Origin of the sequence: Salana multivorans, assembly GCF_003751805.1 — a bacterium.
Taxonomy (GTDB): Bacteria; Actinomycetota; Actinomycetes; order Actinomycetales; family Beutenbergiaceae; genus Salana; species Salana multivorans.
On record NZ_RKHQ01000002.1, the window covers coordinates 684,354 to 741,727 of the forward strand.

The window sequence follows — 57,374 nt, forward strand, 5'->3', positions numbered from 1 at the left end:
GGTGACGGAGCTGGTGACGCTGGAGCCCGGCGAGCGCGTCGTCGCCGTCACCGCGATCGAGACCGACTCCCCGGTCCTCGCGCTGGCGACCGCGCAGGGCGTCATCAAGCGCGTCGCGCCGGGCGACCGGCCCGTGCGCGGTGAGGCGTGGTCCTGCATCTCGCTGGCCGACGGGGACGTCGTCGTCGGCGCGGTCCCGGCGAGCGACGACGACGAGATCGTGCTGGTCAGCTCCGGCGCGCAGCTCCTCCACTTCCCCGCCGCCGCGGTGCGGCCGCAGGGACGCTCGGCGGGCGGCATGGCGGGCATCCGGCTCGGCGAGGGCGAGCGGGTCATCCACCTCGGCGTCGTCGGCGCCGGACGCGCGGAGGACGCCGTCGTCGTGACGATCGCCTCCAGCACCGGCGCCCTGCCCGGCATGGCCGAGGGCAGCGTCAAGGTGAGTCCGTTCGCGCTCTACCCCGGGAAGGGGCGCGGCACGGGCGGCGTGCGGGCCCAGCGGCTGCTGCGCGGCGAGGACGAGCTCGTGCTCGCGTGGGTCGGGCCGCACCCGGCGCGTGCCGTCGGTGCCGGTGGCCAGGCGATCGAGCTGCCCGACCTCGACGAGCGGCGCGACGGGTCGGGTCGTCCGCTCACCCACCCCGTGACGGCGATCGGCTGACGCCCGCGGCGCGCGCCGGTCAGGCCCGTCGGGCCCAGGCTGGTCGGGCCAGCGCCCGGCGCCGGTCCCGTCGACCACCGGGACGGGCGGGCTCGGCTCAGGCGAGCGTGCGAGCCCAGAGGGTCGACCCGCGGGTCGCCTCGAAGCCGAGCTGGCCGTAGAGCGTGCTCTCGGCGTCGTCGAGCGCGGAGTCGACGCCGAGGCAGGCGTACTCCATCCCGGCGTCCCGGTACGCGCGCATGGCGGCGACCAGCAGGGCCGTCGCCACCCGGCGGCCGCGGTACTCCCGGCGCACCCCCAGCAGGTCGGTGTAGCCGCTCGTGTAGCCCAGCGCCGGCCAGTCCTGCTCGTAGCGACCCGACAGCAGGTAGCCGGCGATCGGGGTCCGGTCGGTCGAGCGGTCCATGACGAGGAAGCTCCACTCGGGCACCACGTTCGCGATGCCCTCGCGCCAGGACTCGACGGACGCACCGCCCGCGCCGGCCCCGGCCGCGTCGCCGAACGACTCGTTGTGCGCGAGCCGGACCTGCTCGTCCAGCTCCGAGCGCCACGGCTCCAGCGTGAGCGGGGTGCGCAGGGCGACGTCGGGCAGCGGCTGCGACAGGTCGCGGCGCAGCTCCGTGAACCGGCGCTGCGCCGTGAAGCCCTCCTCCTCGAGCATCGCCACCTGGTCGCCCATGCCGTCCTCGACGTAGGTCGTCACGGTGACCAGCTCGCCGACGAGAGCGCGCGCCCTGGCGAGCTGCCAGCCGAGGATGACGCTGCCGATCCCGCGGCGGCGCAGCGAGGGGTCGACCCCGCCGCCGATGACGGCGCTGCGCCCGTCGCCGGCGCGGCGCACCCGGCCGTAGGCGAGCGCGCGGCCCGCCTCGTCGAACCCGGCGATCGTGCCGTCGGCGAGGTCGGCGTCGGACGCCTCGAAGACGTCGCCGGCCAGCTCGTCGGTGCTCGTGCGGTAGGGCGGGTCATCGAACCGCTCGCAGCGCGCGACGAGGTCCGACAGCTCCGCGAGGTCCTCCGCCCGCAGCGGTCGCCAGGTGAGCCCGGCCAGCCCATCGAGGGCCTCGGCACCGTCCGGCCGGGTCCTCGCGCCCCCTGGCTCGGGCGCGCCGGGAACCGGCGCCTCGGGGGCGGGAGTCATGCCACGAGGGTACGCGAGGTGGGCGGGGGTGCCGACCGGGTCACGGCCGCCCTCTCAGGCGTCGATCCGGGTGGGGTCGAGGTCGTCGGCACCGGCGATGATGAAGTCCTTGCGCGGCGCCACCTCGTTGCCCATGAGCAGCTCGAACACCGTCTCGGCCGCCGCCGCGTCGCTCATCCGGACGCGCCGCAGGGTCCGGTGCTCGGGGTCCATCGTGGTCTCCGCGAGCTGGTCGGCGTCCATCTCACCGAGGCCCTTGTACCGCTGGATCGGCTCCTTGTACCGCTTGCCGCTCCGGGCCAGCCGCGCGAGCTGCTGGGTCAGCTCCTTCTCGGAGTAGGTGTAGATCGTCTCGCCCGGCTTGCCCCCCGAGCCGACGACCTCGACCCGGTGCAGCGGCGGCACCGCGGCGTAGACGCGACCGGCCTCGATGAGCGGGCGCATGTAGCGGAAGAACAGGGTGAGCAGGAGCGTGCGGATGTGGGCGCCGTCGACGTCGGCGTCCGTCATGAGCACGATCCGGCCGTACCGCGCGGCCTCGAGGTCGAAGCTGCGTCCCGAGCCGGCGCCGATGACCTGGATGATCGCCGCGCACTCGGCGTTCCCGAGCATGTCGGCCAGCGAGGCCTTCTGAACGTTGAGGATCTTGCCCCGGATCGGCAGGAGCGCCTGGAACTCGCTGTCCCGCGCGTCCTTGGCCGTGCCGAGCGCCGAGTCCCCCTCGACGATGAACAGCTCCGACGACCCGACGTCGTCCGTGCGGCAGTCCGCGAGCTTCTGCGGGAGCGAGGAGGACTCCAGCGCGCTCTTGCGCCGCGAGATCTCCTTCTGGGTGCGGGCCGAGACGCGGGCCCGCATCTCGTCGACCACCTTCTCCAGCAGCGAGGCGGCCTGCGCCTTGGTGGCGCGCGCGCTCGACTCCAGGAGCCCGCCCAGCTCGGTCTCGACGACCTTCGACACCACCTGGCGCACCGGGGCGGTCCCGAGCACCTCCTTGGTCTGGCCCTCGAACTGCGGCTCGGGGAAACGGACCATGACGACGGCCGTGAGGCCGGCCATGACGTCGTCCTTCTCGACCTTCTCCTTGCCGTTCTTGCCGGTGAGCTTGAGCCGGCGGGCGTTCGCCTCGATCTGCTTGCGCAGCACCTTGAGCAGCGCCTGCTCGAAGCCGGCCAGGTGCGTGCCGCCCTTCGGCGTCGCGATGATGTTGACGAAGGTGCGCACCTCCGTCTCGTACCCGCTCCCCCAGCGCAGCGCGATGTCGACCTCGCACGTGCGCTCGACCTCGGTCGCCACGAGGTGGCCCTTGCCGTCGAGCTGCTGGACGGTCTCGGTGAACGTGCCCTCGCCGCGCAGCAGCCACACGTCGGTGACCGAGGGGTCAGCCGGCGCGAGGAACTCGACGAAGTCCTTCGTCCCGCCGTCGTACTTGAAGCTCTCCTGGACCGGTCCATCGGCACCGGGCGTCCCGGGCAGCCGCCGCTCGTCGCGGACGACGATCTCGAGACCGGGAACGAGGAAGGCCGTCTGGCGCGCGCGGGTGATGAGCTCGTCGTAGGAGAACGTGGCCGAGAGAGGGAAGATCTGGCGGTCGGCCCAGTACCGGATCCGCGTGCCGGTGACGCCGCGCCGGACCTTGCCGACGACGGCGAGCTCGCTGTGGTCGGTGAACGGGGCGAAGGGCGAGTCCGGCCCGGGGCTGCCGCCGGCGTCGTCGAACATCCCGGGCTCGCCGCGCCGGAACGTCATCCGGTAGGTCTTGCCGCCGCGGTCGACCTCGACGTCCAGCCGCGAGGACAGCGCGTTGACGACGGACGCGCCGACTCCGTGCAGGCCGCCCGAGGAGCCGTAGGAGCTGCCGCCGAACTTCCCGCCGGCGTGGAGCTTGGTGAAGACGACCTCGACGCCGGACAGCCCCAGTTTCTCGACCGTGTCGACCGGGATGCCGCGCGCGTGGTCGATCACCTCGACGGAGGAGTCCGGGTGGAGCACGATCTCGATGAGCTCGCCGTGCCCGGCGAGGGCCTCGTCGACCGAGTTGTCGATGATCTCCCACAGGCAGTGCATGAGACCGCGCGAGTCCGTCGACCCGATGTACATCCCGGGCCGCTTGCGCACGGCCTCGAGACCCTCGAGGACGGACAGGTGCCGTGCGGTGTACGAAGACTCGGTGGTCGTGGTCACGCTCGGAATGGTAGGCGCGAGGTCCGACATCTCCGCGCAAGGCGCGCCCCGCCGCCCGGTTGCTACGCGGTCAGCGAACCGCCGCGGCATTTGTCCGAGCCGGATGGTTCCATGGAGAGGTGACAACAGCTACTGCCGACCAGCTCACCGCCTCCGACCGCTGCGACCGCTGCGGGGCCCAGGCCTACGTGCGGGTCACGCTCGAGTCGGGCCAGCTCTTCTTCTGCGCCCACCACGGGCGTGCGCTCACCCCGCAGCTCGAGTCCGTCGCCGTCGAGATCCACGACGAGTCGGACCGCCTTCTCGCGTCCTCCTCCGCGTCCGACTCGCGCTGAGCACCCCCGCGATGTCCGAGGACGAGGCCGGCCCGCGACTGCGGCTCGGCGTCGTCCCCGGCGTCAACCCCGGCCGCTGGGCCGACACCTGGCGCGGCCGCCACCGCGACGTCCCGCTCGACCTCCTGCCGCTCGACGCGGCGCGCGCCGAGGACGCGCTGCTCGCCGGCGAGGTGGACGCGGCCTTCCTCCGCCTCCCGCTGCGCTCCCCCGACCTGGTCCGGATCCCGCTGTGGACCGAGGAGACGGTCGTCGCGATGTCCCGGGAGAGCGAGCTCACGCTCCTCGACTCCCTTGCCCCGACGGACCTGGTCGGGGAGACCCTCGTCGTGCCCGTCGACGACGTCCTGCACTGGGCCGACGCGCCCGGCGAGCCCTTCGCGGGGCTGCGCCCGCTGACGACGGCCGACGCCCTCGACCTCGTGGCGCACGAGGCGGGGGTCTGCGTGCTGCCCAAGGCGATCGCGCGCGAGCTGCACAGGCGAGACGTGGAGCTGCGGCCGCTGGTGGCCGACGCGGCGTCCGGCGACGACGGCCCCGCGGTCCCGGCCTCCCAGATCGCGCTGGCGTGGCTCCCGCTCGAGACGGGCGAGCCGGCCGCGCTGGTCGAGCAGCTCATCGGCATCGTTCGGGGGCGCACCGTGAACTCCACCCGCGGGAAGACCCCGGCGCCGTCGACGTCGACCGGATCGCAGCAGCAGCGCACACCGGCCCGCACGGCACGCCCCCGACTCGCCTCGGCGCGCGGCCGCCAGCCCGGCCGCCGCAAGCGCTGAGACCGACCACACGATGACCGCACCGACGCGGTTCGCCGTGGAGGCGACCCTGGCCGAGATCCGCGCTGCGGGCGCGGGCAGCTACGAGTCCGTGCGGCCGCTCGACGGCGGGATGCAGGGCGGTGCGTGGCTCGTCACGGACGAGCGCGGCAGCCACGCGGTCCTCAAGCGGGCCAACGACGACGCGACGGCCGCGCGGATGATCGCGGCCGAACCCGCCGTGGCCCGTGCGGTCGCGGCCGGCTACCCCACTCCCCCGTGGCGCGCGGCGGGGATGACGCCGTCGGGCACCGGGTACGTGATCATGGAGCGCGCGCCAGGCGCGCCAGTCGAGCGTCTGACCGCCCCGGTCGCAGAGCGCCTGATCCGAACGGTGGAGCTCCAGGGGAACGTGGACCCGCTCCCTGGCCGCAACTGGTCGGACCACGTCGGTTCCTGGTACTCCGAGCGCGTTGGCCCCTCTCTTGCCCGCGTTCGCGCACTGGGTCCGGGCGGGGCACGGCTAGCGGCCGCGTGCGCGGCGGTGCAGGCTCTCGTCGGGCAGCCACGGCTGCGGCGAGCGGACCTCGTTCACGGCGACCTGCGCCTGGCCAACGTGCTGTTCGAGCGCGGGCACGTGTCCGGCGTCGTCGATGTCGAGGCACTGGGAAGCGGGTCGCGTGCGTTCGACTACGCGACGGTGCTGGACAGCCCCGACGCCGAGGACGACGCGCTGGAGCTCGTGGTGGAGGCCGGGAGCGAGGTCGACGGCGCCGATGCGCTCCTGTCCTGCGCCGTGCTCGTGTTCCTCGACCTCGCTCTGTTCGTTGCCGACGTCCCCACCCCGGTGATCACGGCCGACGCCCGCGCGGCCGACCTGGCGGCTCGCCTGGGCCTTGTCCGCCGCCTGGCCCGATAGAGACGCGGACGCCGAGTGCGGGGGGCCAGACACGTCGTCCGTGTCTGGCCCCCCGCACTCGGCGTTCTGTCGTGGGTGGCTCAGTCGAGGTAGTCGCGCAGGACCTGGCTGCGGGAGGGGTGACGCAGCTTCGACATCGTCTTGGACTCGATCTGTCGGATCCGCTCGCGCGTGACGCCGTAGACCTTCCCGATCTCGTCGAGCGTCTTCGGCTGTCCGTCGGTGAGGCCGAACCGCATCGAGACGACGCCGGACTCCCGCTCGCTCAGGGTGTCGAGCACCGCGTGGAGCTGCTCCTGCAGGAGCGTGAAGCTGACGGCGTCGGCCGGGACGATGGCCTCGGAGTCCTCGATGAGGTCACCGAACTCGCTGTCCCCGTCCTCGCCGAGGGGGGTGTGGAGCGAGATGGGCTCGCGGCCGTACTTCTGGACCTCGACGACCTTCTCGGGCGTCATGTCCAGCTCCTTGGCCAGCTCCTCCGGCGTGGGCTCGCGGCCCAGGTCCTGGAGCATCTGCCGCTGGACGCGGGCGAGCTTGTTGATGACCTCGACCATGTGCACCGGGATGCGGATGGTGCGGGCCTGGTCGGCCATGGCGCGCGTGATCGCCTGGCGGATCCACCAGGTGGCGTACGTCGAGAACTTGTAGCCCTTGGTGTAGTCGAACTTCTCGACCGCGCGGATGAGACCGAGGTTGCCCTCCTGGATCAGGTCGAGGAAGAGCATCCCGCGGCCCGTGTACCGCTTGGCCAGCGAGACCACGAGGCGCAGGTTCGCCTCGAGCAGGTGGTTCTTCGCCCGCCGACCGTCGGCCGCGATCCACTCCAGCTCCCGGCGCAGCGAGAACTCCATCGGCCCACCCTCGGCGAGCTTCTCCTCCGCGAACAGGCCGGCCTCGATCCGCTTGGCGAGCTCGACCTCCTGCTCGGCGTTCAGCAGCGCGACCTTGCCGATCTGCTTGAGGTAGTCCTTGACCGGGTCGGCCGTCGCACCGGCCGTGACGACCTGCTGCGCGGGGGCGTCGTCGTCGTCCGAGCCGATGACGAAGCCGGCGGCCTCCTCGTCCTCCTCGGCCGCGGCGGGCTTGGCCTCGCCGTCCTCGCGGGAGTCCGAGTCGTCGGTGGAGTCGGTCTCGGTCTCGCCGTTCTCGACCTCGACGTCCTCGATCTCGACGGCCTCCTCGTCGATCTCCGGCTCCTCGGCGTCATCCGCGTCCGTGGCCTTGGCGGCCGACGCCTTCGTCCGGGTCTTGGCCGGGGCCTTCGCCGTCTGCTTGCGCGTGCGGGTGGCCGGCGCCTTCTCGCTCGCCTCGGTCTCGTCGGCCGCCGAGGTCGTCGCCGCCGCGGTCTTCGAGGTGGCCGACTTCGAGGCCGTGCTCCGCGAGCGGGTCGTCCTCGTCGGAGCGGCGTCGGTCGAGGCGGCGGTCTTGCCGGCCGCCTTGGTCGTCCGGGCCGGGGTGGCGGGCGTCTCCTCGACCGTCTCGGCCGCGGGCTGCGTCGTCGCCGCCGAGGTCCGCGAGGTGGTGCGGGAACGCGTGGGGGCCGCCTTGGAGGTGGCCGTCTTCTTGGCGGAGCTGGCCGCAGAAGATGTGGTGGTGCTGACCGACACGAAGGACCTTTCGGCAGGGATCGTCCGAGCGGGTGGCGCCGCTCGACCGGGCAATGATACGGCTCTCGAGACCACTCCTCCGCCGTCAGGGCACGCCGGAGGCCGGGACTCGTCAACCAGTGGCGTCAACGACGTCCCCCCGTGGTTTGTTCCCGGTGCGCCGAAGAACGTCGAAGAACCGGGTTGAACTGGACGGGAGCCGGCTGGCGACCGGCCGAGAGGCGGCGGAGAACCACTTGAGCACCACCCGAGGACGTGACGGCCGCGGGAGCGTGCCCGGGCGGCCGACCGCTGAGGAGCTGGACCCGGCGGAAGCCGGGATCCGTGCCCTGTGCGAGCAACGCGCGAGGGCCGGCCGGGATCCGTGCGACGTGCGAGCAACGCGCGAGGGCCGCCCGGGATACGTGCGACGTGCGATGGCCGGCCGAGGACGGGCCGGGGCAGGCCGCACGCGTGAGAACGGTCCGGAGCGGGGCATCCGTCGAGGGAACGCGCGACGCGCGAGCGTCGGATGCTCCCCCGCGCCTCGTTCGGACCTCGCGGCGCGCCGCTGGTTCCGTCCGGTCCTCGCGAGGGAGAGCCGCCCCAATCAGGCGACTGGTGGCGCTCAGGCCTCGAGCGTGTCCAGGTACGCCTCGTACTCGGCCGCGTCGAGGAGGTCGGTCGCTTCCTCCGGCACCTCGAGCCGGAACAGCCAGCCCTCGCCGTAGGGGTCGGAGCTGACCAGCTCGGGCGCCGTCGCCAGCTCGTCGTTGACGGCGACGACCTCGCCCGCCAGCGGCGAGAAGATCTCCGACACGGACTTGTGCGACTCGACCTCGCCCGTCACGTCGCCCGGCGCGACCTCGCGGCCCAGCTCGGGCAGCTGCGCGTAGACGACGTCGCCGAGCGCATCGGCCGCGTAGGCGGTGATGCCGACGGTCGCGACGCCGTCGGTGAGTCGGACCCACTCGTGCTCGCGGGTGTAGGCAAGGTCGACGGGTACCTCGTGCGACGACACGTGGCGGCCTCCTGGTTCGAGGGGTGCTTCGGGACGGCGGAGTCGCCGGCTCAGACGGACTTGACCGCGAGCACGGGGACGGGTGCGTCCAGCAGGACGCGCTGGGCGTTCGAGCCGAGGATGAGCTTGCCCACCGGCGAGCGACGGCGGAGCCCGATGACGATGAGCTCCGCCTGGGACTCCTCGGCCGTCTCGATGAGGTCCTCGGCGACGTCGCGACCCTGGTCGAGCTGGCGCACCTCGTAACCGAGGCCCGACTCGTCGAGCCGGTCGCGCACGCGCTCAACGGCGGCGTCGTGCGACGCGGAGTCCTCGCTGGGTCTGCGAGAGGCCACCACGACGACGCGCGCCCCACGCCTGCCCGCCTCGACGGCCGCGGCCTCGAGAGCCGCCTCGCCCTCGGGCGTCGCCAGGTATCCCACCACGATCGCCGTGCTCGCCATGGCTCGACACTAGACCACGCCGGGGCGCGTCCCAGGCCGTGATCCTCCGGTGTCGCGGGGTGAGACCGCTCGGGGTTCACGCCGTCGCCGCGGGCAGCGCCCAGCCGGGTGCGACGCCGTGTCGCAGCAGCTCCGCGACCAGCCCGGCGAGACGCTGCCCAGGGTCCAGCCGGACCGCCTCGCGCGCCGCCAGCGCCGCCGCGGCGCCGTCGCCGCGCCACCAGTGGAGCCAGGCGAGGATCGCGCACAGGTCGGCTCGGACGGACGGCTTCGCGAACGAGGCAGCCGCCTCGACGACCCCGACGGCGTGCCGCAGCAGCCCCGGGTCCGGGGCCGTGACGCCCGGCTCGAGCAGCCGGGAGAACGCCGCCCAGCCGCCCGGCGCGTCCGGCAACGGGTCCGAGCACGGAACGGCGGGACCGGGGCACCCGGCGGTGCCAACGCCGTCTTGGGCGCTGCCCGCGGCACCCCGACCGCGCTCCGCGATGTCCCCGCCGGGTGGCACGCCGGCCGCGGTGAGCTCCGTCCTGCCCTCGGCACCCTCGGCACCCTCGATGCGCTCCACGGCGTCGCCGCCGGGTCCGGAGCGACCCGCGGCATGCTCCACGCCGTCCTCACCGGCCCGGGCGCTGCCGGGTGGCGCGCCGGCCACGGTGGGCTCCACGCAGGACCCGGCTCCCTCAGCGAGCCTCCGAGGGGCGCGCTCCGCGCCGCCCGTGCCAGGGGCGCACTCCACGCCGGCGGTCGGGTCGGTCCACTCGCCCGGCGCCGCCCGCGCGATCGCGAGCAGCACCGCATCGCGCAGCCGGGGCGCGGCGAGGAGAGCCGCCAGCCGGCCGAGAACGCTCGGCCGGGACGTCGCGGACCCCAGCGTCTCGACCGCCTCCGCCACGAGCGCGGCGATCGGCCGGCCGCCGTCCATTCCGTCCCCGACCCGCAGCCTCGCCCGGCCGAACGCGGACCCGAACGAGCGTCGCCCCGGTCCGCTGGTGCTGCGCGCCGGAGCGAGCGCCTCCCGGCTCGGCCGCGGCGACGAGCCGCGCAGGGTGAGCTCGGCGGCGACGCGGGTGTCCGTCAGCTCGCGCAAGTCACGTCCGCGCGCCGGGCAGCACTCCTCGTCGTTGCAGTCGAACGCGCCGTACCCGGTGCTCGTCACCAGCCACACCTCGCGGACCGCGGGCAGGTCGGGCGTCGTCGTCACCGCTCCGACGGCGGCGCGGACACGGGGATCACACCGCGCCCGCGCCACGGTCCCCGGCGCGTACACGACGCAGAACACCTGCGTGCCGCCGTCGGCGCGGACGTGCGAGGCGAGCGCCGCGAGGAGGTCGCCCGCCCGTGGCGACGCGAGGGGCTCGAGGTCGCACCGCATCGTGAGCCCGAGCCGACCCCGCGGCGGTCTCAGGGAGATGAGGACGACCGAGCTCTCAGGGTGGAAGCCGAGCGCGTGCGGGACGTACGACAGCACCTCCTCGACACCGGTGGCCCGCAGGACGGGCTCGGCGTCCAGGACGGGGACCCCGTCCGCGACCGCGTCTCCCGGCGGCGCGCCGGCGAGGCCCGCATCGTCCGGCGCGCGGCTCCCCCGCGCTGCGCTGTCCCGGGTCGTGGCGGCTCGGCTCATCGTGGCTCCCTGCGTGCGGTCTCGGCGGGGCCGGGGCGTCGTCGACGTCCCGGGTTCCCGGGGCCGGGTCGGACCCGGTGTCGAGTCCATCTCGCCAGGTCGGACCGCCCGCGTCCACGGGGGTGTCGACGGGCGCCCGGTGTTCGACGTCGCGGCCGGATGTGGACAGCGATCACCCGCCCGATCCCGACAGTCGTCGGCCGGGCACGGTCGCGCACGTCCTCCACCGCCTCGGCGCCCGCAAGTCCCCGTCCCCGACCGACCGCCGGACCCGTCGAACTAGGGTGAGAGCATGCCGCAGCACTCCCCCGTCAGCGCGCTCGACCGCGACCTCGACGACGCGATCGACCGGGCCGTCGACGGGATCTCGGCCCACGTCGGACGCGCGGGACGAGAGGCGGCACCGCTGCTGGAGGGCGCCCGACGGGCCGTCCGCGGCGGCAAGCGGCTGCGCGCGCGGCTGTGCCTCGCGGCCACCGCCGCGTGCGGGGGCGAGCCGAACGTTGACGTCGCCGCGGCCCTCGAGCTGTTCCAGGCGGCGGCGCTCGTCCACGACGACCTCATGGACGCCGCCGACACGCGCCGCGGCGAGCCGTCAGCTCACCGCTGGTTCGCCGATCGGGGACCGGGCACCGCGACCGACCCCGCCCTGCGGGAACGGCTCGGCGAGGGCGGCGCCATCCTCCTCGGCGACCTCCTGCTCGCCTGGAGCGCGACGACTCTCACGAGCGCGACGGCCGCGCTGCCGCTCGAGCGTCGGCTCCGGCTCGTCGACCTGTTCGGGGCCATGTCATCGGAGGTCGCCTTCGGCCAGTACCTCGACCTGCTCGCCACGCTCGCGCCGTGGGGCGACGAGGAGGCCCTGGACCGCGCCTGGCGCGTCATCGAGTCGAAGACCGCCCGCTACAGCGTCGAGCTCCCGCTCGTCATCGGGGCGCGGATCGCGGGCGCCGATGACGTCGTCGTCGACTGGCTGGCCCGCCTCGGGCACGAGGTCGGCGTCGCCTTCCAGCTCCGGGACGACGTCCTCGGGGTGCTGGGCGAGCCCGAGGTCACCGGCAAGCCCTCGGGCGACGACATCCGGGAGGGCAAGCGCACGGTCCTGCTGGAGCTGGCCTACGGCGACGCGACCCCGGACCAGCGCGTGACGCTCGAACGGTGCGTCGGCCGCGGCGACGTCACGGCCGACGAGGTCGAGGCCGTCCGGTCGATCCTGCGCGACTCCGGCGCCCTCGCCCGCGTCGAGCTGCTCATCACCGAGCACGCGGACCGGGCCGAGGAGCTGCTCGCGGACGCGCCGACCGGCGTCGGCGACACCGCCGAGCTGCGCGAGCTCGTCGCGGCCGCCCTCGACCGCGCCTCCTGATCCCAGCACCGAGCGGCCGAGGCCGCTCGGCCGCGCGCACGGAGCGGCTCACCGCCCGTCGCAGGCGTCACCGATCGGCCCTCGGCCACCGTGAACCGCCGGCGGACGCGTCAGCAGCCGCCGTCACCGGCCGACCGTGCGAGGACCGGCCACCCGCGACGCGTCAGTAGTCGATCGCCTGCGCGGCGCGGCGCACGGTCGTCACGCGCCCGTCGCGCAGCGCCTGGATCGGTGTCGCCCCGAGCTGGTCGTTCTCGGTGAACAGCCAGCGCAGCGACTCCAGCTCGTCGTACCCGGCGTCGCCGAGCATCGTCAGCGTCCCGCGCAGCGACGTCAGGATCTCCTCGCCGTCGCCGTCGGCCACGAGGAAGGCCTCGGGCACCGCCATGGCCGCGTTGGGCCCGGTCCGGAAGGCCAGGAGCTTGCGATCGTGGATGAGCGCTCGGACCTGCTTGTCCGGTATCCCGATCCTGCTCGCCACGTCCGGCACGTACACCCACTCCGAGACGAGCGTCTCCCACTCACGATCCTGTTCCACACGGCCGATGCTAGCGAACGCCCGCCGACCGGTCGGCGCCACGCACGACGCCCCGCCACGGCGCGGTTCCCGCGTTCCGGCGCGGTTCACGGGTAACCTCGCGGCGATGGGTGCACTCACGACGGACCCGCTGCTGGGCAGCACGGTCGACGGACGTTACGACGTCGTGCGCCGAATCGCCCGCGGCGGCATGGCCACCGTCTACCTGGCCCACGACCGACGGCTCGAGCGCTACGTCGCGCTCAAGGTCATGCACCCGCACCTGGCCGAGGGGACCGACGTCATCGCCCGCTTCCGGCGCGAGGCCCGCGCGGCCGCCCGGCTGGCACACCCGGGCATCGTCGCGGTGCTCGACCAGGGCGTCGACGGCGAGCTCAGCTACCTCACGATGGAGTACGTCCGCGGCCGCACGCTCCGCACCGAGATCGCAGGGAACGGCGCGCTCAGCCTCGGCCGCTCGCTCGCGATCACCGAGGGCGTGCTCGACGCGCTCGCAGCCGCGCACCGCGCCGGGCTCGTCCACCGCGACATCAAGCCCGAGAACGTGCTCGTCAGCCCCGAGGGTGCCGTCAAGGTCGGCGACTTCGGCCTGGCTCGCGCCGTCACCGAGGCGACGGCGGCGAGCACGGGGACGCTGCTCGGGACGGTGGCCTACCTCTCCCCCGAGATCGTCTCGAGCGGCCAGGCCGATGCCCGTGCCGACGTCTACGCCGTCGGGATCATGCTCTTCGAGATGCTCACCGGCTCGCCGCCGTTCGAGGGCGAGACGCCGATCCAGATCGCCTACCGGCACGTCCACGAGGACGTGCCGGCGCCGAGCGAGTCGGTGCCGTGGCTGCCGGTCGACGTCGACGACCTGGTCGCCGAGCTGACCGCGCGCGACGTCACCCAGCGCCCCGAGGACGCCGCCGAGGCGCTCGCCCTTGTCCGTCGCCTGCGCCGCGGTCTCGACCAGCGGGCGCTCACGCTCCGGGCGCAGGTCGAGGGCCGGCCCGAGCTGCTCGTCCCGATCCCGGACGACGTACCGACCCCGGCCGAGCGGCACAGCGCCACCATGCCGGTCGGCGGCGTCACCGAGGAGCTCGACGCCGACCGCACCCAGGCGCTCGACCGCGGACCCGGCACGGGGACGATCGCCCTGCCGATCGGGGCCGTCGCGGTGCCGGACGCGCCCTCGTCCTCCCCGGCGGCTCCCCGCCGGCGGCGACGAGGCGGCCGCGCCCTCGTCATCACGCTCCTCGTCCTGCTCATCGCCGGCGGGGCCGGCGCCGGCTGGTGGTTCTTGTTCGGGCCGGGCGCGCGCGTCCTCGTCCCCGAGGTGGCCGGCACGTCGGCCTCCGACGCGACGGTCGAGCTCGAGGACCTCGGCCTCGTCGTGCACCGGGACGAGCGGTACGACGACGACGTGGCGGCCGGCCTCGTCATCTCCACCGATCCGGAGCCGGGCACGAGCCTCGCCCGCGGCGAGAGCATCGAGCTGGCCGTCTCGCTCGGCATCGAGCACTTCACGCTCGACGACGTCGCCGAGATGCCGCAGGAGGCGGCCGTGACGGCGGTCACCGAGGCCGGGTTCGCCACGCCGGACGTCGTCGAGGAGCCCCACCGCACCCTGGCGGCGGGCCTGGTCATCCGCTCCGACCCGGGTCCGGGCGAGTACCCGCACGACCAGGCGATCACGCTCACGGTCTCCAGCGGTCCGGAGCTCAAGGAGATCGACCAGGACTACGTCGGCTGGGACGTCGCGACGGCCACGACGTCGCTCGCGAAGATCCTCGACATCGACGAGGCCGCGATCTCCCAGACCGAGGAGTTCAGCGACGACATCGCCGCCGGTCAGGTCATCTCCGTCGCCATCGGCGCCAACGGCGACGTCCCGCAGCCGTACGAGCCGGGGGCGACCTTCCCCCAGGGCTCCAACGTCATCCTGGTCGTCTCGAAGGGCCCCGACATGGTCGAGGTGCCGAACGTCGAGGGGAAGTCGCTCTCGGCGGCGACCGAGCAGCTGGAGGAGCTGGGCTTCGTCGTCGACACCAAGCAGTCCTGGGGACTGGGGCTGGGTCAGGTCGTCGACCAGAAGCCCGGGGCCGGTGAGAGCGTCAAGCGCGGCTCGACGATCCTCCTCACCTTCGTCTGAGGACGCCCGCCCGCCGAGCGATCGGTGAGCGACCGCCGAGCGGCCGGAGTCAGCGCGCGGTGCGCTCCCGCAGCATCTCGGCCACGAGGAACGCCATCTCGAGCGACTGCGCGTGGTTGAGCCGCGGGTCGACCAGCGTCTCGTAGCGCTGCTCCAGCCCGAGGTCGTCGATCTCCTCCGCCCCGCCGAGCACCTCGGTGACGTCGTCACCCGTGAGCTCGACGTGGACGCCGCCCGGGATGGTGCCGAGGGCGTTGTGCACCTCGAAGAAGCCCCGGACCTCGTCGATGACGTCGGCGAACCGGCGGGTCTTGTACCCGTTCGACGAGGTGATCGTGTTCCCGTGCATCGGGTCGGACACCCACAGGACGGGCCGACCGTCCGCGGCCACGCGCTCGACGATCGCCGGGAGCGCGTCCCGGATCCTGCCTGCGCCCATCCGCGTGATGAACGTGAGCCGCCCCGGCGTCCCGTCGGGGTTGAGCGCGTCCATGAGACGCACGGCGTCGTCCGGCGAGGTCGTCGGCCCGAGCTTCACGCCGATCGGGTTGTGCACGCGGGAGAAGAAGTCGACGTGCGCGCCGGTCAGGTCGCGGGTGCGCTCGCCGATCCACAGGAAGTGCGCCGAGCAGGTGTACGGAAGGCCGGTCCGCGAGTCGATCCGCGTGAGGGGGCGCTCGTAGTCGAGCAGGAGGCCCTCGTGCCCCGCGTAGAAGTCGACCGTGCGCAGCGCGTCGAAGTCGGCGCCCGCCGCGGCCATGAAGCGGATCGCGCGGTCGATCTCGGAGGCGACGCCCTCGTAGGTGCGGTAGGCCGGCGTGACCGTGAAGCCCTTGTTCCACTCGTGCACGAGGCGCATGTCGGCGAACCCGCCCATGGTGAAGGCGCGCGTGAGGTTGAGGGTCGCCGCCGAGGTCTGGTACGCCTTGAGCAGCCGGCGCGGGTCGGGGATGCGCGCCTCGGGGGTGAACGCGTGGCCGTTGACGATGTCACCCCGGAATGCCGGGAGGGTGACGCCGTCCCGCGTCTCGTCGTCGCTCGAGCGCGGCTTGGCGTACTGGCCGGCGATCCGCCCCATCTTCACCACGGGCATCGACGCGCCGTAGGTGAGGACGATCGACATCTGCAGGATCGTCTTGATCTTGTTCCGGATCCGCTCGGCGGTCGCCTCGGCGAACGTCTCGGCGCAGTCACCGCCCTGGAGCAGGAACGCCTCGCCCCGCTGCGCGAGCGCGATCTTCTCCCGCAGCGCGTCCGCCTCCCCCGCGAACACGAGCGGCGGCAGGGCCGAGAGCTCGGCCGTCACCTCGGCGAGCGCCGCGGAGTCGGGCCAGGTCGGCTGCTGCGCGGCGCGAAGCTCGCGGTAGGCATCGAGGCCGGCCAGGACGACGGGATCTGCGGGAACGCTCACGACCGACAAGGATAGGCGAGCCGCGCCCTCCCCCGCGCGCATGCACGACCCGTGGACGGCGACGGGGCCGGGCGCGCACCGCGAGGGTGTGCGCCCGGCCCCGCCACGACCGGCGTCGGCGTCAGTGGCCGGCGTTCTCCGCGGGCTTGAACGGCTGGCCGATCGACTCCAGCAGCTCGGCGAACCACGCCTGGTCGAGGTCGAACGGCTTGTGGCCGGCGATCCGCGGGAACTCGATCGCCCGCAGCTCGTCGCCCTGCTCCTCGTCGTTGCCGATGACGCCGGAGACGCCTGCGAGGGCGGAGTCGACCGCGAGGTCGACCATCTGCGCGATGAGCGCGAGGTCCTCCTCGTGCGCGGCCGCCGAGCGGGAGTAGTAGCCGCTCTTCTGGACCATGACCTTCTCGGCGCCGATGAGGTCGGCGAACCGCTTGGCGAACCAGGCGCCCGGGTTGATCGTGTCGAGCTTGACGTGACCGAACGGGTCGCGCTGGACCTCCTCGCCGCGCGCCTCCATCTCCGCGACGATCTCCGGGACGCCGGCGCCCTCGGACAGGAAGATGTTGACGTTGCCGACGGAGTCCATGACGCCGCGCAGGCGCACGGCCTCACCCTCCAGGTCGAGCGCGAGCTCGGGCAGGAACACGGCGTGGACGTCCCACCGCTCCTTGACCAGACCGATGCTCGGGTTCCAGGCGGGCACCTGCTCGACCCACGCGTGGTAGCGGCGCGCGGCCTCGGCCGTGAGCCAGCCGCAGTTGCGCCCCATGACCTCGTGGACGATGAGCATGCGCGGGTTGGAGCGGTGCTCGCCGATGATGTTCTGCGCGAACCCGGAGGCCTCCTCGGCCGCCGTGAGCGCACCGAGCGACTGCCGGATCGGCACGATGTCGTTGTCGATCGTCTTGGGCAGGCCGACGACCGTGAGCCCGTAGCCGTGCTCCTCGAGGTACGCGGCGAGGTCGGCCGCCGTCGTGTTCGTGTCGTCGCCGCCGATCGTGTGCAGCACGTCGACGCCGTCGGCGCGCAGCTGCTCGGCCGCCTTCTCCAGCGGGTTCTCACCGTCGGCGACGAGACCGCGCTCGACGAGGTTCTTCGCGTTGGTCAGCTTGACGCGCGAGTTGCCGATCGGGCTGCCGCCGAACTTCAGCAGCACCTCGGCGTTGTCCCGCGCCGCCTGGTCGACGACGATCTTCCGGCCGGTGAGCAGGCCGTGGTAGCCGTACTCGTAGGCGATGATCTCGATGTCGGGCGCGATCTCGGAGTAGCGCTTGATGAGGCCGCCGACCGCGGCGGAGAGGCAGGGGGCGAAGCCGCCCGCGGTGAGCAGCGCGACGCGCTTGACCGTCATGTGTCTTCCTTCGTTTCCGTGGGAGCCCTCGGGGAGGGAGGCCGTGGGGATGGACTGGGTGCTAGCGGGTCTCGTCGGGCTCGACGCCCTCGGCGGCGGCCGCCGCGGGGCCGGGGTCCCTGGTCGCCGGCCCGGACGCCGCGCCGTCGTCCGGCGACGGCGGCTCCTCGGGCACCGGGCGCCCGCCGGGCGCGTCCGTGAGGGAGGCAGCCGACTTGCCCTTGGCCAGCCGCGCCTTCGCGGTGGCCGCGTACATGTCGACGTACTCCTGGCCCGACAGGCGCATGATCTCGTACATGATCTCGTCGGTGATGGAGCGCAGGACGAACCGGTCGTTCTCCATCCCGGCGTAACGGCTGAAGTCCATCGGCTCCCCGAGCACGACGCCGATCCGCTTGAACTTCGGGATCCGCCGGCCGATCGGCTGCGCGATGTTCGTGCCGACCATCGCGACCGGGACGACGGGGGCGCCCGACTCCAGCGCGAGCCGCGCGACGCCGGTCTTGCCGCGGTAGAGGCGTCCGTCGGGGCTGCGGGTGCCCTCGGGGTAGATCCCGAACAGGCCGCCGGTCTCGAGCCGGTCGAGGCCGGCGTTGAGCGCCGCCTCCGACGCCTTGCCACCCGAGCGGTCGACCGGGATGAGCCCGACGCCCTTCATGAACCACGCGATGAACCGACCCTTGAGACCGGTGCCCTCGACGTAGTCGGACTTCCCGAGGAACACCACCTCGCGCGGCAGCATGAGCGGGAGGAAGAAGGAGTCGATGACGGCGAGGTGGTTGCTCGCCAGGATCGCCGGACCGGTCTCGGGAAGGTTCTCGGCTCCGCGGATCCACGGCTGGTAGAAGACGCGCAGGAGCGAGCCGAGCGTCGCCTTCATGAACCGGTAGAACACTCGTGGACCCCTCTTCGAGGTTCGGAATCACCGCGCCGCGACGGAGGCGGACGAGGGCGCCGGTGGCAACCCACGCCCCACTCTAGAGGGCGGCGGACCCCCGGTCCCGCCCGTGGGTCCCGGTCCCCCTCGCACCCGGCCCAGCCCTCCGGGTCGCCCGGGGCGAACTATCCTGCCGGGATGACTGTGCCCGAGCCGGAGGACCGCGACGAGGTCGAGCCCGCGGCCGACGACGCCGTCGCGGACGCGCCCGACGACGGTGCCGACGACGGCGCCGGGAGCGAGCCGGACGAGCGCGACTGGGACGCGGAGTGGCGCGACCTCACGGGCCCGCTCGCGGCCGAGCCGCGGCGGTTCCTGCTGTCGGACACGCCGCGGATCGGTGCCGGGACCGGCCCGCGCGACTACTCCCCGCCCGACGACCCGGAAGACGAGAGCTGGCACCCCGAGGAGCCGCCACCGGCGACGGGCAGCACCCGCACGCGCCTGGCGTGGGCCGGGATCATCGGCGGCCCGCTCCTCATGCTGCTGGCCGTCGTGACGTTCGGCAGCGCCGAGGTGTGGTTCGTCGGGCTGAGCCTCGTCCTGTTCGTCGGCGGCTGCGCCCTCGGGTTCAGCCAGCTCCCGAAGCGCCACCGCGATCCCGACGACGACGGCGCCGAGGTCTGACGCACGATCGCCCTCCGACGTCGGGGTGGCCGCGGTCGCGAGACGCGACCTGGCCCACCCCGATGTCGGAGGTTCGGGTCAGTGCGAGCGGGCGAGGTCGGCGGCGCCGACGATGCCGGCGTCGTTCCCCAGCTCCGCGATGACGATGGTCGGCAGCGGTCGGCGGCCCCGCGCGAAGAGCTGCTGGTCGAGCGCCTCGCGCGCCGGCTCCAGCAGGAGGTCACCGGCCTCGCAGACGCCACCGCCGACGACGTACAGGGCGGGGTCGAGCACCGCCGACAGCGCGGCCATCCCCGTCCCGAGCCAGCGGCCGAGCTCGGCGAGCATGTCCACCGCGAACTGGTCGCCCTCCTTGGCCGCCTGGGTCACCATCGGCCCGGTCACGCGCTTGGGCTTGCCCTCGGCGAGCCCGATGAGGTGCGCCGCCCGGTCCGGGTCGGTCTCGAGCGCCGCCCGCGTCTCCCGCACGAGCGCGGTGCCCGACACGTAGCGCTCGAGGCACCCGTCGTGCCCGCAGCCGCAGGCGCGGCCGTTGGGCACGACCCGCAGGTGGCCGACCTCGGCACCCGCGCCGGAGGCCCCCCGCAGGAGCCGTCCGTCGGTGACGATGGCGCCACCGAGGCCGGTGCCGACCGTCAGCATGATCATGTCCTCGACGTCGCGGCCGGCGCCGAACCGGAACTCGGCCCAGCCGGCCGCGTTCGCGTCGTTCTCGACGACCACGGGGAGCGCGAGCCGCTGCCGGAGCACCTCGCCGAGCGGGTAGTCGCGCCAGGCGATGTTCGCGGCGAACACGACGGTCGAGCGGTCCCGACCGACGAAGCCGGCGGCCGAGACGCCGACGACGCCGACCTCGTGGTCGCGACGCAGCTCCTCCACCGCGTCCGCGACCGAGTCCTCGATGGCCGCCGGGTCCTCGGGATCGGTGTCGCGCCGCGTGCTCGCAAGCAGGCGACCGTCCTCGTCGACCACGCCGGCCGCGATCTTGGTTCCCCCGATGTCGACACCGATGGCGAGCATGAGTCCTCCGTGTGTGGTGCTGGTGTGGTGCGGGCCGCCCCGCGACCGGATCGTGCGCGTCCCTATCCTGGCGCATCCCGGGGGTGCTGACGTAGGCCCAGCGTCCGGGACGGACCGTGTCGCCACTCGCACGCGCCGCGCCTCCCCCTTACTGTTGGAGACCACACGGTGAGGAGCTGGGGCGAGCTCGTCACCGTGCACGGCATCCGCCCATCGGACGAAGGAGCCACGATGGACACGACCACCCCCGTCCCACCCCCGGCAGTCGACCCGGGCACGAGCATCACGGACCTGCTCGAGGACCTGCACCGGCGAGACCCGGGATCGACGATCTACCGCGTGCCGGAGGGGTCCGGCTGGCGCGACGTCAGCGTGCGGGAGGTGCGCACCGAGGCGATCGACCTCGCGCGCGGCCTCGTCGCTGCCGGCATCGCGCCCGGTGACCGCGTCGGCATCATGTCCCGCACCCGGTACGAGTGGACGCTGCTCGACCTGGCGATCTGGTACGCCGGGGCGGTTCCCGTCCCCGTGTACGAGACGTCGTCGGCCTCGCAGACGGCCTGGATCCTGTCGGACTCCGAGACCGTCGCGATCTTCTGCGAGCAGGCGTCCCACGCGGCCGTGGTCGCGGAGGCGCGTCCGGACGTGCCGAGCCTGCGCGAGGTCTGGGTCATCGAGGACGGCGCCCTCGCGGACGTCACGGCCCGCGGCGCCGGCGTCACGGCCGAGGACGTGCACGCCGCCTCCGGCGCCGTCGGCCTGGCCGACCTCGCCACGATCATCTACACCTCCGGCACGACGGGCCGGCCCAAGGGCGCCGAGCTCACCCACGGCAACTTCGTCGTCCTCGCCAAGAGCGCGGTCGGCGCGATCCCCGAGGTGTTCGCCCAGGAGGGCGCGTCGACGCTGCTGTTCATGCCGCTCGCGCACGTGTTCGCCCGGTTCGTCGAGGTGCTCGCGCTCGCCGCCGGCGTCCCGATGGGGCACACGCGGGACGTGAGCACGCTCGTCGCGGACCTCGGCACGTACCGGCCGACGTTCATCCTCGCCGTCCCGCGCGTGTTCGAGAAGGTCTACAACAGCGCCGAGCAGAAGGCCGTCGCCGGCGGCAAGGAGAAGATCTTCCGCTGGGCGGCCGCGACGGCGATCGCCTACTCCCAGGCGATGGACGACGGCGGGCGTCCCGGCCTGGGCCTGCGCCTCAAGCACGCGGTCGCCGACCGGCTCGTGCTCCACAAGCTGCGCAACGCGATGGGCGGGAACCTGGTCTACGCCGTCTCCGGCGGTGGCCCGCTCGGCGCCCGGCTCGGCCACTTCTTCCGTGGCGTCGGCCTCACCGTGCTCGAGGGCTACGGTCTCACCGAGACGACCGCGCCGCTCACGGTCAACCGGCCGGCGAAGGTCAAGATCGGGACCGTCGGTCCCCCGCTGCCCGGGATCGAGCTCGCGATCGCGGCCGACGGCGAGATCCTCGCCCGTGGCGTCGGCGTCTTCAGCGACTACCACAACAACCCCGAGGCGACGCAGGAGGCGTTCACCGACGGCTGGTTCCACACCGGCGACCTCGGCACCCTCGACTCCGACGGCTACGCCGCCATCACCGGTCGCAAGAAGGAGATCATCGTGACGGCCGGCGGCAAGAACGTCGCCCCGGCCCAGCTCGAGGACGCCATCCGCGCGCACCCGCTGGTCAGCCAGTGCCTCGTCGTCGGCGAGGGGCGGCCGTTCATCGCGGCTCTCGTCACGCTCGACGTCGAGATGCTGCCGGGCTGGCTCTCCGCGCACGGCAAGGCCGCGATGACGCCGCAGGAGGCGGCCGCAGACCCGGAGGTGCGCGCGGCGGTCCAGGAGGCCGTCGACCGCGCGAACAAGCACGTCTCCCGCGCCGAGTCGGTGCGCGTGTGGGACTTCCTCGACGGCGACTTCACGATCGACAACGACTACCTCACGCCCTCGCTCAAGGTGAAGCGGGCCGCCGTCCTGCGGGACATGGCCCCGAAGGTCGACGAGCTCTACGCGCAGGCAGCGGCCAGCCGCAAGGACTGAGTCGCGCCGGCGGCCTCGCCCGCCGCGTCGATGTCGGTGGTGGGACGTAGCGTCTGCCGCGTGGTCACCTCCCTCCCGACGACGACGCAGCCGGACGACCCCGCGCTCGCGGTCCAGCCGAGCCTGCTCGCCGACGGTCCGGCGCTGCACGCGGTCGACTTCGTCGTCGTCGACCTGGAGACGACGGGCGGCGCCGCGACCGGCGACCGGATCACCGAGATCGGCGCCGTGCGCGTGCGTGGCGGCGAGGTGCTGGGCGAGCTCGGCACGCTCGTCAACCCCGGCCGGGCGATCCCGCCGACCATCACGGTGCTCACCGGCATCACCGACGCGATGGTGGTGGCGGCGCCGTCCGAGGAGGAGGTCGTGCCGACCTTCCTCGAGTTCGCCCGGGACGCGGTGCTGGTGGCGCACAACGCCCGGTTCGACGTCGGGTTCCTCCGCGCGGCGTGCGATCGGCTCGGGATCGAGTGGCCGCGTCCCCTCGTCGTCGACACGCTCGCGCTCGCCCGGCGCGTCGTGACGCGGGACGAGGCGCCCAACCACAAGCTCGGCTCGCTCGCCAGGCTCTTCCACGCGGCCGTGGCGCCGGACCACCGAGCGCTCACGGACGCGCGCGCGACGGTCGACGTGCTGCACGGTCTCCTCGCCCGGCTGGCACCGCTCGGCGTCACCCATCTCGACGACCTCGTGACGGCCGCGGACCCCGTCCCGGAGGCCGTGCGACGCAAGGCGACGCTCGCCGACGGGCTCCCCCAGCTGCCGGGCGTGTACCAGTTCCTCGACGCATCGGACCGGATCCTCTACGTGGGGACGGCGACGAACCTGCGCACCCGCGTCCGGTCCTACTTCACGGCGGCGGAGAAGCGGCGCCGGATCACCGAGATGGTGCGGATCGCCGCCCGGGTCCACCCCATCCCCGTCCCCACACCGCTGGAGGCGTCGGTCCGCGAGCTCCGGCTCATCGCGCAGCACAGCCCGCCCTACAACCGCCGCTCCCGCAGCCCCGGCGCCGAGCCGTGGATCCGGCTGACCGACGAGGCGTTCCCGCGGGCGTCGATCGTGCGCACACCGCCGGCGAGCGGGCCCGTGCTCGGGCCGTTCCGCAGCCGGGGGCTCGCGACCGCGGCGCTGGAGGCCCTCACGGGCGCCTTCGGGCTGCGGTCGTGCACCGAGCGACTGCCGCTGTCCCCGCGTCCGGGTCACGGCGCCTGCGCGCTGCGCGAGCTCGGTCGCTGCGGCGCACCGTGCGTCGGCGACGTCGACCGTTCCGGGTACCTACCGGCGGTCGAGGCGTTCACCCGGTTCGCGGCGGGCGACGCCCGCGAGTACCTGGCGCACGCCGCGGCGCGCCTGGACCGGCTGGTCGCGCAGGAGCGGTTCGAGGAGGCCGCCGTCGAGCGCGACCGGTGCCAGGCCCTCCTGCGCGGGGCGGCGCGGGCGCAGCACCTGCGCGCCCTGCGCTGCGCCGAGCTGCTCGCGGCCCGACCGCGCGACGATGCCCGCTCGACGACCGGACGCGGCGGCGGCAGTGCCCGCACGGGCGGCCGGGTCTGGGAGGTCGTCTGCATCCGGCACGGGCGGCTCGCCGGGACGGCCGTCGCCGCGAGCACGGCCGCCGTGCTGGAGACGGCGGAGGCGCTGCGTCTGACGGCCGAGGACGTGCCGGAGGCTACCACGCTCGCCGGCGCGGCCTGGGCCGAGGAGACCGAGCTGCTCTGGGGCTGGCTCGACCGGCCGGGCGTGCGCCTGCTCGCCGTCGAGGGCGCGGCGCTCGCGCTCCCGCGGCACGGCGCCGCGTGGGCGCTCGCCGACCTGCAGCGTCACCTCGGGCTCACCCACCCGCGGGTCCTGGTCGAGGCGGAGGATCCCGAGCAGGTCGCGGGGCGGAGCGACCCGGAGCCGACGGACCCGCGCCACGAGACGGGCGAGAACGGCGAGACGGACGAGGCCGGCGAGGCCGAGGACGAGCGGGACGGGCGGGAGGCGGGCGCCGCCTAGCGGCGACGGCCGGGAGGCCGGCGGATCGGGAGACCGACGGGGGCCGTCGCTGCGTAGGCTGTCGTCATGATCACCGCCATCGCGCTCATCGAGGCCGACGTCGCCGCCGTTCCGGAGGTCTGCGAGGCCGTCGCCTCGCTCGAGGGGGTGAGCGAGGTCTACTCCGTCACGGGCGACGTCGACCTCATCGCCATGGTGCGCGTGAACCGGCACGAGGAGCTCGCCGGGGTCATCGCCGACCGGATCGGCAAGGTCCCCGGCGTCCTCGCGACCCGGACCTACATCGCGTTCCAGTCCTACTCGCAGCACGACCTCGAGGCGGCCTTCGCCATCGGCGTGGAGGAGTAGCCCGCCGCCAGGGCTCGGGTCAGAGCGCGTCGTAGAGGTCGTTCACGGTCGCCGCGAAGTCGTTGACGGACACCTGCAGCGAGGTGGTCGTCACCCACAGCGTCGTCCCCTCCCCCGCCAGCACACAGGTGAACTGCCCGGGGTTGACCGCCTCCTTGCCGCAGACGGCGTTCTCGACGTACCGGGGGTCGGTGAGCCCCGAGACCAGCGCCGCGTAGTGGGCGGTGTCCTCGAGCACGGTGACGTCGACCGTGCCGTACCCCGGTCCGACGTAGGAGGCGCCGCGCCCGCTCGTGCCGTCGAGCGTGAACTCGCCGACGGTCTCGGGATAGGCGGGCGAGTCGAGGTCCTTGAGGGCGTCGAGGTTGTGCGGCGGGTGGTCGCCCCACACGGCCGCGGGGTCGGTCGCGGCGGGCGACGCGGACGGCGACGCGGTCGCGGGCGTGGGATCGGTCGACGCCTCGACGTCCGGCGTCGCCGACGGGCCCGTCGTGCTCGACGACGCGTCCGCCGCCGGGGTCCGGTCGCCGGCGACCCCATGGCGGAGGATCACCCAGACGAGAACGACGATGACGACGGCGGCGAGCACGGCCACCCCGGCGATCGTGCCGCGGCGCGTCGGTCGTGGAGGCTGCATCCGGTCGTCTCCCGTGCCTCGGCACCGCGCTCAGGCGGTGGTGGTGGCGGCCGCCCAGCGCTCGAGGACGTCGGCGGCGGCGCCCGTGTCGATCGAGCGCGCGGCCACGTCGATCGCCTCGCCCACCCGCTCGACCAGCGTCCCGTCGCCGACGAGGCTGCCCTCGGCCGCGATGGCCGCCGCCGCCCCCAGCAGCACCGCGTCGCGCGGTGCCCCGCGCTCGCCGGCGAGCACGCGGCGGACGACCTCGGCGTTGTAGGCGGCGTCGGCCCCGCGCAGGTCCTCCAGCGTCGCCGGGGCCATGCCGAACGCCTCCGTGGCGTCGACGACGTGCTCCGTCACGCTGCCGCCGCCGATCTCCCAGACGGTCGTCGGGGCGGTCGTCGCCCACTCGTCGAGCCCGTCGTGGGAGCGGTAGAGCAGGACGTCGTCGCCCCGCGAGGCGAACACCTCGGCCATGAGCGGCGCCATCGCGGCGTTCGCGACGCCGATCGCCCCCGCGCGCGGACGCGCCGGGTTGGTGAGCGGGCCGAGCACGTTGAAGATCGTGCGGACGCCGAGCGCCGAGCGGGTCGGGCCCGCGTGGCGCATCGCGGGGTGGAACACCGCGGCGAACGCGAAGGTGATCCCGACCTCGCGGGCCAGCTCGGCCACGCGCCCGGGCGGCACATCGAGGCGGACGCCGAGCGCCTCCAGCACGTCGGCGGCGCCGGAGGCGGACGAGGCGGCGCGGTTACCGTGCTTCACGACGCGCAGTCCGGACCCGGCGACGACGAGCGCCGCCATGGTCGAGACGTTGACGCTGCGATGCCGGTCGCCTCCGGTCCCGACGATGTCGACGGTGCGACCGGGGACCTCGAGCGGGATCGCCGCGGCGATCATGGCGTCCGAGAAGCCGCGCAGCTCCGCGACGCTCTCACCCTTGGCGGCCAGCGCCACGAGCACGCCGGCGAGCTGGGCCGGCGGCAACTCCCCCGCCATCACCCTGCCCATCACCCAGCGCGCCTGGTCGGCGTCGAGGTCGTTGCCCTCGATGAGCTGGGCGAGCAGGTCGGCGACGGTCGGCTCCGCGCCGGCGGTGGTCACGAGCCCGGTGCCTCGCGCAGGAGACCGGCGACGGCGTCGGCCAGGTCCTCGGGGACGTACGGGTGCGGCACGACGCCGTCGGCCTGCGACCACGCGGCGAGCCACGCGTCCTGCTGTCGCGCGATGAGCAGGAGCACCGGCGGGGCGTCGAAGTAGGAGTCCTTGAGCTGGCGGGCGAGCCCGAAGCCGCCGACCTTGGCCGTCTCACCGTCGATGATCGCGAGGTCGTAGCCGCCGGCGGCGATCTGGTTGAACAGCGTCTCGGCCGTGGCAACCTCGGTCCACTCGATGAACGCCGTGTCCTTCGACGCGCGTCGGCCGACGCCGCGGCGCACCGTGGCGCGGGTGTCGACGTCGTCGCTGTACAGGAGCACGCGCGCCGTCGTCGGCGCGGCATCCGGGAAGCTCTGGGTGCCGCGCGCGGGCACGGCGAGCGCGGTCGGAGCGGTCGGGGCGGCAGCGGAGTCGGTGGCCATGCCCCCGATGCTAGTCGGCTTCCCCCGCGGGGTGCCGAGGCCCTCGGGCGCATTTTGCGGACACTCGGCATCGCCCCGTCATAACCTGCCCCCGGCGGCACACCGCACGTCCCCCGCGACACCCCCGGAACCTTGGAAACACGCCGATCCGGGGCAACTGCGACCACCAGGAGACGACGGTTCGCCATAATGACCACGTGTCCACTCACGCTGCCGCCGCTGCCCCGGCTCCTAGCGCCCACGTGAGCGTCGACCGACCGAACATGACCCAGGTCGGCACGATCGTGTGGCTCTCCAGCGAGCTGATGTTCTTCGCGGGCCTCTTTGCCATCTACTTCACCCACCGCGCCGTGGCCGGACCCGAGGTCTGGGCCGAGAGCACGTCGAAGCTCAACATGACGATGGTCATCATCAACACGGCCATCCTCGTGTCGAGCTCGGTGACCTGTCAGTACGGCGTCTGGGCCGCCGAGGCGCTGAAGCCGCGCCGGTCGGGCAGCCTGCTCAACGTGCGCCAGTGGGGCATGGTCGAGTGGTACACCCTCACGTTCATCCTCGGCTCCGTCTTCATCGCGGGCCAGATCGTGGAGTACGCCGAGCTCGTCGAGCACGGGATCAGCATCGCCGGCTCGTCCTACGGGTCCGTCTTCTACCTGACCACCGGGTTCCACGGGCTCCACGTCATCGGCGGTCTCATCGCGTTCCTGTTCGTCCTCGGCAGCGCGTTCGTCGCGGGTCGGTTCACCCACCGCGAGGCGACGCGTGCCGTCGTGACGTCGTACTACTGGCACTTCGTCGACGTCGTGTGGATCGCCCTGTTCTTCGCCATCTACTTCCTGAAGTGAGCGCGATGACGACGCCGCACGCCCCGCACCCCAGCCGCCACCGAGACAGGAACGAGGACACGACGCGATGACCGCCCTCGCCAGAGCACGTCGTCACCGGCTCGCGCCGGTGCTGCTCATGCTGCTCGCACTGCTCGCCGTCGGCGGCGTCTACGCCGTCGTCGCCCCGCCCGCGGCGGTCGCCGAGACCTACTCGGCCGACGACGTCGCGGCCGGGCAGAAGCTCTTCCAGGCCAACTGCGCCTCGTGCCACGGCGCCAGCGCCGAGGGACGCGACGGGGTCGCCCCCTCGCTCATCGGCGTCGGAGCCGCCGCGGTGAACTTCCAGGTCGCGACGGGGCGCATGCCGATGGCCGCCCAGGCGCCGCAGGCCCCGACCAAGACGCCGCAGTTCAACGCCGAGCAGATCAAGCAGCTCGCCGGCTGGGTCGCGACGCTCGGCCCCGGTCCCTCCGTCCCCACCGAGGACATGGTCGACCCGGCCAGGGGCGACGCCGCCAACGGCATGCTGATCTTCCGGACGAACTGCGCGATGTGCCACAACGCCGTCGGCGCCGGTGGCGCGCTGAGCAACGGCAAGTACGCGCCGTCGCTGTTCGAGTCGACGCCGACCGAGATCTACGAGGCGATGCTCACCGGCCCGCAGTCGATGCCGGTGTTCAGCGACGCGAACATCACACCCGAGGGCAAGCGCGACGTCATCGCCTACCTCATGGAGCAGCGCACGGCCCAGGCCGGCGTCGGCGGGGCCAACCTCGGCGCCGTCGGCCCCGTGAGCGAGGGCCTGTGGGTGTGGGTCGTCGGAATGGGCGCGCTCGTGGCGGCCGCCGTCTGGATCGGAGCGAAGTCCTCATGAGCAACCACTCCACCGAGCTGGAGACGCGCGGCGAGCTCGACCCGGCGCCGTCGCCGGAGCGGTTCGAGAACCCGGGGCTGCCGCCGCACCGGCCGCGGCTCTCGGACACCTCGCCCGAGGGTTCCAAGCGCGCCGAGCGCCAGGTCGCGATCATCTTCGGCATCTCGATCCTCGCGACGATCGCGGGGGTCTGGGGCTACTTCGCCTTCCCGATGGACGCCGGCGTCGGCAACGTCCGCTACTCGACGCTCTCGATCGGGCTCGGTCTCGGCATCGGCATGCTGGGCATCGGCATCGCGGCGGTGCACTGGGCCAAGGCGCTCATGTCCGACGTCGAGGTCGTCGACCAGCGTCACCCGCAGCGCGGCGACGACGCGACCCGCGCGGCCGCCGTCGCCGATCTGCAGGCCGGGGCCAAGGACTCGGGCATCGCCCGTCGCCCGCTGCTCAAGGGCGCGCTCATCACGGCCGTCGCGATCGCGCCGCTCAGCTTCCTCGTCCCCTTCGTCGGCAACCTCGGCGGCTCGTGGAACGTCAACGCGATGCGCCACACGATGTGGCGCAAGGGCACCCGGCTCGCGACCGACCCGGACGGCCGGCTGATCCGGCCCGAGATGGTCACGATCGGCTCGGTCTGGCACGTCATCCCCGACGGGCTGCACGAGGTCGACGACGTCCTGGCGGAGAAGGCCAAGGCGATCGTCCTGCTCGTCCGACTCGCCCCCGAGGACCTGAAGATCCTGCCCGGGCGCGAGGACTGGTCCTACGACGGCATCGTCGCGTACTCGAAGGTCTGCACCCACGTCGGCTGCCCCGTCGCGCTCTACGAGCAGCAGACCCACCACCTGCTCTGCCCGTGCCACCAGTCGACGTTCGACGTCGCCGACGGCGCCAAGGTCGTCTTCGGACCGGCCAAGCGGGCGCTCCCGCAGCTGCCGATCATGGTCGACGACGAGGGCTACCTCGCGGCCCGTGACGACTTCGACGAGGCCGTCGGCCCGTCGACGTGGGAACGGCAGCGCCCGATCCGTGGGGAGGACTACTGATGACGACCACGACGCCCGCCGCCAAGGCCGCCGCCGCCACCGGTGACTTCTTCGACACCCGGATCGGCGCCGCGAAGCTCGTCAAGGAGTTCGCGCGGAAGGTCTTCCCTGACCACTGGTCCTTCATGCTCGGCGAGATCGCGCTCTACTCGTTCATCGTGCTGCTGCTCAGCGGCACGTTCCTCACGATGTTCTTCGTGCCGTCGATGACCGAGGTGCACTACCCGGTCGACGCGCTGCCGACGACCATGCGCGGAGTGGAGATGTCGGAGGCCTTCGCCTCGACGCTCCACATGTCCTTCCACGTGCGCGGCGGCCTGCTCATGCGGCAGATCCACCACTGGGCGGCGCTGCTGTTCATGGCCGCGATCGTGACGCACATGATGCGCGTCTTCTTCACCGGCGCCTTCCGCAAGCCGCGCGAGCTCAACTGGTTCGTCGGCTTCACGCTGCTCATCCTCGGCCTGGCCGCCGGCTTCACCGGCTACTCGCTCCCGGACGACGTGCTCTCGGGCAACGGTCTGCGGATCGCCGACGGCGTGGCCAAGTCGATCCCGATCCTCGGGTCCTACGTCTCGTTCGCCCTGTTCGGCGGAGAGTTCCCCGGACACGTCATCATCCCGCGGCTGTTCACCGCGCACATCCTGCTCGTGCCGGCCCTCATCCTGTCGCTGGTCGCCGTCCACCTCATCCTCGTGGTGGTGCACAAGCACACGCAGTACCCCGGACCCGGCCGGACGAACTCCAACGTCGTCGGCTACCCGCTGTTCCCCGTCTACATGGCGAAGGCCGGTGGCTTCTTCTTCGTCGTCTTCGGCGTGCTGGCTATCATGGGCGCGACGCTCTCGATCAACAACGTGTGGAACTACGGGCCGTTCGACCCCTCCCCCGTGTCGGCCGGTGCCCAGCCCGACTGGTACATGCTGTTCCTCGAGGGTGCGCTGCGCCTCATGCCGGGTCAGACGGAGTTCGTCGTCGCGGGCTACACGGTGCCGCTCAACATCCTCGTCCCCGGCGTCGTCGTGCCCGGCATCCTGTTCACGCTGCTCGGGGCCTACCCGATCATCGAGGCGTACGCGTCGGGCGACAAGCGTGAGCACCACCTGCTCGACCGTCCGCGGAACGTCCCGACCCGCACCGGCGTCGGCGTCGCGGTCCTCACGGCGTTCATCATCCTCGCGGCGGCCGGGTCGAACGACCTCATCGCCACCCACTTCAAGCTCTCGATCAACTCGATCACCTGGGTGTTCCGGGTGCTGTTCCTCGTCGGCCCGTTCATCGCGTTCATCATCACGAAGCGCATGTGCCTCGCGCTCCAGCGTCGCGACCGCGACCTGGTCCTGCACGGGTACGAGACGGGTCGGGTCGTCCGGTTCGCCTCGGGCGAGTACATCGAGGTCCACCAGCCGCTGACGCCGCAGGAGCGATGGGTGCTGGTCGACTACGACCCGCACAAGCCCCTCCCCGCGCCGTCCGAGACGAACGCACGCGGCGTCGCCCGGCCCGACTACAAGAAGCTGCGTCGGCAGAGCCGGCTCTCGCACTTCTTCTTCGCCGACCGGGTCGACCCGGTGACGCCGGCCGAGCTCGAGGCGGCCCACGCCCACCACGCGTCGGCGCACGGGTCCGACCACGAACTCGAGCACGAGACGGCGACGGCCGGCGAGCTGGAGTCGACGAGCGTCTGAGCGGACGCCGGCGAAACGCCGAGCCCCGAGACGCTCACGCCCATCACGTGAGACGCGGCCCCTCTCCCGGAAGGCGAGAGGGGCCGCGTAACGTTGTACCTGATGTCTGTGCCGCCGCCCGGAAGCGCCGGGTGGCATCAAGAGGAGAGGATCCGACCTCATGGTCTACACCCTGCCCGAGCTTCCCTACGACTACGCGGCACTGGAGCCCCACATCTCCGGCAAGATCATGGAGCTGCACCACGACAAGCACCATGCGGCCTACGTCGCGGGCGCCAACACGGCGCTGGAGAAGCTTGCCGAGGCCCGCGACTCCGGTGATCTCGCTGCGGTCAACCTCTACGAGAAGAACCTGGCGTTCAACCTCGGCGGTCACGTCAACCACTCGATCTTCTGGACCAACCTCTCCCCCGAGGGCGGCGAGGCCGAGGGCGATCTGCTCGCGGCGCTCGAGGAGCACTTCGGCGGCGTCGAGAAGTTCAAGGCGCACTTCACGGCGGTGGCCGCTGGCGTCCAGGGCTCCGGCTGGGCGGTGCTCGCCTGGGACACGCTCGGCGGCCAGCCGATCATCGTGCAGCTCTACGACCAGCAGGGCAACCTCCCCGCCGGGCTCGTCCCGCTGCTCATGCTGGACGTCTGGGAGCACGCGTACTACCTGGACTACCTCAACGTCCGCGCCGACTACATCAAGGCGTTCTGGAACCTGGTCAACTGGGCCGACGTCGCGGCGCGCCTCGACCGCGCCTCGAAGGCCACGGCGGCCGGGCTCATCGTCCCCGCCTGACGCGCTTCGGTTGTCCGAGCCCGGGCCCCGTCCCCGCCACCTCGCGTGGCGGGGACGGGGCCCTTCGTCGTTGCGCGGCCTTCGGGGCTCGTGGAGGGGTCGCCTCCAGGCTCGGTGGTCGTCGCGGTCACGGTGGCCACGGTGAGGCCTGCTGCGTGAGTCGACCCGGTGGCTGGGCCGCGGCCACGGCCCAGCTGGCCGGACGCGTCGATGCGGTCGAGGAGTGGTCCTGGTTGGCGCTGGCACGGCTGGTGCGCCCCAGGACCGTCGGGCACGCACGTCTCCGGTCGTGGTGTGGTCGTCGCAGTCGTGGTGGCCACGGCACGGCCGGGTGGACGCGTCGATGCGGTCGTGGCGTGGTCGTCGCGGTCGCCGTGGCCCCGGAGAGGCCGGGTACCAATGGGCACGCACGCCGTCGGCCTCGGTGTAGTCGGCCGTCTGGCCGTGGCCACGGCACAGCCGGGTGGACGCGTCGATGCGGTCGTGGCGTGGTCCTTGCGGTCGCTGTGGCCCCGGGGAGACCGGGTACCAATGGGCACGCACGCCGTCGGTCTCGGTGTAGTCGGCCGTCTGGCCGTGGCCACGATGGGAGCGGGTGGGTATCTCGACCCGGTGGTGGTGTGGTCGTCGCACTCGTGGTGGCCACGGCACAGCCGGGTGGGCACGTCGACCCGGTCGTGGGGTGGTCAGCGCAGGGGCGACCCAGCGTTCAACGCGGCCGGCAGCACCTCCTGCCGCCGCACCCCCCGGGCCCCAGCCCCACCGCGACCCGGGACGACATCGAGAGGGCCCCGCCCAACGCCGGTGACGGCGTCGGACGGGGCCCTCTCGATGTGGGCGCGGCGGGCAGGCCGCGGAAGGTCAGTGGGCGTGCTGCCCGCGGGAGAACTCAAAGATCAGGCCGACCAGGCCGATGATGCCAAGGACGACGCCGAAGACGCAGACCCACCAGCCGACGGCCACCCCGAGGAAGACGATCGCCGCGGCGATCCCGAGGACCAGCGGCCACCAGGAGTGCGGCGAGAACTCGCCGTAGTCCCCCGCGCCCTCGGCGATGTTCCCGGTCAGGCTGTCCTCGGGCCGGGGGTCGATGCGACGCCCCGTCATCCAGAGGAAGAACCCGGTCAGACCGGCGAGACCGCCGAGCATGAGCACACCGACGAAGCCGACCGGCTCCGCGTACCCCGTGAGCTGGCCGTACACGACGGCGACGATCGCGAAGAACGGGACGAGGGCGAGGAACACCAGCGTCTCGGTGAACATGGGCGGACGCTGCCGCTTGGGCTTCGTGCTCACTTCGAGGCTCCCTTCGGGCCGGAGGTCGAGGCCGTGTCGTCGCCGGCCCGCGTGCCCGCGCTGCCGTAGGCGAGAGACGGGAGGTCATCGGTGCTGACGACGTAGTCGAGCGCCGCGACCTCGGGGTGGTGCAGGTCGAACGCCGGCGCCTCCGAGCGGATCCGCGGGATCGAGGTGAAGTTGTGCCGCGGCGGCGGGCAGGACGTCGCCCACTCGAGCGAGCGGCCGTAGCCCCACGGGTCGTCGACCTTGACGTGCGGCGCGCTCCGCCAGGTGCGGAACACGTTGTAGATGAACGGCAGCGTGGCGAACGCGAGGATGAAAGCCCCGACCGTCGAGACCTGGTTCTGCCACGTCACGTCGTCCTCGACCAGGTACCCGACGTACCGGCGGGGCATGTTCTTCGCACCGATCCAGTGCTGGATGAGGAAGGTCGTGTGGAACCCGATGAACGTGAGCCAGAAGTGGAGCTTGCCCAGGCGCTCGTTCAGCATCTTGCCCGTGAACTTCGGCCACCAGAAGTAGAAGCCGGAGAACATCGCGAACACGACCGTGCCGAACACCACGTAGTGGAAGTGCGCGACGACGAAGTAGGTGTCGTGGATCTGGAAGTCCAGCGTGGGCGAGGCGAGGATGACGCCCGTCAGGCCCCCGAAGAGGAAGGTGGCGAGGAAGCCGATCGCCCAGAGCATCGGCGACTCGAAGGTGAGCTTGCCGCGCCACATCGTGCCGATCCAGTTGAAGAACTTCACCCCGGTCGGCACGGCGATGAGCATCGTCATGAGCGCGAAGAACGAGAGCATGACGGCGCCGACCGTGTACATGTGGTGCGCCCACACCGTCACCGACAGCGCGGCGATCGTGAGCGTGGCGAGGACGAGGGTCTTGTACCCGAAGATCGGCTTGCGGGAGAAGACCGGGAACACCTCGGAGACGATGCCGAAGAACGGCAGGGCGATGATGTAGACCTCGGGGTGGCCGAAGAACCAGAACAGGTGCTGCCACAGCACCGCACCGCCGGCCTCGGGCGCGAACACCACGGCGTCGAGCCGGCGGTCGGCGAGGAGGCCGAAGTACGCGGACGTCAGCACGGGGAACGCCATGAGCGCGAGCACGCTCGTGATGAGGATGTTCCAGGTGAAGATCGGCATCCGGAACATGGTCATGCCCGGCGCGCGCATGCAGATGATCGTCGTGATGAAGTTGACCGAGCCGAAGATCGTCGCGAAGCCGGTGAGGCCGAAACCGACCAGCCAGAGGTCGGCGGCGAGGCCGGGCGAGAAGGTCTCCGACGCGAGCGGCACGTACGACGTCCAGCCGAACCCGGCGGCACCGGCCGGCGTGAGGAAGCCGCCGATGGCGATGAGGCCACCGAACAGGTACAGGTAGTACGCCAGCATGTTGAGCCGCGGGAACGCGACGTCCGGCGCGCCGATCTGCAGCGGCACGAGCACGTTGGCGAACCCGGCGAACAGCGGCGTCGCGAACAGCAGCAGCATGATGCCGCCGTGCATCGTGAAGAACTGGTTGTACTGCTCCGCGCTCGTGAACACCTGCTGCCCGGGCTGGAACAGCTCGGCCCGGATCGCCAGGGCGAGCAGGCCGCCGAGGCAGAAGAAGGCGAACGACGTCGTGAGGTACATGTAGCCGATCGTCTTGTGATCGGTCGTCGTCATCCACTTGACGATGGCGCTGCCGAGCCCCTGTCGCCTCGGCGACAGACCCGGGACGTGCTCCGGCTCCGGCAGCGGCGCCGACTCGACGTGCTGAACCTCATCGATGGCCATCAGCCCTCATCACCTTCCGACGGGTCGCCCTCGAGCTGGCCCGTGTCCTTGGCACTCGTGCCCTGGAGCGCGTTGTACTCGTCACCGAGCACGCCGGTGTTGCCGGCAGCCTCGAGCTCGGCCATCTTCTGCTCGAACTCCTCGGGCGTCACGACCTTGACGTTGAACAGCATCGACGCGTGGTACTCGCCGCACAGCTCGGCGCACTTGCCCTGGTAGTCGCCGAGCTTCTCCGGGACGAGCTGCAGCGTGTTGGTCCGGCCCGAGATCATGTCGAGCTTGACGAGGAACGCGGGGATCCAGAACGAGTGGTTGACGTCGCGCGTCTTGAGCGTGAACTCCACGAGCTCGCCCTGCGGGAGGTACAGCGTCGGGATGCCGTCCGCGTGGCCGTCCGTGATGTCGGCCTGCTCGCCGGTCTCGTGGACCTGCGCATCCGTGTAGTTGAAGTCCCAGCTCCAGCGCTTCCCGTACACCTCGATGCGCACGTCGGGCTCCGCCGAGGTGTCCATGATCTCGCCCATGGACTTCGACGTGAACGCGAACAGCACGCCGATCATGACGATCGGCACGAAGGTGTACATGAGCTCGAGCGGCACGTGGTAGCGCAGCTGCACGGGGAGCTGGTTGTCCCCCTTGCGCTTGCGGTAGACCACGATGCACCAGATCAGGAGGCCCCAGACGAGCACACCGACGAGCAGCGCGGCGATCCACGCGTTGTTCCAGAGCGAGATCACCATGTCGGTGTGGTTCGTGGCACCGGGGGCCTGCTCGGGCAGGAACCCGCGCTGGGTCGCGGCTGAGCAGCCGGTCAGTCCGAGTGCCGCGACCGCACCGGCCGCGATGGCGACCTTCCGGGCAGGGCGAGAGGGCGTTGTCGACACGTCGTCACCATAGCCCGTCACGAGCTCCGGACGCGCCTCACGCGCAAGATTCCGCGGTTCCAGAGCGTGTCATCGACGCGGCGCCGGGGTGGTCACGACGCCCCGGCGCTCCCGCGTCACAAAAGGGCTCCGACCGGTGCCGCGACGGCCCCCGCCGAGGCGGCGCCGGGCCGCGCGGGCACCGTCCCAGCGCCGGTCGCCGACCGACGGCGCGGCCGGAGGGGCGCCGTCACGCAGCCGTCGACCAACCGGCCGCCACGAGCCGGCCGCGCGCCGATCGCGGGCCGGGTCGTTGACGTGCGGTCAGCCCGCGGCCGGGATGCTGGCGACGATGTCGGCCACGACGGCCAGCGCCTGGGACTCCTCGGAGTCCTGGCTGGCCGGGACCTGGACGAGCACGCGCGAGCCGACGTGCGCGCCGACGAAGGAGTCGAACACCGACCCGCTGCCGACGGGGAGCGACTGCACGCCGGACCCACCGAGCGTCCGCCACGAGCTCTCGGAGTCGGCGTTGTCCCAGGTCGTGAGCGTGTACTGGAAGAACAGGGTGTCGCCCTCGGCGATCGTGGCGCCCGTGCCGCCCGCCAGCACCGTGCCGGTCAGCTCGGCCGGCGCGGCGCTGCCGTCCGCGACCGTGACGGCCGTGACCGGCTCGCCCAGCTCGCCGTCCCAGGTCACCGGGACCTCCGCACCGGTCGGCGTCGCGTCGGCCTCGCCGAGCGCGTCGAGCGAGGTGGCGGCGATGACGTCGACGACGAAGACGATCGTGTCGTCCGCGCCGATCGACCCGTCGGAGGAGCCGCCGACCGGACCGTAGCCGAGCTCCGGCGGGATGGTGATGAGGATCCGCGACCCGACGTGCTGCCCCTCGAGCCCGATGCCCCAGCCGGTGATGAGGCTGGCGAGCCCCGACCCGAGCGGCGTGCCGCGGTCGTAGGAGTTGTCGAAGGGGGTGTCGGAGCCCCACACGGCGCCGTAGTAGTTGGCGGTGACGTAGTCGTCGGCCGTGATCTCGGGTCCGTCGCCCTCGCTCGCGACGGCGACCTGGAGCCCGGCGGGCGCCGTGTCGCTCCCGAACGTGAGCGTCGGCTTCTCGCCGAACTCTCCGCTCGCCTCGAACCCGACGTCGGAGCCGGCGACGGTGGCCTCCTGGGTCGGCGTCGAGGCCGACGCCGACGGGCTGCCCGAGGCGCTCGGGGAGGACTCGGTGCCCTCGTCGCTCGCGCACGCGGCGAGCAGGGAGGCTGCCGCGAGGGCAGAGATGACGGCGATGACGGGGTGACGGCGCACGGAGCTCCTTGCGGTGGCACCGTCGCTGTGACGGCGCGTGGGTGGTTCGGTCGTGGGACGGCGCGGGTCCGCCGCGCAGGATCCCAGGTCTACCCGACGCACCTGGACGCGACCTGTGAGGGCGATGGGGTTCAGATGGGGGCAGCGGGCGGCGCCGCGCGTGCGCGGCCCGCCCGAGGCGGATCGACTAGCTGAACGAGTCGCCGCAGGCGCAGGAGCCCTGGGCGTTCGGGTTGTCGATCGTGAAGCCCTGCTTGGCGATGGTGTCGGCGAAGTCGATCGTCGCGCCGGCGAGGTAGGGCACGCTCATCCGGTCCACGACGACCTCGACGCCGTCGAAGTCGCGCACGACGTCGCCGTCGAGCAGGCGCTCGTCGAAGTAGAGCTGGTAGATGAGGCCGGAGCAGCCGCCGGGCTGGACCGCGATCCGCAGCCGCAGGTCGTCCCGGCCCTCCTGCTCCAGGAGCGAGCGGACCTTGGCCGCCGCGACCTCGGTGAGGCCGACCTCGTGGGTCGGCTCGACGATCGTCTCGCCCGCGCTCTCAGTGGTCTGCGTCATGGCTGCTCCTCACGCACCTCTCGGGTCGGGCCGTCGCCTGGGCGGCGCGGTCCCCTCACTCAAGGGTACGTCGCCCGGGACGGACGGGGATGTCGCGCCGGTCACGTTCGCTCTCGGCGTCACCAGCGCCACGCCGCGCCCTGGCGCCGTCCCGCCGCCTCGATCCCGTCCTCGTCGCCGGGCACGGACGCCGCGGCGGAGACCCCGTGCGGCGCGCCGGCCCGCCGGTCGAGCGTGCCGGTGCGCCCGAGCGCGAGGGCCGCTGCTCCCTGCGCGCGCGCCACCGCGGAGACCGCGCCGAGCACGCCGCGGTCCGCCTCGAGCGGGTCCACCCGATCGGACAGGCTGACGGCGAGGTCGATCTCCCCGGCGCGCCCCGCGAGCCCCGTCTCGGCCGCGACGAACGCCGCGCCCGACACGACCCGCCCGCCGAGCGCCAGCACGGCGAGGCCGAGCCCGCCGCCCGCACCCGAGCCGGGGACGGCACTCGCGCGCGGCGCCACGCCCTCCCCCGCCAGCAGGTCGGGCCGGCGGCTGCGGGCGGCAGCGTCGGCGAGCGTCCGCTCGGTCGGGGCGAGCGCCGCGTCCCAGGCGGCCGCCGTCTCCTGGCCCACGAGCCCCCCGAGCGCGGACGCCGCCCCGCGCAGACCCCGTGCGGTCCGGTCGCTCGCCGCGGCGAGGACGAGCTCCGTCCCGACCAGCGCGGCTCGCGCGTCCGTGACGATCTCGTCGAGCGCATCGCTCCCGACGGCGGTTCCGGGCACGCCCGGAGCTCCCGCCTCGCGAGCACCAGCATCGAGCGCCCCCGACGCGAGCGCCCCCGCGTCGAGGCCGCCGAGCGCGGCGAGGAACCCGACGCCCAGGTCGAGCAGCTCGGCGTCGCCGCAGCCGACGACGACCCGTCGCGCGCCCGTCGCCGCGGCCGCGAGGACGAGCTGCCCCACGCCGAACGACGTCCTCCGCGCCACCGCGTCGGGACCGTCGCGCGACACGCCGGACTCGTCGCGCGACACGTCGGGCACGTCGGACGCGCCGTCCGGGTCGATCACCGACCCGAGCACGTCGACGGCCTGCACGTAGGCCGTGCCGTCGACGAGGAGGATCAGCGCCGGCAGCGACCGGGCGCCGTCGCGGTCGAGGACGGGCACGACCACCCGCTCGCCGCCGCGCGCGGACTCGATCGCGTCGAGCAGGTCGTGTCCAGCGTCCGAGCACACCACGCCCACCACCTCGGCCTCGGGGTTGCCCGCCAGCCAGCCGCGGCGCAGCGCCGCGAGCGCGCGGGTCGCCGGGACGTCACCGACGCGCGCCGCGCCGAGCAGGACACGCACGACGCCTCAGTCCGACCGGTCGCTCGCCGCACCGATGGCGGCCAGCAGGATCGCCTCGGCCGTCGTCGCCCGCGCCAGCTCACCGAGGTGGACGGACTCGTCCGCTCCGTGCGCGCGCGAGTCGGGGTCCTCGACGCCGGTGATGAGGATGGTCGCCTCGGGTGCGAGGTCGAGCAGGTCCGCGATGAACGGGATCGAGCCACCGACCCCCGTGTCGACGGGCCGCACCCCCCAGGCCGCCTCGAAGGCCGCCCGCGCGAGCGCCATCGCCGGAGCGTCGCCCGGGGCCAGGAACGCCGTGCCCCGCTCCCCCGGCGTCACGCTGACGCGAGCGCCGAACGGGGCGTTCCCGAGCAGGTGGGCCGTGAGCGCCTCCTCGGCCGCGACCGGGTCCTGGCCCGGCGCGACCCGCAGGCTCAGCTTGGCGCGGGCCGTGTGCCGGATCGTGTTCGAGGAGTGCGCGATGCTCGGCGCGTCGATCCCGATGACGGCCAGCGCGGGCTGCCGCCACAGCCGCGCGGCGAGCGCGCCCCGCCCGGCGAGCCGGACGCCGTCGAGCACCCCGGCCTCGGCGCGCAGCTCGGCCTCGGGGTAGTCGACGTCCGCCTCGTCGGAGGTGACGAGGCCCGCGATCGCGACCGCCCCGTCGTCGTCGTGCAGCGTCGCGACGAGCCGGGACAGCAGCGTGAGCGCGTCGAGGACGGGGCCGCCGAACATGCCCGAGTGGACGGCGTGGTCGAGGACGTCCACCTGGACCTCGACGTCGACCAGCCCGCGCAGGGACGTCGTGAGTGCCGGGATGCCGACCTTCCAGTTCGTCGAGTCGGCGACGACCACGACGTCGGCCGCGAGCTCCTCCGCGTGCGCCCGCAGGAAGGGCGCGAACGTCGGGGAGCCGATCTCCTCCTCGCCCTCGACGAAGACGGTGACGGATACCGGCCACTCCTCGCCGTACGTCGCGCCGATGGCGCGCAGCGCGCCGACGTGGGCGACGACGCCGGCCTTGTCGTCGGCCGCCCCGCGACCGAACAGTCGCTCGCCCACCCGGTGCGGCTCGAACGGCTCGGTGCTCCAGCCCTCGCCGGGCGGCTGGACGTCGTGGTGCGCGTAGAGCAGCACGTGCGGCGCACCGTCCGGTCCGGCACGGTGGCCAAGGACGGCCGGGCGACCGCCGGGCACGCGGGTGACCCGCACCTGCGTCAGGCCGGCGTCGCGCAGCAGGTCGGCGACGGCGGCAGCGCTCCGCTCGACGTGCTCCTGCTCGAATGCGGGAGCCGAGACGGACGGGATGCGCACGAGCGCCTCCAGCTCGCCGACGAGCGAGCCGAACGCGTCGTCGACGGCGGCGCGGAGCCGGTCGACGGACTGGCGCGTCAGGGGAAGCCCCTCGAGGGAGGAGGGGGCGGGACGGTCGGGCACGGGCTGGGTCGGGCTGTCGCTGGGCACAGGGAGAACCTACCGACTCGACTACCCTGGAGCGGTGCTCGGACGCAAGAAGGACCAGACTGCCCCCGAGGTCGTGCCGCAGGCGCAGGACGCCCCCGCCTCCACGATCTCCTCCGCCGACGTCGAGACCGCTGCCGGCGGTGTGACGTCCTCGGGGAAGGGCCGCCCGACGCCCCGGCGCAGGGAGGCGGAGTCGAAGAACCGGCGTCCGCTCGTCGTCAACGACCCGAAGGCGGCCCGCGCGGCGCAGCGCAAGGCGAACGCCGAGGCCCGCCAGCGGATGAACGAGGCGATGGTCACGGGCGACGAGAAGCACCTGCCGGCCCAGCACCGCGGCGAGCAGCGCCGCTACATCCGCGACTACGTCGACGCCCGCTGGTCGCTCGGGGAGTTCTTCCTCCCGATCGCCTTCGTCTTCGTCATCGCGACGTTCGTCTTCGGCAACGATGCCCGCTTCGCGCTGCCGCTGCTGCTCGCGCTCTACGGCCTGGTCGGCGTCGCCGTGGTCGACGCCGTGCTCGTCGGCCGACGGATCCGCAAGCAGCTCACCGCGAAGTACGGTGCGGACCGGGTCCAGAAGGGCGGCGTCATGTACGCCGTGCTCCGCTCGTTCCAGCTCCGCCCGACGCGCATGCCCAAGCCGCAGAACAAGCGCGGCGAGTACCCGAGCTGATCCTCGGCCGGCCGGCCGGCCGGCCGAGCCGGCCCGGTTCGATCGGCCCGTCCCGGGGCGGCGCGTCCTCAGTCCGTGCTCGCCCGACGGTTGAGCGCGCGCGCCATGGCCCCCGGCCAGGCCGGCCCGCTGTAGATGAAGGCCGTGTAGGCCTGCACGAGATCGGCTCCGGCGTCGAGCAGGGCGACGGCGTCCTCCGGCGCGGAGATGCCGCCGACGCCGATGACGACGCGCTCGGGTCCCAGCTCGCTGCGGACGATCCGCACGACCTCGAGCGCTCGCGCCCGCACGGGCGGCCCCGACAGCCCGCCGGGGCCGAAGTCGTGGTCGATGGTCGTGTTGGTGGCCACCACCCCGGCGAGGTCGAGCTCGGCGACGAGGTCGCACACGGCGCGGACGTCGTCGTCGGACAGGTCGGGCGCGATCTTGACCAGCACCGGGACGCGGCGACGAGCCGACGCGTCGGCCGCGAGCTGCGCTGCCTCGAGGATCGGCCGAAGGGAGTCGACGGCCTGCAGGTCCCGCAGGCCCGGCGTGTTCGGGCTGGAGACGTTGACGACGAGGTAGTCGGCGTAGCGGGCCAGGGCGGACGCCGACAGCGCGTAGTCCTGGGCCGCGTGCTCGGGCGGCGTCGCCTTCGTCTTGCCGATGTTGACGCCGACGACGGCGGCCGCGCCCCACCGCGTGCGCCGCAGCCGCGCGAGTCGGGCCGCGACCGCCGCCGACCCGGAGTTGTTGAAGCCCATCCGGTTGACCAGGGCGCGCTCGCCGACCCGGCGCCACAGCCGCGGCGGCTCGTTGCCGGGCTGGGCGTGCGCCGTCACCGTCCCGATCTCGACGTGGGAGAACCCGAGCGCCGTGAGTCCGCGGACCATCCGGGCCTCCTTGTCGAACCCGGCGGCCGCCCCGAGCGGGGAGGAGAGGTGGCGGCCGAACAGCTCGAGCGACCCCGGGGCACCGGTCCGGCCGGTCCGGCCGAAGGTCGCGGCCATGAGGGCCCGGGTCGGCGCGAACCGTCCCGCGAGCTCGATCGCGCGTGCCGCGTGGTGGTGCGCCGACTCGGGGTCCATCCGCACGAAGACGGTGCGGAACAGGGCGGTGTAGAGGGGGTGGGCCACGACGTCCAACCTACTGCGACGCTACTGCCGCGCGATGCGCGCCGGGTCCGAGCGCATCAGCCAGGCGATCCCGAGGAACGGCAGCACGAGCGGGACGTACCCGTAGCCCTGGCCCAGGTGCGACCACACCGTCGCCTCGGGGAAGTCCTCCGGGCGGAGGAAGGACCACAGGCCGACCGTGAGGACGCCGACCAGCTCGACGAGGACGGCGGCCCAGGCGATCCGCCTCATCCGGACGCCGTTGTGCGCCAGCGCGATCGTGGCGACGACGTAGATGACGGCGGCGACGAGCGAGAGCCAGTACGCGAGCGGCGCCTCCTCGGGCTTGGTGAGGAGCTGGTAGACGGACCGCGCCGTCGCGGCCAGCGCGAGGATGCCGTAGACGAGGACGAGGGCCCGTCCGGCACCGTAGGCGCGCGGCCGCGGGTCCGCGGGCTCGGGGTGGGGCGGGGTCACGGCGTCAGGAGGCTCGGTCGACACCGGCTCATCATCCCGCACCCGAGGGGCGGGGTGCGTGCCGGACCACGCCGGGCTAGCCGAGCCAGATCTGCCAGATCCGGACCTGGAGCACGACGACGACCACGCACACCACCGCCAGGACGACCGAGCTCCACCGCGTCCGCTCGACGAACGCCCAGGCGAACGCCACCGGCAGCAGGACGAGCTGCGTCACCAGGTAGCCCCACAGGAGCATCGGGTCGGCGCTCGTCGCGCCGTTCGACATGCCGACCGCGACCACGACGGTCTGCACGACGAGCGCGAGCTCGACCACGCCGATCGCCGGCACCTGCGACCCGACCATCGGCTGGTCGCGGACGGCGCGGAGCCCGGCCCACGCCCCGAGCAGCAGCGCGAGCAGACCGACGACCAGGAGGAGCGGGAGCACGCGACAACCCTAGGGCGGCCGGAGCCGCGGTGGACGGCGACTCCTGACGGGCGGCGGACCGTTGACGGCTGTAACGATTCACTCCTACCGTGATCCCGTGCCGCCAGTGACGTCGTCCGAGACGCAGCCCACGCCGTCGACCCTCCACCCCGACCTCGCGCCGCTCGCCGGCGCGCGCCTCCTCGTCCCGACGCCACCGCCGGGCGGGAGCCTCGACCGCGGCGAGGCGGTCGAGCTGATCCGTCGCGTCGACCTCGACCGGCCCCGCTCCGACGTGCGCGCCGCCCGCCTGCTCGTCACGGCGCACGGCGTCGTCGAGGCGTTCCTCGACGGGACCCCGGCGAGCGAGGACCTCCTGACCCCCGGCTGGACCGCGTACGAGCAGCGGCTCGACGTCGCCGCGTGGGACGTGACGACCGCCGTGCGGGACGGGGCGCCCGGCACGCGCTCGCTGACCCTGTCGGCCCGCCTCGGCAACGGCTGGTGGCGCGGCGACCTCGGCTTCGCCGCGGCGGAGGCGAGCTACGGCGAGGACCTCGGGCTGCTCGCTGCGCTCGAGATCACCTACGTCGACGGCACCCGTCAGGTCGTCGTCACGGACGACGCGTGGTCCGCTCGCACGTGCGACGTCACGGCCAACAACCTCTACCTCGGCCAGCGGATCGACGCCCGCCTGCGGGCCGGTGCCGGCCGCGCCGTCGCCGTCCGCACCCGCGACCTCGACCCCGTGCTGCTCACGCCGCGGGTCGCCGAGCCGGTCCGACGGCACGAGGTGCTGCGACCCCGGCGCGTGTGGCGCTCGCCGAGTGGCCGGGTGCTCCTCGACTTCGGGCAGAACCTCGTCGGGTGGCTGCGGCTGCGCGTGGCCGGCCCCGCCGGCACCGAGATCACGGCCCGGCACGCCGAGGTGCTGGAGCACGGCGAGTTGGGCACGCGCCCGCTGCGCCTGGCCACGGCGACCGACACGTTCGTCCTCGCCGGCACGGGCGGGCCCGAGACGTTCGAGCCGACCCTCACCTTCCACGGCTTCCGCTATGCCGAGCTGACGGGCTGGCCGGACGACCTCGTCGCGGCGGTCGAGGCCGGCACGCTCGCGCCGGACGCGATCGAGGCGGTCGTCGTGCACACGGCGATGCGCCCCACCGCGGAGTTCGAGTGCTCCGAGCCGCTCGTCGACCAGCTCGTCCGCAACAGCGTGTGGGGGCAGAAGGGCAACTTCCTCGCGCTGCCGACCGACTGCCCGCAGCGCGACGAGCGGCTGGGCTGGACCGGCGACATCGCCGCCTACGCCGCGACCGCCGCGTTCCAGTTCGACGCGGCCGACCTCCTCCACTCGTGGCTGATCGACCTCGCGCACGAGACGCGCGCCGTCGGGTTCGTCCCCGTGATCGTGCCGTTCCTCGTGCGGCACGGTCGTCTCGACCTCGACTCGTGGGAGGTCTGGCGCACGCCGCAGGCCGTGTGGTCCGACGCCGCGTGCTGGGTGCCCCGCGCGCTGTGGTGGGCGTACGGCGACGTCGACCGGCTCGCCGCGCACTACCCGGGGATGGTCGCGCACCTCGAGTCCGTCGAGCCGGTCCTGTCCGCCTCCGGGCTGTGGGACGGGACGTGGCAGCTCGCGGACTGGCTCGACCCCGACGCGCCGCCGGACGACCCGGCGGCCGCCAAGGCCGACCCCGGGGTGGTCGCCACGGCAGCCCTCCACCACTCGGCCGCGTTCGCCGCCGAGGCGGCGACCGTCCTCGGCCACGACGAGGACGCGGCCCGGTGGACCGCACTCGCCGCCCGGCTGCGCTCGGCGTTCCGGACGCACTACGTCACGGACGACGCCGACGGCCTGCGCGTGCGGTCGGACTGTGCCACGGTCTACGCGCTCGCGCTGCGGCTCGGGCTGCTGGACGAGGGGGAGGACGCCCGCGCCGCCGCCCGGCTCGCCGAGATCGTCGCGGCCGGCGACCATCGCGTCACGACGGGGTTCGCCGGCACGCCGTTCGTCACCTGGGCGCTGTCGGAGCACGGCTACCCCGACGTCGCCTACCGGCTGCTGCTCGAGCGGGAGTGCCCGTCGTGGCTCTACCCCGTGACGATGGGCGCCACGACGATCTGGGAGCGCTGGGACTCGATGCTGCCCGACGGCACCATCAACCCCGGTGAGATGACGTCCTTCAACCATTACGCGCTCGGTGCGGTCGCCGACTGGATCTACCAGGTGGTCGGCGGGATCCGGCCGGCCGAGCCCGGCTACCGGCGGGTGCTCGTCCAGCCCGTCCCCGGTCCCGGGATCGATCGCGCCCGGTGCGCGTACGACGCCCGGGTCGGGCGGATCGAGTCGTCGTGGTCCGTCGACGGCGACGTGTTCCGCCTCCGGGTGGAGATCCCGGACGGCGTGCCGGCCGACGTCGTCCTGCCCGACGGAACACGGCACGTCGTCGGGGGCGGCACGCACGACTTCACCTGCGCCGTCCACAGCCCGGCCCCGCGCGGCGCGTCCGTCTCCTAACATCGACGTATGCCAACGCCTCGCCGTTCCGCGCCAGCCCAGCCCGCCACGCAGGTCCGCCTCACCACGCGGACCCCCGAGACCGCCGACGCGCAGGTCCTCGTCGTCCTGCTCCAGCGGGACGGGGGGTCACCGCGCGTGCTCGCCCCCGGCGCCTCGACGCTGGCCGAGGAGCTCGCCGACGCCGTCGCGGCGCTCGGTCTCGAGGGGGCAGCCGACGAGGTCACCCCGATCCCCGCCCCCGCGATCGTGACGGCCGACGTCGTCGTCCTCGCCGGCCTCGGCGACGCCGTGCTCGACGACGGGCCGGCCGGGGCCGAGGCCGTCCGGCGCGCGGTCGGCGCCGCGCTGCGGGGCGCACCGGCGCGGGAGCGCGTGGCCGTGCTCGCGCCGACCGACTCGCCGGCGGTCGTGGGCGCGGTCGCCGAGGGTGCGCTGCTCGGCGCCTACCGCTTCCGCCGCTACCGCGACGCCGAGGTCGCCGGGACCGTCGAGGTGCTCACGCCGAAGGCACGGACGAAGGCCGTCAAGGAGGCCGTCGAGCGGGCCGAGATCCTCGCCCGCGGGGTCAACGAGATCCGCGACCTCGTCAACACGGGCCCGGGCGACCTCGCCCCGGCCGACCTCGCCCAGCGCGCGAAGGAGGAGCTGCGCGGGACGAAGGTGAAGGTCGAGGTGCTCGACCTCGCCGGCCTGCGCGCCGGTGGGTACGGCGGCATCGTCGGCGTCGGCCAGGGGTCGGCCAACGAACCGCGGCTGGTCACGCTCACCTGGTCGCCCGCGCGGGCGAAGGCGCACGTCGCACTCGTCGGCAAGGGCATCACGTTCGACTCGGGCGGCCTCTCGCTCAAGCCGCCGACCGGCATGGTCACGATGAAGAGCGACATGGCGGGCGCCGCGACGGTCCTGGAGACCGTGCGCGTCGTGGCCGAGCTCGGGATCCCCGTCAAGGTGACCGGGTTCCTCGCACTCGCCGAGAACATGCCGTCCGGCTCGGCCCAGCGTCCCGGCGACGTCCTCACGATGCGCGGCGGCAAGACGGTCGAGGTGCTCAACACCGACGCCGAGGGCCGCCTCGTCATGGCGGACGCGCTGGTCGACGCCGCGGCCCTCGAGCCCGACGCCGTCGTCGACATCGCGACGCTCACCGGCGCCCAGCTCGTGGCGCTCGGTCCGCGCGTCACCGGCGTCATGGGCACGCCGGCCGTGCGCGACGCCGTCGTCACCGCGTCGGACGCGGTCGGCGAGCAGGCGTGGCCGATGCCGCTGCCCGCGGACCTGCGCTCGGGTCTCGACTCCCCGATCGCCGACCTCGCCAACATCGGCGACCGGTTCGGCGGGATGCTCACCGCCGGCCTGTTCCTCCAGGAGTTCGTCGGGGACGTGCCGTGGGCGCACCTCGACATCGCCGGCCCGTCGTTCAACGAGGGCAAGCCGTGGGGGTACACGCCGAAGGGCGGGACGGGGGCGGCCCTGCGCACGCTCGTCGCGCTCGTCGAGTCCTACGCCGGCTGAGGGCTCTCGGGACCGGTCCGGCCGTGTTGGTCGACGGTTCGCCCGTGCCGTCCGAGGTCCGCACCGCTCGCGGTGAGGACGCTCACACCCTCCACTCGCCGGGATCGGCGGGTGGGAGGCACCCCGTCCTCGCGGGGGGTGCCAAGATAGACGGGAGTGCTTGGCCCGACGACGCGCAAGGCTGCGCCGTCCGCGCGAGGTGACTCGCGCGACACGAAGACACGAAGGAGACAGCATGTCCGTGAACGACGGCCCCGTGGAGGGGACGGAGATCACTCTGCCTGCGCTGGGTGAGTCGGTGACCGAGGGGACGGTGACGCGCTGGCTCAAGGAGGTCGGTGACACGGTCGAGCTGGACGAGCCCCTCCTGGAGGTCTCGACCGACAAGGTCGACACCGAGGTCCCCTCCCCCGTGGCCGGCACCGTGCTGGCGATCAAGGTCGGCGAGGACGAGACCGTCGAGGTCGGCACCGTCCTGGCCGTCGTCGGCGACGCCGCCCAGCTCCAGCAGGGCGGGGCCGAGGGCGACACCGCGTCGGGCGCCCAGCCCCAGTCGGGCGCACCGGCGGAGCCCGACCAGGCCGAGCCACCCACCGAGGAGGAGCTCGAGGCCGCCAAGGACGAGACGCCCGCCGCGTCGGCGTCGGCGTCGGCCGCCTCCGCGACGAACGACGGCCCCGTGGAGGGGACGGAGATCACTCTGCCTGCGCTGGGTGAGTCGGTGACCGAGGGGACGGTGACGCGCTGGCTCAAGGAGGTCGGTGACACGGTCGAGCTGGACGAGCCCCTCCTGGAGGTCTCGACCGACAAGGTCGACACCGAGGTCCCCTCCCCCGTGGCCGGCACCGTGCTGGCGATCAAGGTCGGCGAGGACGAGACCGTCGAGGTCGGCACCGTCCTGGCCGTCGTCGGCGACGCCGCCCAGCTCCAGCAGGGCGGGGGCGCCACGAACGACGCAGCGCCCACCACCGAGACGCCCGTCGAGGCCGAGATCGAGCCTGCTCCCGCTGCTCCTGCGCCTGCTGCTCCGGCTCCCGCTGCTCCGGCCGCCGCGCCCGCGCCGGCTGCTGCCGCGCCCGCCGCCTCGGCTCCCGCCCCCGCGGCTGCTCCGGCGCCGGCTGCTGCCGCCGTGTCGGACGGCCCGGTCTACGTGACGCCGCTCGTGCGCAAGCTCGCGCAGCAGCACGGCGTCGACCTCGCCTCGGTCAAGGGCTCCGGTGTCGGTGGCCGGGTCCGCAAGCAGGACGTGCTCGCCGCGGCCGAGGCCGCCAAGGCTCCCGCCGCGGAGGCCGCCGCTCCCGCGGCGTCGTCCGGCGCGGCTCCGGCCGCCGCCTCGACGCGGCTCCCCGTCTCGGAGCAGCGCGGCACGACGGAGAAGATGCCGCGCCTGCGCAAGGTCATCGCCTCGCGGATGGTCGACTCGCTCCACACGATGGCGCAGCTCACCACGGTGGTCGAGGTGGACGTCACGCGGGTCGCCGCGCTGCGCGCCCGCAAGAAGGGCGAGTTCGAGTCGAAGGCTGGCCTCAAGCTGACCTACCTGCCGTTCTTCGCGAAGGCGGCGGTCGAGGCGCTCCAGGCCTACCCGAAGCTCAACGCCCGCATCGAGGACGACACGATCGTCTACCCGGACGCCGAGAACCTGTCGATCGCCGTCGACACCCCGCGCGGCCTCGTCGTCCCCGTCGTGAAGAACGCCGGCGACATGACGATCGCCGAGCTGTCCGGCTCGATCAACGACCTCGCGGCCCGCACGCGGGACAACAAGATCGGTCCCGACGAGCTGTCCGGCGGCACCTTCACGCTGACCAACACGGGCTCGGCCGGGGCGCTGTTCGACACCCCGATCGTCCCGCTGCCGACCGTCGCCATCCTCGGCGTCGGCACGATCGTCAAGCGCCCGGTCGTCGTCCCGACGCCCGAGGGCGAGACGATCGGCATCCGTTCGATGGTCTACCTCGCGCTGTCCTACGACCACCGGATCGTCGACGGCGCGGACGCCGGCCGCTACCTCACCGCGGTGCGCAAGCGCCTCGAGGAGGGCGCGTTCGAGGCCGACCTCGGCATCTGATCGACCGGCTCCGGCAATGACGACGACTCAGCCCGGAGGGACCGTCCTGCTGGGCGGTGCCTCCGGGCTGATCGGTTCCCGGCTCGCCTCGGCCCTCGCGGCCGAGGGGTACGGGGTGCGCCGGCTCGTCCGCCGGGAGCCCCGCGACGCCGGTGAGGTGTCGTGGGATCCCGCGGCCGGCCGCCTCGGCGACGCCGCGCTCGACGGGGTGTCCGCCGTCGTGATCCTGTCCGGTGCCGGCGTGGCAGCCCACCGGTGGACCCGCGCCTACCGGCGCGAGCTCGTCCGGTCGCGGACCGGGCCAGTCTCGCTCGTCGCCGCCCGGCTCGCCCAGCGCGTCGCCGCCGGGCACCCGCCCGTCCGGCTCGTCACGGCCTCGGCCGTCGGCTACTACGGCGATCGGGGCGAGACGATCCTCACCGAGTCCAGCGGCCCCGGCGACGGCTTCCTCGCCGACCTCTGCGTCGCCTGGGAGGGCGCGACCCGCCCGGCGACGACGGCCGGCTGCTCCGTCGCGCACGCCCGCACCGGCATCGTGCTCGACCCGGCCGGTGGCGCCGCCGCCCGCCTGCTCCCGCTCGTCAGGCTGGGGCTGGCCGGGCCGATGGGCTCGGGCCGGCAGTGGTGGCCGTGGATCACGCTCACCGACGAGGTGAACGCCCTCGTCCACCTCGTCGGGAGCTCGCTCACGGGCGGCGTCAACCTCACCGCGCCCGAGCCCGCGCGCAACCGTGACCTCGTCAGGACGCTCGCCCGGCGGGCGCACCGCCCCGCGGTCCTGCCCGTGCCCGGCTGGGCGCTCCGCGTCGCGCTCGGCGGGTTCGGCGGCGAGCTCGTCGCGTCCCAGCGGGTGGTGCCGGAGGCGCTGACCCGCGACGGGTTCACCTTCACCTCCCCCACGATCGACGACGCGGCCCGAGCCGTCCTCGGCTGAGCACGCCCCACCCGAGCCGGCCGCCACGCGGGCGGTCCGGCGACGCGAGCGCCGTCGCCGCCCTCCGGTCGCCGACGGCGTCGAGGAGCAGCCGGGTGCGCGGGTCGACCCACGACGGCACCGCGACCGGCCGGGTGCCGACGTCGCGAGCCGTCGCGTCGAGCAGCCGCGCGAGCCACGACGCCGTCACGTCGTCGACCGACGGACCGTCGGTCCCCGGGTGCGCGAGGACCGCCTGGCCGGCGCCGACGCGCACCGGCACCCGGTCCCGGCCGACGAGCACCTCGTCGAGCAGCAGGCCGACGGCCGCACCGACCTCGATGTCCAGCTCCCGCGCGATCCAGCCCGCCAGCACGCCGAGCGCGACCGCGTCGTCCGCGGGCGACGCCTCCGGGCGCCGGTGACCGATCGAGAGCGCGAGGTCCAGCCGGGGACGCCCGGTCGCGTCGACCAGCACGCTCTCCGGGCCGAGCCAGCCGGCCGCGATCCCGCGCGCGTGCATCGGGACCAGCGCGGCAGCGAGGCCGTGCAGCAGGACGCGCAGACCGGGTCCGTCCAGCCCGTCGTCCTCGACCCGCCCGCCGTGCCGATCGCGCTCGTCCGGCCGGCGCCACCGCCGGACGAGCGCGAGCAGCGGAACGGCGGTCGGCGGGTCGAGCACCGCGAACGTCGCGGGACCGGAGCCCACCACGGCCAGCGGGCGCAGCAGCTCCTCCCGGGGCGGCAGTCGCGCGAGGTCGCCCAGCAACCGCGGTCCCGCGCCGGGTGGGAGGCGCCGGACGTGGACGAGCCGGCCGTCGAACCAGCCGGCCGCCGGGTCGAACCCGGCCGGTCCGACCGGCTCCCCGACGACGAGTCGGGCCCGGCCGGCAGAGGCCGCCGAGGCGCGGCGCCGCGCGAGGTCGACGGGCGTCGGCGGGGTGGGTCGATGCGTGGTCATCCCCGCAGTCCAGCGCATCGACGGCCCCGTCCGCTCGTCGTCCACAGGTGGCTGTCCACAGGTAGGCTTGGCCGCATCATGGCCCGTAAAGACTCCTCCACCCCTGCCCCCGCGAAGAAGCGCCGCTGGTACCACCAGCTCTGGGACGTCTTCCAGATGACGCGGAAGTCCGACCCCGCCGTCACCTGGTGGATCCTCGGGTCCTTCCTCGGCGTCGTCGCGCTCGGCGTGCTCGTCGGGTTCCTGCTCAACCCCGGCATGCTCTGGTACTTCGTCGTGCTGGCGATCCCGTTCGGGCTGCTCGCGGCGATGTTCATCCTGTCCCGCCGGGCCGAGAAGGCGGCCTACGGACGGATCGAGGGTCAGCCGGGGGCCGTGTCTGCCGCGCTCGGCACGATCCGGCGTGGGTGGAGCATCGAGGAGCAGCCGGTCGCCGTCGACCCGCGCACCCAGGCGATGGTGTTCCGCGCGATCGGCAAGCCCGGCGTCGTCCTCGTCGGCGAGGGCGGCTCGCGCGGCGTCCAGCAGCGTCTCCTCGAGGGCGAGCGCAAGCGCGTGCTGCGCCTCATCCCGGAGGTCCCGGTCCACCTCATCCAGTCCGGCCGCGAGGAGGGTCAGGTTCCGCTGCCCGGCCTCGTCAAGGCGCTGCGCAAGCAGAAGGGCAACCTCACGAAGCTCGAGGTCGCCGAGGTGAGCAAGCGGCTCGCCGCGCTGGCGAAGCTGCAGATGCCGATGCCCAAGGGCGTCGACCCGATGCGCGCCCGCCCCGACCGCAAGGCGATGCGCGGCCGCTGAGGCCGCTGCGGCCGCCGCCGCGCCGCCCGAACCGGCGCCGCGCCGCCCGAACCGGCGCGAGAGACACCTCGGCCCCGACCAGCTCACGCTGGCCGGGGCCGAGGTGTTTTCGTGCGGGATCGCTCGCGGTCCCGCCGCCTCTCCCGATCAGGAGGCGGCGACCTCCACGGCTCCCTCGCGACGAGCCTTGACCTCCTCGACCGAGGTGCCGTAGTACGCGGCGAGCATGATGTCCTTCATGTCCTCGCGCATCGGCATCCGCGGGTTCGCGGGGGCGCACTGGTCCTCGTAGGCACCCGTGGCGACCTCGTCGAGACGCGAGATGAACTCGGTCTCGTCGACGCCCTGCGCCTGGAAGGACTGCGGGATGCCGATCCGGGCGCGCAGCGACTCGACCGCCTGCGCGTAGGACTCGACACCCTCCTCCGGCGTGCGGGCGGGCAGCCCGAGGTGCTGGGCGATCTGCTGGAACCGCTCGGGCGCGACGTAGTGCTCGTACTTCGGCCAGGACGTCAGCTTCGTCGGGATCTGCCCGTTGTAGCGGATGACGTGCGGCAGGAGCGTGGCGTTGGTGCGGCCGTGGACCAGGTGGTAGGTCGAGCCGACGACGTGGGCCATCGCGTGCACGATCCCGAGGAAGGCGTTCCCGAACGCCATCCCGGCGATGGTGCCCGCGTTGTGCATCTTCTCCCGGGCCTCGACGGTCCGCGGATCCTCGGCCGACCCGTTCACGGACTGCGCCAGGTTCTCGAAGATGAGCTTGATGGCGTGCAGCGCGAGGCCGTCCGTGAAGTCGTTGGCGTAGACCGCCGTGTAGGCCTCGGTCGCGTGCGTCAGGGCGTCGAACCCGGAGTCGGCGGCCAGCGTCCTCGGCATGGACGACGTGAGCGCGGGGTCGATGATGGCGACCGACGGGGTCAGCGCGTAGTCGGCGAGCGGGTACTTCTTGCCGGCGTCGGGGTCGGAGATGACCGCGAACGGCGTGACCTCGGCGCCTGTGCCCGACGAGGTCGGGATGCACACGAGCTGCGCCATCTTGCCCAGCACGGGGAAGCGGAACGCGCGCTTGCGCACGTCGAAGAACTTCTGCTTGAGGTCGGAGAAGTTGATCTCCGGGTGCTCGTACAGCAGCCACATGACCTTCGCGGCGTCCATCGGCGACCCGCCGCCGAGCGCGATGATCGTGTCCGGCTCGAAGTGGCGCATCTGCTCGGCGCCCCGCTGCACCGTCTGCACGCTGGGCTCGGGCTCGACCTGGTCGATGATCTGGATGGCGACCTTGTTGCCTCGCCGGTTGAGCACGTCCATCACCCGGTCGACGAACCCGAGCGTCGTCATGACGGCGTCCGTCACGATCGTGACGCGCTCGACGTCGGGCATGTCCGCGAGGTAGCGGATCGCGTTCGGCTCGAAGTACGTCTTCGCCGGGACCTTGAACCACTGCAAGTTGTTGTTCCTCCGCCCGATGCGCTTGATGTTGACGAGGTTGATGGCCGAGACGTTGTTCGACACGGAGTTGTGACCGTAGGAGCCGCAGCCGAGCGTCAGCGAGGGGATGAAGGCGTTGTAAATGTCGCCGATCCCGCCGAGCGAGCTCGGCGCGTTCGTGATGATCCGGACGGCCTTGACGCGCGAGCCGAACTCCTCGGCCAGCTCGGCGTCCTCGGTGTGGATCGCGGCGGAGTGTCCGAGACCGTCGAACTCGACCATCTCCTCCGAGAGCCGGATGCCCTCCTCGGCGGAGTGCGCCCGCAGCACGGCGAGCACGGGGCCTAGCTTCTCCCGCGTCAGCGGCTCGCCCGGACCGACCTCGCTGACCGGCACGAGGATGATCGACGTCTGCTCCGGCACGGAGAACCCGGCCTGCTCCGCGATCCAGGTGGGCAGCTTGCCGACGACGGCGGCGTTGAGCTTCGCGCCGGCGCAGTTCGCGTCGCCCGCCTCCACGCCGAAGATGTACCGCTCGAGCAGCGCCTTCTCCTCTTGCGAGGCCAGGTAGGCGTGCAGGGTGGCGAACTCCCCCAGCGCCTCGTCGTAGACCTCGTCGTCGATGATGACGGCCTGCTCGGAGGCGCAGATCATCCCGTTGTCGAACGCCTTGGACAGCACGACGTCGTTGACCGCGCGCTTGAGCTTCGCCGTCTTCGTGATGTACGCGGGGACGTTGCCGGCGCCGACGCCGAGGGCCGGCTTGCCGCACGAGTAGGCGGCGCGGACCATCGCGTTGCCGCCCGTCGCGAGGATGAGCGCGACGCCCGGGTGGTTCATCAGCTCGCTCGTCGCCTGGAGCGAGGGCTCCTCGACCCACTGGATGCACGCCTCGGGGGCACCGGCAGCGACGGCGGCGTCGCGGACGACGCGGGCCGCGGCGACGGAGCACTCCTGCGCGCCCGGGTGGAACGCGAACACGATCGGGTTGCGCGTCTTGAGCGAGATGAGCGCCTTGAAGATGGCGGTCGAGGTCGGGTTGGTCACCGGGGTGACCCCGCAGACGACGCCGACGGGCTCGGCGATCTCGGTGATGCCCGTGAGCTCGTCCTTGCTGATGACGCCGACCGAGCGCAGGTCGCGCATCGAGTGGGTCACGTGCTCGCAGGCGAAGATGTTCTTGACGGCCTTGTCCTCGAAGACGCCGCGGCCGGTCTCCTTCACGGCGAGCTCGGCGAGGACGCCGTGCTTGTCGAGGGCCGCGACCGCCGCCTTGGCGACGATGTAGTCGATCTTCTTCTGGTCGTAGGCGGCGTACTCCTCCAGCGCCACCCGGGCCCGCGCGACGAGCGCGTCGATCGCTGTTCCAGCGACGGGCTCCTCGACGGCGGCGGGGGCGGCCTTCGCGGGCGCCTTCTCGGCGGCGGGCGCGGCGTCGTCGCTCGCGGCGGGGGCGACGTCGGCGGACCCGCCCTTGGACCGGGCCCGGCCCTTGCGCGGGGCGACCGCATCGGTGGCGTCGACGGGCTCGACGACGTCCTGGACCTCAGTCTTGGCGGTGGTAGTCACGTGGACTCCTTGGTCGTGTTGATCGGGTGCTTTCACGCTAGGAGCCGGGTGACGGCGTTTCATAAGGCCCAGGTCCCGGGGACTTCGGTCCCCGGGACCTCGGTCCCGGGACGGTGTCCGCGCAGGTCAGCGCCGGTTCGGACGGCGTGGGGCCGCGTCAGGACGCCACGGGGCGGCCGGGACGCCGATGTGGTCTTCGTCACGTCCGGCCGGCGAGCCGCCGGCTACGGCGTCCGCCGCAGGAGCGCGAGGGCGGCCCGGTCGAGCAGCCAAAGCCCGACGCCGAGCGCGGCGGGCACGCCGTGCCCGACGGCGAGCAGGCCGGCGCCGACGCCCGCGAACAGAACGGTCTCGATCCCGAGCGACGCCGCCGCGGGCAGCCCGACGGGGGCGCGCGGCGAGAGGAGGACGCCCCACAGCGTCGCGACCGCGGCGACCGCCAGGATCGCGGCCGGCCAGCTCCACCCGCCGGGAACGACGTCGTGGACGAGGACGGCGACGCCGGCCAGGAGCGCGAGCTCGAGCAGGAACCGCGCGGTCAGCACGAACACCAGCGCCGGCGACGCGCCGGCGAGGGCGTCGGGCCGGCTCCCCGCCGCCGGCCCGCCCCGCCGTCCGGCGTCCGGCCCTCCGGTCACGAGCCGCGTCCGGTCACGGCGCCCACCCGACGAGCGCGGCGTCGAGCGCGGCGACGGCGCGCGCGACGGTCGCGTCGAGGCCGCGCGGCTGCTTGAACCCCCCGACCCGCTCGAGATCGACGAACCCGTGCAGCGTGGCGCGGACGAGACGGATCGCGTCGGTCAGGTCATCGCCGTCGAGCCGGTAGGCGCGCAACGCGGACGCGATGACGGCGACGAGCGCCTCGGCGGCGGCCTGCCCGTCGGCGTCGTCGGGCTCGGGCGCGATCTGGAGCGCCGCGTACCGGCCGGGATGCCGCGCGGCCCAGGCCCGCAGGGTGTCCGCGAGCGCGGCGAGCGCCTCCCCGCCCGAGAGCCCCGCGCAGGCCGTCGAGAGGGCGGCGGCGGCCTCGCGCGCGGCCAGCCGGCCGATGGCGCGGCGCAGGTCGTCGAGGTCGGCGACGTGCCGGTAGACGCCGGGCGGCGCGATGCCGAGGGCGCGGCCGAGCCTCGTGATCGTCAGCTCCGCGAGCCCGATGTCGTCGGCGAGGACCGCGGCGCGCTCGACCACCGCGCCGCGGGTGAGCCGCTCAGCCACGGGGATCCCCGTCGGTCCCCGCGAGGAACGGCAGCAGGACCTCCAGCACCTCGGCCGGGCGCTCGGCCATCGGGTAGTGGCCGGCGCCGCCGATCATCCGGTGCCGCCCGTTCAGGGCGCCGGCGATCCAGGCGGCCTCCGCCCGCGGGTCGGGGAAGTCCCGGTCCTCCTCCCCCATGACGACGAGCGTCGCCGCGCGCACCCGCGGCAGGGCGGCCTCGGCCGGCGCGTGGGACGTGCGCGTCGTCGCCTGGAAGGCCGACCAGCGACCGGGCCGGCGCAGCAGCGCGAGGGCGCGAGCGGTGTGCTCCGCGTGGTCGGCCGGCGTGGCCCGGCCGAACAGCGACCGGTAGTAGGCGCCCCAGAGGGCCGGCCCCCAGGGCCGGGCGAGCAGCAGGCGCAGGAGGAGCCGGGCGGCAGGCGAGCCGTGATCGCGGACGAACGGGCCGACGAGCACGAGCCCGTCCACGGCGGCCGGGCGCTCCGCCGCAGCCAGCACGGCCGCCGCCGCCCCCATCGAGCTGCCGACGACGGTCGCCGGCCCGCCGCCGAGCGCGTCCACGACCGCGAGCAGGTCGCCCGCGGCCGCGGGGTCGTCGTAGGCGTCGAAACCGGTCGAGCTGTCGCCGTGTCCGCGCAGGTCCATCGCCGCCACGCGATACCCCGCGTCGACCAGACCGGGCACCAGGTGCCGGAACGCTGCTCGGGACTCGCCCATGCCGGGGACGCACACGACCAGCCGGGCGGTGTCCGGCGCCGACGCGGGCGCCGTCACCGTCGCCGCGACGAACCCGCCGGGGCGGGGAACCTCGATCGTCTCCATGTTACGAACCGTAACATGGAGATACGAAGCGTTGCTAGAGGGTCAGCCCCGCGACGAGGCCGACGGACCGGGGCGGGGGCCGGACGGCGCGCTCGGCGGCGTCGCGCGGGCGGCGAACCGGTCGATGAAGGTGCCGGCCCAGGTGTCGTGCAGGCCGCGTCCGTCGGCGCCGGCGACCGCGACCGGGATGAGCAGGAGCAGGCACGCCGTCCGGATGAGCGACTGCACCGGCCCGATGGGCGCCGTCCCCGTCGCCATCCGGTAGACCCGCAGCCCGAACAGGCGGTGGCCGATCGTCGCGCCGAGCGTGGCGAGGAGCAGGAACGTCATCGCGCCGAAGACGGCCAGCGTCGCCATCGGGTGGTACTGGAAGAAGCCGGCGGAGATGAGCGAGGCGATGACCCAGTCGATGACGAGGGCGCCGAGCCGCCGGCCCAGGTGGGCGCCG

General features: G+C 73.5%; 51 protein-coding genes (2 of these 51 cut by a window edge). 21 read left to right on the top strand and 30 right to left on the bottom strand.

The window, feature by feature from the left end:
- A protein-coding gene (locus tag EDD28_RS15310) for a DNA gyrase/topoisomerase IV subunit A (RefSeq protein WP_211339243.1) crosses the window boundary here: on the top strand, positions 1–661 show its 3' portion. It extends 1,838 nt beyond the left edge of the window; 661 of the gene's 2,499 nt are visible here — the last part of the coding sequence; the start codon falls outside the window, past its left edge; its stop codon occupies positions 659–661.
- Between the two features lie 97 nt (positions 662–758).
- Here the strand turns inward: EDD28_RS15310 and EDD28_RS15315 are convergent, their stop codons facing one another.
- Together EDD28_RS15315 and EDD28_RS15320 are read right to left on the bottom strand one after the other, a co-directional pair.
- Positions 759–1,802 carry a GNAT family N-acetyltransferase gene (locus EDD28_RS15315; RefSeq protein WP_123740602.1) on the bottom strand — a complete coding sequence of 348 codons (1,044 nt, stop codon included), beginning with the start codon at positions 1,800–1,802 and terminating at the stop codon, positions 759–761.
- 54 nt (positions 1,803–1,856) lie between these two features.
- Complete coding sequence (locus EDD28_RS15320; protein ID WP_245968112.1) at positions 1,857–3,986, bottom strand: DNA gyrase/topoisomerase IV subunit B; 2,130 nt, start codon at positions 3,984–3,986, stop codon at positions 1,857–1,859.
- Between the two features lie 119 nt (positions 3,987–4,105).
- Between EDD28_RS15320 and EDD28_RS15325 the strand changes: the two genes are divergently transcribed.
- The 3 genes from EDD28_RS15325 to EDD28_RS15335 are packed head-to-tail and all read left to right on the top strand — an operon-like array spanning position 4,106 to position 5,995.
- The gene (locus tag EDD28_RS15325) at positions 4,106–4,321 is read left to right on the top strand and encodes a DUF7455 domain-containing protein (RefSeq protein ID WP_123740604.1); all 216 of its coding nucleotides are present in this window, start codon (positions 4,106–4,108) and stop codon (positions 4,319–4,321) included.
- An 11-nt stretch (positions 4,322–4,332) separates the two neighbouring features.
- The gene (locus tag EDD28_RS15330) at positions 4,333–5,097 is read left to right on the top strand and encodes a LysR family transcriptional regulator substrate-binding protein (protein WP_123740605.1); all 765 of its coding nucleotides are present in this window, start codon (positions 4,333–4,335) and stop codon (positions 5,095–5,097) included.
- Positions 5,098–5,110: 13 nt separating this feature from the next.
- Positions 5,111–5,995 (top strand): phosphotransferase family protein, encoded by an 885-nt coding sequence (locus EDD28_RS15335; protein ID WP_123740606.1) that lies wholly within the window; start codon positions 5,111–5,113, stop codon positions 5,993–5,995.
- Between the two features lie 80 nt (positions 5,996–6,075).
- Here EDD28_RS15335 and EDD28_RS15340 read toward each other — a convergent pair whose 3' ends face one another.
- The 4 genes from EDD28_RS15340 to EDD28_RS15355 form a co-directional block, all read right to left on the bottom strand.
- Positions 6,076–7,623 (bottom strand): RNA polymerase sigma factor, encoded by a 1,548-nt coding sequence (locus EDD28_RS15340; RefSeq protein ID WP_245968157.1) that lies wholly within the window; start codon positions 7,621–7,623, stop codon positions 6,076–6,078.
- A 586-nt stretch (positions 7,624–8,209) separates the two neighbouring features.
- Entirely contained in the window at positions 8,210–8,602 is a 393-nt protein-coding gene (gcvH, locus tag EDD28_RS15345; RefSeq protein ID WP_123740608.1) for a glycine cleavage system protein GcvH, read from the bottom strand.
- 50 nt (positions 8,603–8,652) lie between these two features.
- Positions 8,653–9,045 (bottom strand): universal stress protein, encoded by a 393-nt coding sequence (locus EDD28_RS15350; protein ID WP_123740609.1) that lies wholly within the window; start codon positions 9,043–9,045, stop codon positions 8,653–8,655.
- 76 nt (positions 9,046–9,121) lie between these two features.
- Positions 9,122–10,669: a DUF4192 family protein gene (locus EDD28_RS15355; protein ID WP_170169518.1), complete on the bottom strand. Its 1,548-nt coding sequence runs from the start codon at positions 10,667–10,669 to the stop codon at positions 9,122–9,124.
- Positions 10,670–10,961: 292 nt separating this feature from the next.
- Here EDD28_RS15355 and EDD28_RS15360 point away from each other — a divergent pair, with 292 nt between their 5' ends.
- Positions 10,962–12,035 carry a polyprenyl synthetase family protein gene (locus EDD28_RS15360; RefSeq protein ID WP_123740611.1) on the top strand — a complete coding sequence of 358 codons (1,074 nt, stop codon included), beginning with the start codon at positions 10,962–10,964 and terminating at the stop codon, positions 12,033–12,035.
- 163 nt (positions 12,036–12,198) lie between these two features.
- On the opposite strand, the gene EDD28_RS15365 is transcribed toward EDD28_RS15360, so the two are convergent.
- Entirely contained in the window at positions 12,199–12,573 is a 375-nt protein-coding gene (locus tag EDD28_RS15365; RefSeq protein WP_211339244.1) for an Rv2175c family DNA-binding protein, read from the bottom strand.
- A gap of 106 nt (positions 12,574–12,679) precedes the next feature.
- Between EDD28_RS15365 and pknB the strand changes: the two genes are divergently transcribed.
- Positions 12,680–14,707 (top strand): Stk1 family PASTA domain-containing Ser/Thr kinase, encoded by a 2,028-nt coding sequence (gene pknB / locus EDD28_RS15370; protein ID WP_123740612.1) that lies wholly within the window; start codon positions 12,680–12,682, stop codon positions 14,705–14,707.
- Between the two features lie 49 nt (positions 14,708–14,756).
- Here pknB and EDD28_RS15375 read toward each other — a convergent pair whose 3' ends face one another.
- From EDD28_RS15375 to EDD28_RS15385, 3 genes are all read right to left on the bottom strand, one after another.
- Positions 14,757–16,118: a class II 3-deoxy-7-phosphoheptulonate synthase gene (locus EDD28_RS15375; protein WP_123740613.1), complete on the bottom strand. Its 1,362-nt coding sequence runs from the start codon at positions 16,116–16,118 to the stop codon at positions 14,757–14,759.
- 121 nt (positions 16,119–16,239) lie between these two features.
- Positions 16,240–17,469: a pyrophosphate--fructose-6-phosphate 1-phosphotransferase gene (locus tag EDD28_RS15380; protein WP_123740614.1), complete on the bottom strand. Its 1,230-nt coding sequence runs from the start codon at positions 17,467–17,469 to the stop codon at positions 16,240–16,242.
- 61 nt (positions 17,470–17,530) lie between these two features.
- Positions 17,531–18,364, bottom strand: coding sequence for a lysophospholipid acyltransferase family protein (locus tag EDD28_RS15385; protein WP_211339245.1), 834 nt, complete (start codon positions 18,362–18,364; stop codon positions 17,531–17,533).
- A 180-nt stretch (positions 18,365–18,544) separates the two neighbouring features.
- Here EDD28_RS15385 and EDD28_RS17530 point away from each other — a divergent pair, with 180 nt between their 5' ends.
- Entirely contained in the window at positions 18,545–19,033 is a 489-nt protein-coding gene (locus EDD28_RS17530) for a hypothetical protein (RefSeq protein WP_170169519.1), read from the top strand.
- Between the two features lie 78 nt (positions 19,034–19,111).
- Here the strand turns inward: EDD28_RS17530 and EDD28_RS15395 are convergent, their stop codons facing one another.
- Positions 19,112–20,053, bottom strand: a complete 942-nt coding sequence (locus tag EDD28_RS15395) for an ROK family glucokinase (protein WP_123740615.1) — start codon at positions 20,051–20,053, stop codon at positions 19,112–19,114.
- A gap of 231 nt (positions 20,054–20,284) precedes the next feature.
- On the opposite strand from EDD28_RS15395, the gene EDD28_RS15400 reads away from it, so the two are divergent.
- The 3 genes from EDD28_RS15400 to EDD28_RS15410 all read left to right on the top strand — a co-directional run bounded on the left by EDD28_RS15400 (position 20,285) and on the right by EDD28_RS15410 (position 24,448).
- The gene (locus EDD28_RS15400; RefSeq protein WP_123740616.1) at positions 20,285–22,099 is read left to right on the top strand and encodes an AMP-dependent synthetase/ligase; all 1,815 of its coding nucleotides are present in this window, start codon (positions 20,285–20,287) and stop codon (positions 22,097–22,099) included.
- A gap of 60 nt (positions 22,100–22,159) precedes the next feature.
- Positions 22,160–24,100 carry a DEDD exonuclease domain-containing protein gene (locus tag EDD28_RS15405; protein ID WP_245968113.1) on the top strand — a complete coding sequence of 647 codons (1,941 nt, stop codon included), beginning with the start codon at positions 22,160–22,162 and terminating at the stop codon, positions 24,098–24,100.
- Between the two features lie 66 nt (positions 24,101–24,166).
- On the top strand, positions 24,167–24,448 hold the full coding sequence (locus EDD28_RS15410) for an Lrp/AsnC family transcriptional regulator (RefSeq protein WP_123740618.1): 282 nt from the start codon (positions 24,167–24,169) through the stop codon (positions 24,446–24,448).
- 19 nt (positions 24,449–24,467) lie between these two features.
- On the opposite strand, the gene EDD28_RS17535 is transcribed toward EDD28_RS15410, so the two are convergent.
- The 3 genes from EDD28_RS17535 to EDD28_RS15425 are packed head-to-tail and all read right to left on the bottom strand — an operon-like array spanning position 24,468 to position 26,647.
- Positions 24,468–25,085, bottom strand: coding sequence for a hypothetical protein (locus EDD28_RS17535; protein WP_170169520.1), 618 nt, complete (start codon positions 25,083–25,085; stop codon positions 24,468–24,470).
- 30 nt (positions 25,086–25,115) lie between these two features.
- Complete coding sequence (gene trpD / locus EDD28_RS15420; protein ID WP_123740619.1) at positions 25,116–26,171, bottom strand: anthranilate phosphoribosyltransferase; 1,056 nt, start codon at positions 26,169–26,171, stop codon at positions 25,116–25,118.
- On the bottom strand, positions 26,168–26,647 hold the full coding sequence (locus EDD28_RS15425) for a response regulator transcription factor (RefSeq protein ID WP_245968114.1): 480 nt from the start codon (positions 26,645–26,647) through the stop codon (positions 26,168–26,170). Before EDD28_RS15425 ends, trpD begins: the two co-directional genes overlap by 4 nt.
- Before the next feature lie 197 nt (positions 26,648–26,844).
- On the opposite strand from EDD28_RS15425, the gene ctaE reads away from it, so the two are divergent.
- From ctaE to EDD28_RS15450, 5 genes are all read left to right on the top strand, one after another.
- On the top strand, positions 26,845–27,492 hold the full coding sequence (gene ctaE / locus EDD28_RS15430; protein ID WP_484336669.1) for a cytochrome c oxidase subunit 3: 648 nt from the start codon (positions 26,845–26,847) through the stop codon (positions 27,490–27,492).
- A 67-nt stretch (positions 27,493–27,559) separates the two neighbouring features.
- Positions 27,560–28,348 (top strand): cytochrome bc1 complex diheme cytochrome c subunit, encoded by a 789-nt coding sequence (qcrC, locus tag EDD28_RS15435; RefSeq protein WP_123740621.1) that lies wholly within the window; start codon positions 27,560–27,562, stop codon positions 28,346–28,348.
- A complete protein-coding gene (qcrA, locus tag EDD28_RS15440; protein WP_123740622.1) occupies positions 28,345–29,394 on the top strand; it encodes a cytochrome bc1 complex Rieske iron-sulfur subunit in 1,050 nt (349 codons plus the stop codon). Before qcrC ends, qcrA begins: the two co-directional genes overlap by 4 nt.
- Positions 29,394–31,082, top strand: coding sequence for a cytochrome bc1 complex cytochrome b subunit (qcrB, locus tag EDD28_RS15445; protein ID WP_123740623.1), 1,689 nt, complete (start codon positions 29,394–29,396; stop codon positions 31,080–31,082). The genes qcrA and qcrB overlap by 1 nt, the downstream gene beginning before the upstream one ends.
- 160 nt (positions 31,083–31,242) lie before the next feature.
- On the top strand, positions 31,243–31,866 hold the full coding sequence (locus EDD28_RS15450) for a superoxide dismutase (protein ID WP_123740624.1): 624 nt from the start codon (positions 31,243–31,245) through the stop codon (positions 31,864–31,866).
- An 861-nt stretch (positions 31,867–32,727) separates the two neighbouring features.
- On the opposite strand, the gene EDD28_RS15455 is transcribed toward EDD28_RS15450, so the two are convergent.
- From EDD28_RS15455 to EDD28_RS15485, 7 genes are all read right to left on the bottom strand, one after another.
- Complete coding sequence (locus tag EDD28_RS15455) at positions 32,728–33,162, bottom strand: cytochrome c oxidase subunit 4 (RefSeq protein ID WP_342769949.1); 435 nt, start codon at positions 33,160–33,162, stop codon at positions 32,728–32,730.
- A complete protein-coding gene (gene ctaD, locus EDD28_RS15460) occupies positions 33,159–34,949 on the bottom strand; it encodes an aa3-type cytochrome oxidase subunit I (protein ID WP_123740625.1) in 1,791 nt (596 codons plus the stop codon). Before ctaD ends, EDD28_RS15455 begins: the two co-directional genes overlap by 4 nt.
- Entirely contained in the window at positions 34,949–35,833 is an 885-nt protein-coding gene (ctaC, locus tag EDD28_RS15465) for an aa3-type cytochrome oxidase subunit II (RefSeq protein WP_123740626.1), read from the bottom strand. The genes ctaD and ctaC overlap by 1 nt, the downstream gene beginning before the upstream one ends.
- A 303-nt stretch (positions 35,834–36,136) precedes the next feature.
- On the bottom strand, positions 36,137–37,123 hold the full coding sequence (locus tag EDD28_RS18150) for an FKBP-type peptidyl-prolyl cis-trans isomerase (RefSeq protein ID WP_148059643.1): 987 nt from the start codon (positions 37,121–37,123) through the stop codon (positions 36,137–36,139).
- 187 nt (positions 37,124–37,310) lie between these two features.
- Complete coding sequence (locus tag EDD28_RS15475) at positions 37,311–37,682, bottom strand: HesB/IscA family protein (RefSeq protein WP_123740628.1); 372 nt, start codon at positions 37,680–37,682, stop codon at positions 37,311–37,313.
- 119 nt (positions 37,683–37,801) lie between these two features.
- Positions 37,802–39,013 (bottom strand): glycerate kinase, encoded by a 1,212-nt coding sequence (locus EDD28_RS15480; protein ID WP_123740629.1) that lies wholly within the window; start codon positions 39,011–39,013, stop codon positions 37,802–37,804.
- 6 nt (positions 39,014–39,019) lie between these two features.
- Positions 39,020–40,459: a dipeptidase gene (locus EDD28_RS15485; RefSeq protein ID WP_281860579.1), complete on the bottom strand. Its 1,440-nt coding sequence runs from the start codon at positions 40,457–40,459 to the stop codon at positions 39,020–39,022.
- 34 nt (positions 40,460–40,493) lie between these two features.
- Between EDD28_RS15485 and EDD28_RS15490 the strand changes: the two genes are divergently transcribed.
- Complete coding sequence (locus EDD28_RS15490) at positions 40,494–41,132, top strand: DUF3043 domain-containing protein (RefSeq protein ID WP_245968115.1); 639 nt, start codon at positions 40,494–40,496, stop codon at positions 41,130–41,132.
- Positions 41,133–41,200: 68 nt separating this feature from the next.
- Here EDD28_RS15490 and EDD28_RS15495 read toward each other — a convergent pair whose 3' ends face one another.
- Genes EDD28_RS15495 through EDD28_RS15505 form a run of 3 tightly spaced genes read right to left on the bottom strand, consistent with a single transcriptional unit; the run spans position 41,201 to position 43,136 of the window.
- Positions 41,201–42,250 (bottom strand): quinone-dependent dihydroorotate dehydrogenase, encoded by a 1,050-nt coding sequence (locus tag EDD28_RS15495; RefSeq protein WP_123740630.1) that lies wholly within the window; start codon positions 42,248–42,250, stop codon positions 41,201–41,203.
- A 21-nt stretch (positions 42,251–42,271) separates the two neighbouring features.
- Positions 42,272–42,730, bottom strand: coding sequence for a hypothetical protein (locus tag EDD28_RS15500; RefSeq protein ID WP_245968116.1), 459 nt, complete (start codon positions 42,728–42,730; stop codon positions 42,272–42,274).
- Positions 42,731–42,782: 52 nt separating this feature from the next.
- The gene (locus tag EDD28_RS15505) at positions 42,783–43,136 is read right to left on the bottom strand and encodes a hypothetical protein (RefSeq protein ID WP_123740631.1); all 354 of its coding nucleotides are present in this window, start codon (positions 43,134–43,136) and stop codon (positions 42,783–42,785) included.
- Positions 43,137–43,233: 97 nt separating this feature from the next.
- Here EDD28_RS15505 and EDD28_RS15510 point away from each other — a divergent pair, with 97 nt between their 5' ends.
- From EDD28_RS15510 to EDD28_RS15525, 4 genes are all read left to right on the top strand, one after another.
- The gene (locus EDD28_RS15510) at positions 43,234–45,636 is read left to right on the top strand and encodes an alpha-L-rhamnosidase (RefSeq protein WP_245968117.1); all 2,403 of its coding nucleotides are present in this window, start codon (positions 43,234–43,236) and stop codon (positions 45,634–45,636) included.
- A gap of 9 nt (positions 45,637–45,645) precedes the next feature.
- Positions 45,646–47,151, top strand: coding sequence for a leucyl aminopeptidase (locus EDD28_RS15515; protein WP_123740632.1), 1,506 nt, complete (start codon positions 45,646–45,648; stop codon positions 47,149–47,151).
- A gap of 235 nt (positions 47,152–47,386) precedes the next feature.
- Positions 47,387–49,222, top strand: a complete 1,836-nt coding sequence (sucB, locus tag EDD28_RS15520; RefSeq protein ID WP_123740633.1) for a 2-oxoglutarate dehydrogenase, E2 component, dihydrolipoamide succinyltransferase — start codon at positions 47,387–47,389, stop codon at positions 49,220–49,222.
- A 16-nt stretch (positions 49,223–49,238) separates the two neighbouring features.
- Positions 49,239–50,156, top strand: a complete 918-nt coding sequence (locus EDD28_RS15525; protein WP_123740634.1) for a TIGR01777 family oxidoreductase — start codon at positions 49,239–49,241, stop codon at positions 50,154–50,156.
- On the opposite strand, the gene EDD28_RS15530 is transcribed toward EDD28_RS15525, so the two are convergent.
- Positions 50,110–51,096 carry a hypothetical protein gene (locus tag EDD28_RS15530; protein ID WP_148059644.1) on the bottom strand — a complete coding sequence of 329 codons (987 nt, stop codon included), beginning with the start codon at positions 51,094–51,096 and terminating at the stop codon, positions 50,110–50,112. The genes EDD28_RS15525 and EDD28_RS15530 overlap by 47 nt on opposite strands.
- A gap of 78 nt (positions 51,097–51,174) precedes the next feature.
- On the opposite strand from EDD28_RS15530, the gene EDD28_RS15535 reads away from it, so the two are divergent.
- Positions 51,175–51,891: a DUF4191 domain-containing protein gene (locus tag EDD28_RS15535; RefSeq protein ID WP_123740636.1), complete on the top strand. Its 717-nt coding sequence runs from the start codon at positions 51,175–51,177 to the stop codon at positions 51,889–51,891.
- 147 nt (positions 51,892–52,038) lie between these two features.
- Here EDD28_RS15535 and adhE read toward each other — a convergent pair whose 3' ends face one another.
- The 5 genes from adhE to EDD28_RS15560 form a co-directional block, all read right to left on the bottom strand.
- A complete protein-coding gene (gene adhE, locus EDD28_RS15540; RefSeq protein WP_123740969.1) occupies positions 52,039–54,678 on the bottom strand; it encodes a bifunctional acetaldehyde-CoA/alcohol dehydrogenase in 2,640 nt (879 codons plus the stop codon).
- A 434-nt stretch (positions 54,679–55,112) separates the two neighbouring features.
- Positions 55,113–55,526 carry a DUF2568 domain-containing protein gene (locus EDD28_RS15545; RefSeq protein ID WP_170169521.1) on the bottom strand — a complete coding sequence of 138 codons (414 nt, stop codon included), beginning with the start codon at positions 55,524–55,526 and terminating at the stop codon, positions 55,113–55,115.
- 13 nt (positions 55,527–55,539) lie between these two features.
- Positions 55,540–56,103: a TetR/AcrR family transcriptional regulator gene (locus EDD28_RS15550; RefSeq protein ID WP_170169522.1), complete on the bottom strand. Its 564-nt coding sequence runs from the start codon at positions 56,101–56,103 to the stop codon at positions 55,540–55,542.
- Positions 56,096–56,926, bottom strand: coding sequence for an alpha/beta fold hydrolase (locus tag EDD28_RS15555; RefSeq protein WP_123740639.1), 831 nt, complete (start codon positions 56,924–56,926; stop codon positions 56,096–56,098). Before EDD28_RS15555 ends, EDD28_RS15550 begins: the two co-directional genes overlap by 8 nt.
- Before the next feature lie 42 nt (positions 56,927–56,968).
- Positions 56,969–57,374, bottom strand: partial view of an RDD family protein gene (locus tag EDD28_RS15560; RefSeq protein ID WP_123740640.1) — the 3' portion only. The gene runs 56 nt beyond the window's last position; 406 of the gene's 462 nt are visible here — the last part of the coding sequence; its start codon lies off the right edge, out of view; its stop codon occupies positions 56,969–56,971.

Coding starts and splice junctions, on each gene's coding strand:
- EDD28_RS15315 (WP_123740602.1), bottom strand. CDS start 1,802: ATGACTCCCGCCCCCGAGGCGCCGGTTCCCGGCGCGCCCGAGCCAGGG.
- EDD28_RS15330 (WP_123740605.1), top strand. CDS start 4,333: ATGTCCGAGGACGAGGCCGGCCCGCGACTGCGGCTCGGCGTCGTCCCC.
- EDD28_RS15335 (WP_123740606.1), top strand. CDS start 5,111: ATGACCGCACCGACGCGGTTCGCCGTGGAGGCGACCCTGGCCGAGATC.
- EDD28_RS15350 (WP_123740609.1), bottom strand. CDS start 9,045: ATGGCGAGCACGGCGATCGTGGTGGGATACCTGGCGACGCCCGAGGGC.
- EDD28_RS15355 (WP_170169518.1), bottom strand. CDS start 10,669: ATGAGCCGAGCCGCCACGACCCGGGACAGCGCAGCGCGGGGGAGCCGC.
- EDD28_RS15360 (WP_123740611.1), top strand. CDS start 10,962: ATGCCGCAGCACTCCCCCGTCAGCGCGCTCGACCGCGACCTCGACGAC.
- pknB (WP_123740612.1), top strand. CDS start 12,680: ATGGGTGCACTCACGACGGACCCGCTGCTGGGCAGCACGGTCGACGGA.
- EDD28_RS15380 (WP_123740614.1), bottom strand. CDS start 17,469: ATGACGGTCAAGCGCGTCGCGCTGCTCACCGCGGGCGGCTTCGCCCCC.
- EDD28_RS17530 (WP_170169519.1), top strand. CDS start 18,545: ATGACTGTGCCCGAGCCGGAGGACCGCGACGAGGTCGAGCCCGCGGCC.
- EDD28_RS15395 (WP_123740615.1), bottom strand. CDS start 20,053: ATGCTCGCCATCGGTGTCGACATCGGGGGAACCAAGATCGCGGCCGGC.
- EDD28_RS15400 (WP_123740616.1), top strand. CDS start 20,285: ATGGACACGACCACCCCCGTCCCACCCCCGGCAGTCGACCCGGGCACG.
- EDD28_RS15410 (WP_123740618.1), top strand. CDS start 24,167: ATGATCACCGCCATCGCGCTCATCGAGGCCGACGTCGCCGCCGTTCCG.
- EDD28_RS17535 (WP_170169520.1), bottom strand. CDS start 25,085: ATGCAGCCTCCACGACCGACGCGCCGCGGCACGATCGCCGGGGTGGCC.
- EDD28_RS15425 (WP_245968114.1), bottom strand. CDS start 26,647: ATGGCCACCGACTCCGCTGCCGCCCCGACCGCTCCGACCGCGCTCGCC.
- qcrC (WP_123740621.1), top strand. CDS start 27,560: ATGACCGCCCTCGCCAGAGCACGTCGTCACCGGCTCGCGCCGGTGCTG.
- qcrA (WP_123740622.1), top strand. CDS start 28,345: ATGAGCAACCACTCCACCGAGCTGGAGACGCGCGGCGAGCTCGACCCG.
- qcrB (WP_123740623.1), top strand. CDS start 29,394: ATGACGACCACGACGCCCGCCGCCAAGGCCGCCGCCGCCACCGGTGAC.
- EDD28_RS15450 (WP_123740624.1), top strand. CDS start 31,243: ATGGTCTACACCCTGCCCGAGCTTCCCTACGACTACGCGGCACTGGAG.
- ctaD (WP_123740625.1), bottom strand. CDS start 34,949: ATGGCCATCGATGAGGTTCAGCACGTCGAGTCGGCGCCGCTGCCGGAG.
- EDD28_RS15475 (WP_123740628.1), bottom strand. CDS start 37,682: ATGACGCAGACCACTGAGAGCGCGGGCGAGACGATCGTCGAGCCGACC.
- EDD28_RS15515 (WP_123740632.1), top strand. CDS start 45,646: ATGCCAACGCCTCGCCGTTCCGCGCCAGCCCAGCCCGCCACGCAGGTC.
- sucB (WP_123740633.1), top strand. CDS start 47,387: ATGTCCGTGAACGACGGCCCCGTGGAGGGGACGGAGATCACTCTGCCT.
- EDD28_RS15525 (WP_123740634.1), top strand. CDS start 49,239: ATGACGACGACTCAGCCCGGAGGGACCGTCCTGCTGGGCGGTGCCTCC.
- EDD28_RS15530 (WP_148059644.1), bottom strand. CDS start 51,096: ATGACCACGCATCGACCCACCCCGCCGACGCCCGTCGACCTCGCGCGG.
- EDD28_RS15535 (WP_123740636.1), top strand. CDS start 51,175: ATGGCCCGTAAAGACTCCTCCACCCCTGCCCCCGCGAAGAAGCGCCGC.
- EDD28_RS15555 (WP_123740639.1), bottom strand. CDS start 56,926: ATGGAGACGATCGAGGTTCCCCGCCCCGGCGGGTTCGTCGCGGCGACG.